This is a genomic window from Asticcacaulis sp. YBE204, from assembly GCF_000495855.1.
GTDB lineage: Bacteria > Pseudomonadota > Alphaproteobacteria > Caulobacterales > Caulobacteraceae > Asticcacaulis.
The window spans coordinates 1-55561 of the sequence record NZ_AWGF01000019.1; the positions used below are offsets into that span (position 1 = coordinate 1).

General features: G+C 60.5%; 55 protein-coding genes and 2 tRNA genes (1 of these 57 cut by a window edge). 20 read left to right on the forward strand and 37 right to left on the reverse strand.

The genetic code is table 11. The features are described 5' to 3' along the window. The first annotated feature begins 199 nt into the window (after positions 1 to 199). Genes AEYBE204_RS0120790 through AEYBE204_RS37310 form a run of 3 tightly spaced genes read left to right on the forward strand, consistent with a single transcriptional unit; the run spans position 200 to position 1661 of the window. Positions 200 to 586 carry a hypothetical protein gene (locus AEYBE204_RS0120790; protein WP_023463767.1) on the forward strand — a complete coding sequence of 129 codons (387 nt, stop codon included), beginning with the start codon at positions 200 to 202 and terminating at the stop codon, positions 584 to 586. After that, positions 586 to 792 carry a helix-turn-helix transcriptional regulator gene (locus AEYBE204_RS37305; protein ID WP_023463768.1) on the forward strand — a complete coding sequence of 69 codons (207 nt, stop codon included), beginning with the start codon at positions 586 to 588 and terminating at the stop codon, positions 790 to 792. Before AEYBE204_RS0120790 ends, AEYBE204_RS37305 begins: the two co-directional genes overlap by 1 nt. Before the next feature lie 2 nt (positions 793 to 794). Further along, positions 795 to 1661 carry an alpha/beta fold hydrolase gene (locus AEYBE204_RS37310; RefSeq protein WP_023463769.1) on the forward strand — a complete coding sequence of 289 codons (867 nt, stop codon included), beginning with the start codon at positions 795 to 797 and terminating at the stop codon, positions 1659 to 1661. A 44-nt stretch (positions 1662 to 1705) separates the two neighbouring features. On the opposite strand, the gene AEYBE204_RS37315 is transcribed toward AEYBE204_RS37310, so the two are convergent. The 3 genes from AEYBE204_RS37315 to AEYBE204_RS37325 all read right to left on the reverse strand — a co-directional run bounded on the left by AEYBE204_RS37315 (position 1706) and on the right by AEYBE204_RS37325 (position 4874). After that, positions 1706 to 2098, reverse strand: coding sequence for a zf-TFIIB domain-containing protein (locus AEYBE204_RS37315; protein ID WP_023463770.1), 393 nt, complete (start codon positions 2096 to 2098; stop codon positions 1706 to 1708). Between the two features lie 102 nt (positions 2099 to 2200). Beyond that, the gene (locus AEYBE204_RS37320) at positions 2201 to 4306 is read right to left on the reverse strand and encodes a TonB-dependent siderophore receptor (protein ID WP_023463771.1); all 2106 of its coding nucleotides are present in this window, start codon (positions 4304 to 4306) and stop codon (positions 2201 to 2203) included. Positions 4307 to 4346: 40 nt separating this feature from the next. Beyond that, a complete protein-coding gene (locus tag AEYBE204_RS37325; protein WP_023463772.1) occupies positions 4347 to 4874 on the reverse strand; it encodes a gamma carbonic anhydrase family protein in 528 nt (175 codons plus the stop codon). 507 nt (positions 4875 to 5381) lie between these two features. Here AEYBE204_RS37325 and AEYBE204_RS37330 point away from each other — a divergent pair. Beyond that, complete coding sequence (locus tag AEYBE204_RS37330; protein WP_023463773.1) at positions 5382 to 6152, forward strand: PhoH family protein; 771 nt, start codon at positions 5382 to 5384, stop codon at positions 6150 to 6152. A 109-nt stretch (positions 6153 to 6261) separates the two neighbouring features. Here AEYBE204_RS37330 and AEYBE204_RS37335 read toward each other — a convergent pair. The 3 genes from AEYBE204_RS37335 to AEYBE204_RS37345 form a co-directional block, all read right to left on the reverse strand. Further along, positions 6262 to 6346 (reverse strand) — tRNA-Leu (locus AEYBE204_RS37335). A 45-nt stretch (positions 6347 to 6391) separates the two neighbouring features. Continuing rightward, the gene (locus tag AEYBE204_RS37340; RefSeq protein ID WP_023463774.1) at positions 6392 to 7840 is read right to left on the reverse strand and encodes a M20/M25/M40 family metallo-hydrolase; all 1449 of its coding nucleotides are present in this window, start codon (positions 7838 to 7840) and stop codon (positions 6392 to 6394) included. Between the two features lie 14 nt (positions 7841 to 7854). After that, a complete protein-coding gene (locus tag AEYBE204_RS37345) occupies positions 7855 to 8652 on the reverse strand; it encodes a molybdopterin-binding protein (protein ID WP_023463775.1) in 798 nt (265 codons plus the stop codon). A 37-nt stretch (positions 8653 to 8689) separates the two neighbouring features. Between AEYBE204_RS37345 and sfsA the strand changes: the two genes are divergently transcribed. Beyond that, on the forward strand, positions 8690 to 9388 hold the full coding sequence (gene sfsA / locus AEYBE204_RS37350) for a DNA/RNA nuclease SfsA (protein WP_023463776.1): 699 nt from the start codon (positions 8690 to 8692) through the stop codon (positions 9386 to 9388). 17 nt (positions 9389 to 9405) lie between these two features. On the opposite strand, the gene AEYBE204_RS37355 is transcribed toward sfsA, so the two are convergent. Together AEYBE204_RS37355 and AEYBE204_RS39720 are read right to left on the reverse strand one after the other, a co-directional pair. Then, positions 9406 to 9864, reverse strand: coding sequence for a hypothetical protein (locus AEYBE204_RS37355; RefSeq protein ID WP_023463777.1), 459 nt, complete (start codon positions 9862 to 9864; stop codon positions 9406 to 9408). Position 9865: 1 nt separating this feature from the next. Next, positions 9866 to 10432, reverse strand: coding sequence for a response regulator transcription factor (locus tag AEYBE204_RS39720; protein ID WP_023463778.1), 567 nt, complete (start codon positions 10430 to 10432; stop codon positions 9866 to 9868). Positions 10433 to 10575: 143 nt separating this feature from the next. Between AEYBE204_RS39720 and AEYBE204_RS37360 the strand changes: the two genes are divergently transcribed. After that, the gene (locus AEYBE204_RS37360) at positions 10576 to 10986 is read left to right on the forward strand and encodes a response regulator transcription factor (protein WP_023463779.1); all 411 of its coding nucleotides are present in this window, start codon (positions 10576 to 10578) and stop codon (positions 10984 to 10986) included. Between the two features lie 91 nt (positions 10987 to 11077). Next, entirely contained in the window at positions 11078 to 11611 is a 534-nt protein-coding gene (locus AEYBE204_RS37365; RefSeq protein ID WP_023463780.1) for a DUF4199 domain-containing protein, read from the forward strand. Here AEYBE204_RS37365 and AEYBE204_RS37370 read toward each other — a convergent pair. Together AEYBE204_RS37370 and AEYBE204_RS37375 are read right to left on the reverse strand one after the other, a co-directional pair. After that, positions 11608 to 13245 (reverse strand): phosphatidylglycerol lysyltransferase domain-containing protein, encoded by a 1638-nt coding sequence (locus AEYBE204_RS37370; protein WP_023463781.1) that lies wholly within the window; start codon positions 13243 to 13245, stop codon positions 11608 to 11610. The genes AEYBE204_RS37365 and AEYBE204_RS37370 overlap by 4 nt on opposite strands. Positions 13246 to 13281: 36 nt before the next feature. Then, positions 13282 to 13701: a helix-turn-helix domain-containing protein gene (locus tag AEYBE204_RS37375; RefSeq protein WP_035442311.1), complete on the reverse strand. Its 420-nt coding sequence runs from the start codon at positions 13699 to 13701 to the stop codon at positions 13282 to 13284. A gap of 101 nt (positions 13702 to 13802) precedes the next feature. Here AEYBE204_RS37375 and AEYBE204_RS37380 point away from each other — a divergent pair, with 101 nt between their 5' ends. Together AEYBE204_RS37380 and AEYBE204_RS37385 are read left to right on the forward strand one after the other, a co-directional pair. Further along, positions 13803 to 14648, forward strand: a complete 846-nt coding sequence (locus AEYBE204_RS37380) for an SDR family oxidoreductase (RefSeq protein ID WP_023463783.1) — start codon at positions 13803 to 13805, stop codon at positions 14646 to 14648. Between the two features lie 52 nt (positions 14649 to 14700). Then, positions 14701 to 15213, forward strand: coding sequence for a GNAT family N-acetyltransferase (locus tag AEYBE204_RS37385; RefSeq protein WP_023463784.1), 513 nt, complete (start codon positions 14701 to 14703; stop codon positions 15211 to 15213). Here the strand turns inward: AEYBE204_RS37385 and AEYBE204_RS37390 are convergent. The 4 genes from AEYBE204_RS37390 to AEYBE204_RS37405 form a co-directional block, all read right to left on the reverse strand. Further along, positions 15202 to 15657 (reverse strand): NUDIX domain-containing protein, encoded by a 456-nt coding sequence (locus tag AEYBE204_RS37390; protein ID WP_023463785.1) that lies wholly within the window; start codon positions 15655 to 15657, stop codon positions 15202 to 15204. The two genes, AEYBE204_RS37385 and AEYBE204_RS37390, sit on opposite strands and share 12 nt — an antisense overlap. A 1-nt stretch (position 15658) precedes the next feature. After that, the gene (locus AEYBE204_RS37395) at positions 15659 to 16678 is read right to left on the reverse strand and encodes a hypothetical protein (protein ID WP_023463786.1); all 1020 of its coding nucleotides are present in this window, start codon (positions 16676 to 16678) and stop codon (positions 15659 to 15661) included. A 34-nt stretch (positions 16679 to 16712) separates the two neighbouring features. Next, positions 16713 to 17039: a 2Fe-2S iron-sulfur cluster-binding protein gene (locus AEYBE204_RS37400; protein ID WP_023463787.1), complete on the reverse strand. Its 327-nt coding sequence runs from the start codon at positions 17037 to 17039 to the stop codon at positions 16713 to 16715. A gap of 67 nt (positions 17040 to 17106) precedes the next feature. Continuing rightward, positions 17107 to 17460, reverse strand: coding sequence for an Hpt domain-containing protein (locus AEYBE204_RS37405; RefSeq protein ID WP_023463788.1), 354 nt, complete (start codon positions 17458 to 17460; stop codon positions 17107 to 17109). A 272-nt stretch (positions 17461 to 17732) separates the two neighbouring features. Between AEYBE204_RS37405 and AEYBE204_RS37410 the strand changes: the two genes are divergently transcribed. Both AEYBE204_RS37410 and AEYBE204_RS40465 read left to right on the forward strand, forming a co-directional pair. Further along, positions 17733 to 17808 (forward strand) — tRNA-Lys (locus tag AEYBE204_RS37410). 196 nt (positions 17809 to 18004) lie between these two features. Then, positions 18005 to 18148, forward strand: coding sequence for a hypothetical protein (locus tag AEYBE204_RS40465; RefSeq protein ID WP_023463789.1), 144 nt, complete (start codon positions 18005 to 18007; stop codon positions 18146 to 18148). Here the strand turns inward: AEYBE204_RS40465 and AEYBE204_RS37415 are convergent. Both AEYBE204_RS37415 and AEYBE204_RS37420 read right to left on the reverse strand, forming a co-directional pair. Beyond that, entirely contained in the window at positions 18138 to 19760 is a 1623-nt protein-coding gene (locus AEYBE204_RS37415; protein WP_023463790.1) for a PAS domain-containing hybrid sensor histidine kinase/response regulator, read from the reverse strand. The two genes, AEYBE204_RS40465 and AEYBE204_RS37415, sit on opposite strands and share 11 nt — an antisense overlap. Positions 19761 to 19958: 198 nt before the next feature. Further along, positions 19959 to 21056, reverse strand: a complete 1098-nt coding sequence (locus AEYBE204_RS37420) for a catalase family protein (protein ID WP_023463791.1) — start codon at positions 21054 to 21056, stop codon at positions 19959 to 19961. A gap of 526 nt (positions 21057 to 21582) precedes the next feature. Here AEYBE204_RS37420 and AEYBE204_RS0120800 point away from each other — a divergent pair. Continuing rightward, the gene (locus AEYBE204_RS0120800; protein WP_023463792.1) at positions 21583 to 22164 is read left to right on the forward strand and encodes a DUF4142 domain-containing protein; all 582 of its coding nucleotides are present in this window, start codon (positions 21583 to 21585) and stop codon (positions 22162 to 22164) included. Between the two features lie 61 nt (positions 22165 to 22225). Here AEYBE204_RS0120800 and AEYBE204_RS37425 read toward each other — a convergent pair whose 3' ends face one another. The 5 genes from AEYBE204_RS37425 to AEYBE204_RS37445 all read right to left on the reverse strand — a co-directional run bounded on the left by AEYBE204_RS37425 (position 22226) and on the right by AEYBE204_RS37445 (position 27718). Next, positions 22226 to 22681, reverse strand: coding sequence for a low affinity iron permease family protein (locus AEYBE204_RS37425; RefSeq protein WP_023463793.1), 456 nt, complete (start codon positions 22679 to 22681; stop codon positions 22226 to 22228). 62 nt (positions 22682 to 22743) lie between these two features. Next, entirely contained in the window at positions 22744 to 24195 is a 1452-nt protein-coding gene (locus tag AEYBE204_RS37430) for a bifunctional 2-methylcitrate dehydratase/aconitate hydratase (protein WP_023463794.1), read from the reverse strand. Between the two features lie 169 nt (positions 24196 to 24364). Next, positions 24365 to 25540 carry a 2-methylcitrate synthase gene (gene prpC / locus AEYBE204_RS37435; RefSeq protein WP_023463795.1) on the reverse strand — a complete coding sequence of 392 codons (1176 nt, stop codon included), beginning with the start codon at positions 25538 to 25540 and terminating at the stop codon, positions 24365 to 24367. 14 nt (positions 25541 to 25554) lie between these two features. After that, positions 25555 to 26430, reverse strand: a complete 876-nt coding sequence (prpB, locus tag AEYBE204_RS37440) for a methylisocitrate lyase (protein ID WP_023463796.1) — start codon at positions 26428 to 26430, stop codon at positions 25555 to 25557. A gap of 124 nt (positions 26431 to 26554) precedes the next feature. Further along, on the reverse strand, positions 26555 to 27718 hold the full coding sequence (locus tag AEYBE204_RS37445) for a thiolase domain-containing protein (RefSeq protein WP_023463797.1): 1164 nt from the start codon (positions 27716 to 27718) through the stop codon (positions 26555 to 26557). 180 nt (positions 27719 to 27898) lie between these two features. Between AEYBE204_RS37445 and AEYBE204_RS37450 the strand changes: the two genes are divergently transcribed. Then, entirely contained in the window at positions 27899 to 29425 is a 1527-nt protein-coding gene (locus AEYBE204_RS37450) for a hypothetical protein (RefSeq protein ID WP_023463798.1), read from the forward strand. Here the strand turns inward: AEYBE204_RS37450 and AEYBE204_RS37455 are convergent. Next, entirely contained in the window at positions 29415 to 30188 is a 774-nt protein-coding gene (locus AEYBE204_RS37455) for an RNA methyltransferase (protein WP_023463799.1), read from the reverse strand. The genes AEYBE204_RS37450 and AEYBE204_RS37455 overlap by 11 nt on opposite strands. Next, positions 30151 to 31284, reverse strand: coding sequence for a mechanosensitive ion channel family protein (locus tag AEYBE204_RS37460; protein ID WP_023463800.1), 1134 nt, complete (start codon positions 31282 to 31284; stop codon positions 30151 to 30153). Before AEYBE204_RS37460 ends, AEYBE204_RS37455 begins: the two co-directional genes overlap by 38 nt. Positions 31285 to 31423: 139 nt before the next feature. Here AEYBE204_RS37460 and AEYBE204_RS37465 point away from each other — a divergent pair, with 139 nt between their 5' ends. The 5 genes from AEYBE204_RS37465 to AEYBE204_RS37485 all read left to right on the forward strand — a co-directional run bounded on the left by AEYBE204_RS37465 (position 31424) and on the right by AEYBE204_RS37485 (position 38066). Continuing rightward, positions 31424 to 32827 (forward strand): glutamine synthetase family protein, encoded by a 1404-nt coding sequence (locus AEYBE204_RS37465; RefSeq protein WP_023463801.1) that lies wholly within the window; start codon positions 31424 to 31426, stop codon positions 32825 to 32827. A gap of 150 nt (positions 32828 to 32977) precedes the next feature. Then, positions 32978 to 34267, forward strand: coding sequence for an FAD-binding oxidoreductase (locus AEYBE204_RS37470; RefSeq protein ID WP_023463802.1), 1290 nt, complete (start codon positions 32978 to 32980; stop codon positions 34265 to 34267). Positions 34268 to 34584: 317 nt separating this feature from the next. Continuing rightward, a complete protein-coding gene (locus AEYBE204_RS37475) occupies positions 34585 to 35637 on the forward strand; it encodes a methyl-accepting chemotaxis protein (RefSeq protein WP_023463803.1) in 1053 nt (350 codons plus the stop codon). 124 nt (positions 35638 to 35761) lie between these two features. After that, on the forward strand, positions 35762 to 36805 hold the full coding sequence (locus tag AEYBE204_RS41050) for a methyl-accepting chemotaxis protein (RefSeq protein WP_023463804.1): 1044 nt from the start codon (positions 35762 to 35764) through the stop codon (positions 36803 to 36805). A gap of 55 nt (positions 36806 to 36860) precedes the next feature. Beyond that, complete coding sequence (locus tag AEYBE204_RS37485) at positions 36861 to 38066, forward strand: FAD-binding oxidoreductase (RefSeq protein ID WP_023463805.1); 1206 nt, start codon at positions 36861 to 36863, stop codon at positions 38064 to 38066. On the opposite strand, the gene AEYBE204_RS37490 is transcribed toward AEYBE204_RS37485, so the two are convergent. Beyond that, on the reverse strand, positions 38063 to 38809 hold the full coding sequence (locus tag AEYBE204_RS37490) for a site-2 protease family protein (RefSeq protein WP_023463806.1): 747 nt from the start codon (positions 38807 to 38809) through the stop codon (positions 38063 to 38065). The genes AEYBE204_RS37485 and AEYBE204_RS37490 overlap by 4 nt on opposite strands. Before the next feature lie 32 nt (positions 38810 to 38841). Then, positions 38842 to 39945 carry a hypothetical protein gene (locus AEYBE204_RS37495; protein ID WP_023463807.1) on the reverse strand — a complete coding sequence of 368 codons (1104 nt, stop codon included), beginning with the start codon at positions 39943 to 39945 and terminating at the stop codon, positions 38842 to 38844. Between the two features lie 154 nt (positions 39946 to 40099). On the opposite strand from AEYBE204_RS37495, the gene AEYBE204_RS37500 reads away from it, so the two are divergent. Next, positions 40100 to 40900, forward strand: a complete 801-nt coding sequence (locus AEYBE204_RS37500; protein WP_023463808.1) for a DUF3313 family protein — start codon at positions 40100 to 40102, stop codon at positions 40898 to 40900. Here the strand turns inward: AEYBE204_RS37500 and AEYBE204_RS37505 are convergent. The 12 genes from AEYBE204_RS37505 to AEYBE204_RS37560 all read right to left on the reverse strand — a co-directional run bounded on the left by AEYBE204_RS37505 (position 40893) and on the right by AEYBE204_RS37560 (position 54629). Continuing rightward, the gene (locus tag AEYBE204_RS37505) at positions 40893 to 41303 is read right to left on the reverse strand and encodes a hypothetical protein (RefSeq protein ID WP_023463809.1); all 411 of its coding nucleotides are present in this window, start codon (positions 41301 to 41303) and stop codon (positions 40893 to 40895) included. The genes AEYBE204_RS37500 and AEYBE204_RS37505 overlap by 8 nt on opposite strands. Before the next feature lies 1 nt (position 41304). Next, a complete protein-coding gene (locus AEYBE204_RS37510; RefSeq protein WP_023463810.1) occupies positions 41305 to 42696 on the reverse strand; it encodes an aspartate aminotransferase family protein in 1392 nt (463 codons plus the stop codon). Positions 42697 to 42809: 113 nt separating this feature from the next. Beyond that, a complete protein-coding gene (locus AEYBE204_RS37515; RefSeq protein ID WP_023463811.1) occupies positions 42810 to 43562 on the reverse strand; it encodes a gamma-glutamyl-gamma-aminobutyrate hydrolase family protein in 753 nt (250 codons plus the stop codon). A 3-nt stretch (positions 43563 to 43565) separates the two neighbouring features. Then, the gene (locus AEYBE204_RS37520; RefSeq protein ID WP_023463812.1) at positions 43566 to 44684 is read right to left on the reverse strand and encodes an ABC transporter ATP-binding protein; all 1119 of its coding nucleotides are present in this window, start codon (positions 44682 to 44684) and stop codon (positions 43566 to 43568) included. Position 44685: 1 nt separating this feature from the next. Then, positions 44686 to 45558, reverse strand: a complete 873-nt coding sequence (locus tag AEYBE204_RS37525) for an ABC transporter permease (protein ID WP_023463813.1) — start codon at positions 45556 to 45558, stop codon at positions 44686 to 44688. Continuing rightward, positions 45555 to 46466, reverse strand: coding sequence for an ABC transporter permease (locus AEYBE204_RS37530; protein ID WP_023463814.1), 912 nt, complete (start codon positions 46464 to 46466; stop codon positions 45555 to 45557). The genes AEYBE204_RS37525 and AEYBE204_RS37530 overlap by 4 nt, the downstream gene beginning before the upstream one ends. A gap of 66 nt (positions 46467 to 46532) precedes the next feature. Beyond that, positions 46533 to 47633, reverse strand: a complete 1101-nt coding sequence (locus tag AEYBE204_RS37535) for a PotD/PotF family extracellular solute-binding protein (RefSeq protein ID WP_023463815.1) — start codon at positions 47631 to 47633, stop codon at positions 46533 to 46535. 240 nt (positions 47634 to 47873) lie between these two features. After that, complete coding sequence (locus AEYBE204_RS37540; protein ID WP_023463816.1) at positions 47874 to 49244, reverse strand: glutamine synthetase family protein; 1371 nt, start codon at positions 49242 to 49244, stop codon at positions 47874 to 47876. Between the two features lie 44 nt (positions 49245 to 49288). Continuing rightward, positions 49289 to 50641 carry a transaminase gene (locus AEYBE204_RS37545; RefSeq protein ID WP_023463817.1) on the reverse strand — a complete coding sequence of 451 codons (1353 nt, stop codon included), beginning with the start codon at positions 50639 to 50641 and terminating at the stop codon, positions 49289 to 49291. Positions 50642 to 50819: 178 nt separating this feature from the next. Next, entirely contained in the window at positions 50820 to 52268 is a 1449-nt protein-coding gene (locus tag AEYBE204_RS37550; RefSeq protein WP_023463818.1) for an NAD-dependent succinate-semialdehyde dehydrogenase, read from the reverse strand. Between the two features lie 4 nt (positions 52269 to 52272). After that, a complete protein-coding gene (locus tag AEYBE204_RS37555) occupies positions 52273 to 53793 on the reverse strand; it encodes an aldehyde dehydrogenase (protein ID WP_023463819.1) in 1521 nt (506 codons plus the stop codon). 188 nt (positions 53794 to 53981) lie between these two features. Then, positions 53982 to 54629, reverse strand: a complete 648-nt coding sequence (locus tag AEYBE204_RS37560) for a GntR family transcriptional regulator (protein WP_235068266.1) — start codon at positions 54627 to 54629, stop codon at positions 53982 to 53984. A gap of 160 nt (positions 54630 to 54789) precedes the next feature. Between AEYBE204_RS37560 and AEYBE204_RS37565 the strand changes: the two genes are divergently transcribed. Further along, positions 54790 to 55561 carry the 5' portion of an aspartate aminotransferase family protein gene (locus AEYBE204_RS37565; protein WP_023463821.1) on the forward strand. It continues 554 nt past the right edge of the window, so 772 of the gene's 1326 nt are visible here — the first part of the coding sequence; the start codon lies at positions 54790 to 54792; the stop codon falls past the right edge of the window.

Genomic DNA, 55561 nt, shown 5'->3' on the forward strand with positions numbered 1-55561 from the left:
CCCCCCACACCCCGATACCGACAGAATGAACAGCCTTTGCGCACGCCTGATGAAGGAGTGCTGGGCCAGCGGCCCCGCGTCTTAAGTCCTTATTTGAGCGCTATTCCAACCAAATGTTGTGAATTCACAACTTTTTTGTTGACGCAAAACATTCTTGAATGTTAGGAATGCACAACATTTAGACAGGAAAGCCCAACTCATGATCCCGTGGCCCAAATCCCCCGCCTATGTCGTCACCTCGATCGCCCTATGGCTGATCTTCCTCGCCGCGATCTTCGGCCTCACCTGGGGCAAGGCCTATGACTGGCCTGCGCCTGCCCTGTGGGTGCTGGCGCTGGTCCCCGCCCTTACCGTCCTGATCCAGACCAGACTGGCCTACGATCTGATCAATAAGCAGGACGAATTCGTGCGCGCCGTCATCGCCCGGCAGATGCTGATCGCCATCGGCCTGACGATCACCGTCGTCGTCGCTTTCAGCCCGTTCCAGCAGTTCCTGGGCGCTCCTGATATCCCGGCGTGGCTGGTCTATCCGCTGTTCTGGGCCGTGTTCGGCATGGTCACGCCGTTCGTCAAGGGTTCGGTTTAATGAAGAGCCGCCTCAAGGTGCTGCGCGCCGAACGCGATTTGACGCAGGAACAACTCGCCGACATCGTCGGGGTATCGCGCTACGCCATCAACGCTCTGGAGACCGAACGGCACGATCCGTCGCTCGACCTCGCCTACCGCATCGCCTCGGCCTTTGGCCAAAATGTAGAAGCGGTCTTTCCCAACCCTTATCCACCAAAGGCATAGTCATGCTGATCAAGACCCTGTTAATGGCCATACCGCTGATCATGGCCGCCCCGGCGTTTGCCAACACCTTCCAAAGCGACCGCATCGTCGTCACGGTCGAAGGCGAAGGCCCCGATGTCGTGCTGATCCCCGGCCTGTCATCCTCGGCGGAAATCTGGGACGGAACAGTCAAGGCCTTGCCCGGCTATCGCTATCACCGCGTTCAGGTCAAAGGGTTCGCGGGTGTCGCCCCGGAGGCTAATAGCTCAGGTCCCGTCGTCGCCCCGGTCGCCGAAGAGATCGCCCGCTATATAGAGACCGAAAAACTGCAAAAACCGGCGCTTGTCGGGCATTCAATGGGTGGGTCGCTGGCCATGATGGTTGCCGCCCGCCATCCCGATTCCACGTCAAAGGTCATGGTCGTCGACATGATGCCGTTCATGGGGGCTATCTTCGTACCCAATGCCACGCCCGAAGCCGTCAAAAGCGTCGCTGCACAGATTCGCGACGGCATCGCCAAATCGCCCGCTGCCGCGCGACAGGCAATGGCGCAGCAAACCATTGCCGGGATGATAAGGACCGAAGCCCTGCGCCCCGCCTCCGTCAAGTACTCGCTCGACAGCGACCCGGCGACGTCGGGTCAGGCCATGTATGACCTGATCACCACCGACCTGCGTCCGGAACTTCCCAAGATCACCGTCCCGTTGCGCGTCCTGTGGGTTTTGCCGCCGGGTGCGCCGCTGACGGCCGAACAGATGGCCGGTTATTACAAGCTGTCCTACGCCAACGCGCCGAACGTCTCGATCCGCCAGATCACCGACAGCTATCACTTCATCATGTTCGACCAGCCCGACGTGTTTCACGCCGAACTGAAGACGTTTTTGAAGTGAGCCCCTTATTCCTCCCCATCTTTGATGGGGAGGAATGATTTGGATCAATCCCCGAAATCGAACATATCGAGCATATCAAAGCCTTTTTTCTTCTTCTTGTTGCCGTACTTGTCATACTCGATCTTGCGACCGTACTTGTCGTATTCGACGGGGCGTCCGTATTTATCGGTCTGATGACCCTGATGATAGGGTTGCTGAGGATAGGGTTGTTGCGGCTGCTGATAATGCGATTGTTGCAACGGCGGTGGCGCATATTGCGCCGGTTGCGGCTCCGGTGCCCTCTGCACGGTCCCGCCGGCGGCCAGCGACAACAGTTTCTCAAGTTCCCCGCGATCGAGCCACACCCCGCGGCACTGGGTGCAGACGTCGATGATAATGCCTTCTTTCAGCACCTCACGGAAGTCGTTTCGGCAGACGGGACACTGAAGGGCAGACATGCGTTTTCTCCTCAAAATTAGCTATTTTAAGGACATAGGACCGGCAATGCGGCTTTCAAGAGGCCGCATGAGACGCAATCGGTTTCACGCTCGCCGAACCGCTCAATTGCCGAACTTGTAGTTCAACGCGATCCGGAAATAGCCATTCGGACGATAGGTCGTTTGCCAAGAGCGGTAGGTCGTCGCTTCGCTTGACGTGGTATAGGTCGACTTTCGGATGATGTAGGGTGCCGAAACCACGACGGATAGCTTCGGCGTCAGGGGCCGCTGCCACGTCAGATCGATGCCCCAGATTGCATCGCCGCGCGACTCGATTTGACGTGCGAAGGCCGACACCCAGACGGTCGCCTGAAACTGATCCCCGCTCAGCGCGCCGCGCTTGGGACCATCATACTGCACAATGGATCGCACTTGCCAGAACAGGGATTCGCGGTTGCCTCCGCCGCGTGCGGCATCGGCGCGTCCATAGCTATAACTGGCCGAACTGGTGTGGCTCCACTTGCCCTTACCCGGCAAGCTCCCGATCGGCCCACGCCAGTTGGCATCGAATCCGGCCAATTGCGTCCGCCCCATATTCACCGGGCGGCTATGGGAAACGCCATTGGCATCGGCTTGCGACAGCCACTCGATCTGGTTGCTGGCGTCGCGGTAAAAGGCCGTCAGCCCCCATCCGGAGGTTTTGCGTTCGACGTCGTAGCTCGCTTCCAGCGAATTGACGAGGACCAGCGCCAGATCGGGATTGCCGCTCTGGGTACTGGTCGGGGAGGTAAAGACGATCTGCGGATCGTACTGGCTCAGTTGCACCGGATCGAGGCGGCGGCTATAGCTCAGGCGCAACTTGACCCCCTCACTCAGGGGCCGGCTGAGGTGCAGCGATGGAAACCATTCCGTATCGCCCCCGGCGGCGGCAAAGGCCTGCCCCGGAAAGCGACGGCGGCGATCTTCGACGCGCAACCCCGGCATAGCCGTCCATTTCCCCAGCGGCCATTGCAGGGTGACATAGGCCGCCGCTGTGGTTTCGCGCCCGATGAACTGGCTCTGACGCGACGTTTCATCCGCAAATGACGTGTCGAACCGGCGGTAGGAGTCGCTGCTCTGCGCCTTCCAGTCGAACCCGGCGTTCAATATCCGGTTGTCGCCCAAGGGCCTTTCATAGTCACCCTTGACCTGCCGGCCATGGTCACGCTGGATTTCATTGGTTTGCCGTAAGCCATTGCCATAGCCCGATTGAGCATCGCGGATCTCACGGCGCACGGGGTCGCTCTGCTGGCTTAGATAGTCGTCGATTTCGAGCGTCAGTCGCTCGCCCTTGTCATCGGCGAACGTATAGATCAGATTGTGATCCCGGTTCGACATTCGCCACAGATCGCGCACCTGCTCACGATAGGCGGCCCGGCCATCGACCGCGAAATCGGTCGTCTCGTTCGAATAGAAGCGCGGCGAACTCTGGCTCAGCTTCAGCTTGAGCGAACTGCGCGGCCCCAGCTTGTAGCCGAAGCGCAGATTACCCGACGTGCCTTCGTTCCGGTAGTCGTTGTACCCCGACTGATCGAGACGCGTGGTGACCACACCGCTGGCGGCCAGCGCCTCACGCATCGAGGCATAGGCAAAGTCGCTGTAACTGCGCGATGCGTTCAGCCCGAAGCCCCAGCTCCACGGCCCCTTGCCGTCGTCAAAGCTGATCCCGCCGCTATAACCACCCAGTTCATCGATCCGCGCCGACAGGTTGCCGCGACGCTTCACCGTCTGACGTTTTTTGGTGATTATATTGATGATGCCCTTGCTGGTCCCCGCCGCATATTGCGCCGACGGGTTGGTGATCACCTCGATGCGCTCGATCTCCGACGCAGGCAAGGTGCGCAGAACCTGGCGCCCTTCCGGCGGGGCCTTGCCGTCGACCCAGATGGTGACGCCCGAATCGCCCCTCAGATAGACCTTGTCGTCAGCGGTGACTGTAACCGAAGGCACCTTGGCCAGCACATCGGTCAGTAATCCGGTCGAGGCCTGCGGATCGGTTTTGACGTCATAGACACGACGATCGATGCGGGTGGACGCCTTGCTGGCAGTGACCGTGACCTCTGCGATTTTCTCGGCAGGTTTGTCGTCGGATTTCGCCTCGGCGGGCTGCGGAGGCTCCGTCTGCGCCCACACCGGCCCCGCCAGACACAGACCCGCAGCCACGATCCCCGTCACACAGACGCGCTTCATCCCGATTCCCCCCGAAAGTAGCTTTATACCACTGTAAAAATCAGGCCGGATCAAGGCCGTTTTTAAACCGCTGTGCATTCCACACATAATGATCCGCCGACCGTTTCAATCCTTCGATCTGCTCCGCCGTCAGTTCGCGCACGACCCGCGCCGGAGATCCGATCAGCAGCACGCCATCGGGAAAGACCTTGCCTTCAGGCACCAGAGCCCCTGCCCCGACGATGCTGTTCTTACCGATCTGCGCCCGGTTGAGAATCACCGAGCCGATACCGATCAGGCTGTTGTCGCCGATCGTGCAGCCATGCAGCACCACCTTGTGGCCCACCGTCACGCCTTCGCCGATAATCAGCGGCGAGCCGGGATCGGAATGCAACACAGACCCGTCCTGTATATTGCTCCGCCCACCGACGATCATCGGCTCATTGTCAGCGCGCAAAACGGCGTTAAACCAGACGCTGGCCTCTGCCCCAAAGCGTACATCGCCAATGACCTGAGCGCCAGGCGCGATATAGACCTCATTATTTTCAACATCTTGTGGAGATACACCATCCAATGCGAATATCGTCATTTTACACTCTCCCTCTCATTGTTTCCTTATGCCAGCAGGCGTTCAATAGATATGAAAACTGCTCGCACGGGCGAATGAAAATTCCCCCATTTCGCGTATGCGAAAAGTTTTCCACAACTGTTTTAAGAACTCGGTAAGCATTATCGCCGAATCTGGTACCGTCCTTACGGGGGAATCAGTTGCCCTCATCAGGACCCGGTTCACCCGGTTCCGCTACCTTTAATGAGGCTTCAAAGTGGCTCTAAGGTTTGCATCCGTACCCTCTGTGGTCCCTCCGCCTCCGGCGGCTCGGCCCCTTGGATGCGGCGCACCCCGGCGCCCTCTCATTACCTCCCCTGACGCATACGCGAAGACGAACCCTTACACGGTTTCGTCTTTTTTTATGCCTCAAGCATCCCGGCTTTCTTGTCGGCATGCCACCAACAAATATTTCCCACTTTTGTTGCCGCGTACTGCCCGGAGGCTTGCACTGCCTTCCGGCTTGCGCCTTTATTTAGGAGGCCAGTCATGACCAAGCAGCGTTCCACCAAGCGTTTCCTGCGCGAAGGTTCTCTCGATTCCGAACAGTATGCGAACGACAGTAAAGTCCGCCGCATCACCGTGAATCACGGCAATTGGTCTCCTATGGGCGCGGCGAACGAAGAACGGGATCAGTCCTACGTCAAGACGATCAAGGCGAAATCCGACGGTCAGGCCGAACTCTTGACCGCCATCGACGACAAGAACCTCGTCCTGGCGCTCGGGCCAGCCGGCACCGGCAAGACCTATCTCGCCATTGCCAAGGCCGTGGAAGCCCTCGAAGCCGGTAAGGTCGGCCGGATCGTCCTGTCGCGTCCGGCGGTCGAGGCCGGCGAGTCGATCGGCTTCCTGCCCGGCGATATGGAAGACAAGCTGGCCCCCTATCTGCGCCCGCTCTACGACGCCCTGACCGACCGCCTGAGCATGAAGCGCGTCAAGGCGCTGATGCAGGAAGGCCTGATCGAGATCGCCCCGGTCGGCTATATGCGCGGTCGCACGCTCAATAACGCCTTCGTGGTGATCGATGAGGCGCAGAACTGCACCTATACGCAGCTCAAGATGCTGCTGACGCGTCTGGGGTGGAACTCAACCATGATCGTGACCGGCGACCCGAACCAGTCGGACCTGCTGCCGGGCCTGTCGGGCTTGGCCACGGTCGCTGACAGGTTCGACGAACTGGAAACCGTGTCGGTCGTCCGTCTCAAGGACAAGGACATCGTCCGTCACCCGCTGGTCGCCCAGATGCTGGGCGTGCTATAAGGGTCGATAATTGCGTAAAACGAAAGGCGGCAGATTACTCTGCCGCCTTTTAATTTGTTGTGGCCTCGTCACTTGTTCCAAGTAACGGGTGCAGGGTCTGCGACCCTGCTGGTACGGGCAGCCGGACTCGAACCGGCATGGATTGCTCCGACGGATTTTAAGTCCGTTGCGTCTACCGATTCCGCCATGCCCGCAAACCAGTGCCGGTGTCTTAAATAAAAACGCCGACACTGCAAAGCCTATTTTCCGTTCGTCGGCTGGAAGACCACCTCGGTATTGGCGATCATCCATACCGTCGCGGCCCAGGCGGCGACGTTTTGCGTCATTTTCTTCGGGTCGATACGGTCCAGCGTGTCGTCCGCCGTATGGTGGACGTCGAAATAGTCCGTGCCGTTCTGTTGCAGGTCGAAAACCGGTACGCCCTTGGCATTCAACGGCGAGGTGTCCGGACCACCGCCCGTCGAGACGACGCGGTCAATGAAGATATTCAGCGGATAAAGCACGATACCCAGCCTCTTGTTGAAGTCGGGATAATTGCTGTTCGGCAATTGCAACGAATAGATCACGTCGGCGCCGAAATCGCTTTCGGCGGCGGCAATGTGGGTGTCGCCGGCATGGGCTGTGGCATAGGCATTGGCGCCCGAAAGCCCCTGATCGCCCGGTTGCGAGACCTCTTCGGAGCCCCAAAAGACGACACGCACGGTGCGTTCCGGACGCACACCCTGATCAAGAATGACCTTGGCGGCGGCCATGGTGATGGCGACGCCCGCGCCGTCGTCGATCGCACCGGTGCCGAGGTCCCAGCTATCGAGGTGGCCGCCGATGACGATCACTTCGTTCGGGCGCTTGGAGCCCTTGATTTCAGCGACGACGTTCTGCGACATGCCCGCGCCTTTGAAGGTCGGTGTCGAGAGCATTTTCAGGCGGATCGGTCCGGCCTTGCCCTCGCGTTGCAGCCTGAGCAGGCGCTCGAATTGTTCGGCGTCGGGTGGTGACATGGCCAGCGCCGCCAGCCCCTGTTCGCCGAGGAATCGCGTCGCGCCGGTGTGGGCGAAGCGGTGGTCTTCGGTGCCTAGCGAGCGCATGATATAGCCCACCGCGCCGCGCGAACGGGCCAGTTCCGGGCCCTGACGGCGGACGGAGCCGGAATTGACGCCGTAGCCCTGTCCGGTCTGGGTGCGCACGGTAGGTTGCAGGATGACGACAATCTTACCGGTCAGGTCGGCCTTGGAGTCGGCAAATTCGGCGTAGGTCTCGAAGATCGCGGCTTCACCCTCGACACCGCCCGCGGGGGTAGCACCGGAACCGCCCAGCGCCGTCACGACCATCTTTTGCGCGAAGGGACCGACGATTTCGAGATTTTCGGCCCCGCGTTGCCAGATTTGCAGCGGGAAACTTTCGATGCGGACATTGTCGAAGCCCATCTTTTTGAGTTCCGCCGCCGACCACTCCGCCGCCTTGCGTTCGGATTCCGAACCCGCCGGGCGCGCGCCGAAACGCGTCGTCAACTCGGCCACGAAATCATAGGCGACGTTCGATTTCAACGCCGCGTCGCGCAGTTTGGTCGCGGTGACTTCGGGCGCTTCGGGGGCCGCTGCCGGGGCGGGTTTCGGCTTCGGTGCGGCGATAGCGGGGGCGGAGACGGCAAGAACGGCAGCCGTAAGGAGCAGGAGGGCTCTGAGCTTCATGGGGAGGTCTCTGATCAAAGAACGTCTAAACGGGCGGCGGGATAGCGCTGGCGGGCCTGCTCCACAACGGCAGGCAGGCCTTCCAGCAGGGCGGCGAAGGCGGCGTCGAGGTCGTCGGCATTGCGCCCCCGGATGACCAGTTGCGTACCGAATTCCTCAGGATAGATGCCGAAGGGATATGACCCCAGCGACAGGTCCGGATATTGCGCGTCGAGCGACTTTAAAATGTCAGCAGCGAGGCTTTCGGGAACGTAGGTCGCCTTGACGGTGCGAGACTGCACCTGCTGCCCGTGGCGCAGGCGGTGCGGCAGATCATTGAGCATCCCGGCCATGATGCGCGGCACGCCGGCCATGACGAAGACGTTTTCCAACTGAAAACCCGGTGCCCCCGACACCGGATTGACAATAAGACTGGCCCCGTCGGGGATGCGCGCCATGCGGCGGCTGTTGGGGTTAAGCAGGTTGGCATCGCCGCCATAGCGGGCCAGCAGGATATCGAGCGCATCCTGACGCTCGTCTATGCCCACACCGAAGGCTTTGGCCACGCAGTCCGCCGTGATGTCGTCATGGGTCGGGCCGATGCCGCCGGTAGTAAAGACGTAATCGACGCTGGTGCGCAACTCGTTCAGCGTACGCACGATCTGGGCTTCGACGTCGTGCACCATGCGCACCTCGACCAGATCGATGCCCAAAGCGCCGAGGAATTTGGCAATGGTGTTGACATTGGTGTCCTGCGTCCGGCCCGACAGTATCTCGTCGCCGATAATCAGCACGGCGGCGGTCGGGTTTTCGTCTTCTGTCTTGACCGTCACAACGGCGGCTCCTTATGGAAAGAGGCGGAGGCTTCCCATGATGTTTGCAAAGCGCCTTACAAAAGGCCGTCTGGTGTCGACATACAAGCGATTCTTTGCCGAAGTCGAACTTGATACCGGTGAAACCGTTTTAAGCCATTGCCCGAACCCCGGCAAGATGCTGGGACTGCTCGAACCGGGCACCGAAGCGCTGGTGACCCACGTCGATGATCCCAAGAAAAAGCTGCAATACCGGCTGGAGGCCTTGCGCGAACACGGTATCTGGGTCGGCGTCAATACGCAGTGGCCGAACCGGCTGGTTTCGGACGCGATCCGCGGCGATATGATACCCGAACTGGGTGGCTATCCGCTAATGCGTCCCGAAGTCAAATACGGGCATAATTCGCGCATAGACTGGCTGTTGCAGGACCATCCGACACGGCCCGACGCTTATGTCGAGATCAAGAACGTCCACTATTCGCGCGCGCCGGGACTGGCCGAGTTTCCCGACTGCGTGACCGAACGCGGGGCCAAGCATCTGCATGAACTGATAGAGATGGTTCCGGCCGGATACCGCGCCGTCGTCGTTTTCTGCGTTCAGCGCGACAACGTGGTTCGCTTTGATATTTCGCGCGATCTGGACCGCAAATTCGGTGCGGCCTACGATGCGGCCAGAGCCGGTGGCGTCGAGTTTTACGCCCATGCCTGGACAGTATCAGAGGCCGGGATTGCTCACAGTCACGCGTTGGAAATCTAAGCGATATGCCGAAAGTGTCAGCGGTTTTCGGCTACAATATCGCGGTAAGAAATGTAACGGCGGCGGACCTCTTCTTCCCAAACGCCACCGCCGATCGCCAGATACAGCGCAATCCCGCCCCAGAAGCCGATGCCGGTGAGATAGCTGTATAGATTCATGTCGGGCGTCATTAAATGGACGATATGCGCGGTCATGGTGTTGACCATGCAAACCGCCGCCGCCAGCGTCCATATTTTCCGTGTTTTCAGGGACAGGACGGCAAAATAGATCGTTATGAACCCATCGAGGATCAAGGCCGCAGTCCCTGGAAAATAGGTAACCTTGTCCTGAAACAGCGGCGTCAGCCACGACGCGATGAAAATGATTATGGCGGCGATACGCTCATCGCGACCACCCTTCCACAGCGCCAGCGCCGTAACGCCCACCAACAGAATCAGCCCGACAGCAATCCAGATAATATGGGCTATGTCGCGCATTCTATTCGAGCCGCGCAACCACGTGTTCGATGGCCTCGATCATACCGACCGCGGCAATCAGAAGACCGCTGACCAGAAAGGTCGATATCAGGGCGAGAACAAGGATCAGGCCGATCCATTGCACGGGATTCAGACGCGTGAGATAGGCTTGCAAACGGGAATATTTGCCGGATGTTTCCGGGATGCCGATATCCGGGACAGCGCGAGAGTGGGACATATCCCTCGCACCGTCACCGGATGGCCCCGCCCCCTCGGCGGCAGGGGGCAACTTAGCGATATCATTATCAGCGGGTATCGGTCTTGCCGCCCCTCGGTCGTCGCGACCGACCCCTGTTTGGGGGGGGGGCTGAGTGCCGGTCTGCGCCTCATAGGCGGCCAGCAAACGCGCGGCATCGCGGCTGGTGGCCACGCCCAGGCGCTCACGAGCGGCTTCGGTATGGGTCTTGACGGTGCGTTCGCCGATGTCGAGCAGGCGCGCGATTTCCTTGGCCTGATGGTTTTGAGCGACCAGACGCAGGATCTCCTTCTGACGGGCAGACAACTTCTCTACCCCCGACGGGTTCTCCACGACGACACTCCTTACGCACGACCTCAGGCCTGCGGTATAAATCAGATAATCGAGAACTTTTCCAGACTAAGTGACATTCGCCCCGCGGCATTTGACAAATAACGACGTTTGCGGCGAACTATCGGCACGGAAAGGCGGCATATATGTGGAAAACCACCCTTATTTGGGGGACGATATTGTCGGCGGGGGCTCTGGCCTTGCAGGGGCTCGATTATCTGCGCGTTGTGCGGTTTCATCCGGGTGAGCTCTATGTCGGTTTGATCGCCGGGGCCTTTCTGGCGCTGGGCGTCGCGGTCGGTGCCCGTGTCTTTGCCACCCGGCCCGCAGTTTTCGACGGCAATCCTCAGGCCTTGTCGGCATTAGGGATCAGCGCCCGCGAACTGACCGTCCTCAAAGGCTTGGCCGCCGGGCAATCGAACAAGGAAATCGCCCGCGCGCTCGACCTGTCGCCCAATACGGTAAAGACCCACGTCGCGCACCTGTTCGAAAAGCTGGGAGCCAAGCGGCGCACCGAAGCCATCCATCGCGCCCGTGAACTGGGCATCGTGCCGTAAGACGGAGGGACTATTTCGGCGAAATCACCCTTTTGGGCGATTGATTCGATTTGGGAAATCCGTGCTGATGCGCGTCCTGAAAGGATATCTCATGTTCAAAAAAATTCTCGCTTACGGCGCCCTTGCGGGCGCTATCGTTTCACTCCACCTGTTCGGCCTGACCCTGATCTTCAAAGGCCACGTCCCCATGCCCTGGGGCATGATCATCGGCTATACGGTCATGCTGATCGCGCTCAGCACGGTATTCGTTGCCATCAAGCGTCATCGCGACATCATGCAAGGCGGCGTCATCCGTTTCTGGCCGGCCTTCGGCCTGGGCCTCGGCATCAGCCTTGTCGCGGCCATACTCTATGTGCTGGGTTGGGAAGCGGCGCTGGCCGTGACGGGTCTCGACTTCGGCCAAACCTACGGCGACGCCTATCTGGCCGAGCAAAAGGCCGCGGGTGTGAGCGGCGAGGCCTTGGCGAAGCTCACCGCCGAAATGGCGAAGTTCGCAGAAGACTACCGCAATCCTCTGTACCGTATGCCCATGACCTTCAGCGAAATCTTCCCGGTCGGGATTCTGGTGTCGCTGGTTTCGGCAGGTCTGCTACGCAACTCGCGCTTTTTGGCCGCGCGGCGCTAATCCTCATCTTTGGCCTTTTCAACCCGACCGCCCAGATTGACCACTGCCCACAAGGCCGGCATCAGGGCGGTCTCATTACCCGACACGGCGAAATAGACTGGCTTCCACACCGGCTTGAACTTTTCCTTGTAGGCACGCAGGCCGTCGAAATTATAGACCTCGCCGCCATAGGCATAGATCAGGGCGGCGATCTTGTACCAGGCCGGACTGAGCGGCTTGGCGTCGAGCCCGCCCAGCGGCGCCATGCCGAGGCTGAAATAGGTAAAGCCTTCGTCGCGGGCGTGGAAGATCAGGCTGAGGAACAGATATTCCATGATATTGGGCGGCGCGTCGGGCGCATAACGCATCAGGTCGAGGCTAAGTGACGATTTCCCTGTGGACGGCCACAGATTGGCAAAGGCCATGATTTCGCCGTCGATGCGGATGACCGCCACCGGCGTCAGGCGCATATAGTCGGCGTCGAAATAGCCGAGCGAATAACCCTTTTCCTTGGCCCCCTTGTCGTCCAGCCATGCGTCGGAAATGGCTTTGAGGCGCGGCAAATGAGTCTCAAGCGCTTCTGGCGCGATGACTTCGAAGCTGGCTCCCGCTTGCTCGAACTTGCGCCACACCTGCCGAAACGCGTAGCCTTTTTTGCCCGCCAGATCGAAGCCCTGTGCCGGGACCAGCGCCTCTTCGCCGATCTTGAACGGCCGCAGCCCCAGATCGAGCATCAGGGGCAAGAATTCCGGTCCGACGCGGTAGAAAGACAGCTTGGCCTTGGCCAGCGACGCCATTTCCTTCAGCCGCCAGCCCAGACGCGCCACCTCGGCTTCCGGCCCCACGGGCGCCGACATGACGACCCAGCTTCGGCCCGATACGCCGTACATGGCAAACGCCGTGCGGTCTTCGTTCCACAGGATATGCTTGTCGCCGGTGAGCGCCAACCAGGCCTGAGGATCGTCGGCCAGTTGCACGACGCCGCGCAGGTCCTCGATATCGTCCTCGTCGGGCAGGTCCGGCGCGGTTTTCGCGATGCCGAACAGGCGATAGAGCGCAAACAACAGCACGGTCGCCGCGATGATGACCAGCCCGCGCAGGAACCGCGATACACTGGCCTCGTAGGAAAAACGCTGCCACAAGGTATGGGCATAGGGGACGCGCTCGTAGAAACAGAACCCGCCAATAGCGATAAGCAGCAGCAGACCTGCCGTGACGATCAGCCAGCCGGGCTTGAGCGTCAGGGTCAGGATGCGCGATTTGCGGTTGAAGGCGCGCTTGCACGGCAAGAGGATCAGGGCGCACAGCATCATCACCTCGGCCACGCCGAAGGCCAGCTCGCGCGTCACCGACAGGAACGCCCCGGCGAGCAGCAGCCCCAGCGCCATGTACCACGCCGTGTCGATACGCTCCCACAGGCCGCGCCCGGCAAAGATCAGCAACACCCCGGTTACGGCACCGGCAATATGCGACAACTCGACGACTTCCAGCGGCAGCCACTTGCGCACGAAGGGCATGGCCGCTGGGTCGATCGGCGACAGGACCGAGGCCAGCAGCAGAGTCCCCGCCAGCATCATCAGGACGGCCATGACCTTGGGCACCAGCACCACGACCGAGTCGAGGACCAGCCCGCGGATATCCTTGGGGTGTTTCATGGTGCCATTTTACACGCGCAGCGGATTCGCAATAGCTCAATTCTCCGCGGCACTTGCCTCGTACACTTTCCGCGCTTCCACGATCTTCGGATGGTTGTCCACCGCCCAGCCGACCAGCGCGCTCAGGGGGGGCATAATCGACTCCCCCAAGGGGGTCAGACGATACTCTACGCTTGGCGGCACGGTCGGGAAGACGTGGCGGCTGATATAGCCATCGCGTTGCAGATCGCGCAGGGTCTGGGTCAGCATCCGCTGCGAAATATCCGGCACGGCGCGTTTCAGTTCGCCGAAACGATGCGGTTTGGTCGACAAAGTCAGCAGCATCAGGCTCGACCACTTTCCGCCGATATGATCCATCACGTCGCGTACCGGACAATTGGCCATATCGAATCCGGCGTTCAGCACGGCTTCGGCGACGCTGGGGGCCTCTCCGTCCGCCAATAGTTCCCTTTTCATCCCTATCTCCCGAAATAGTGCCGTCTTTACAGACTTGCATAGCTTCTTATTTTATACCTGATCTCGAAAAGAGACTATAAATATTTTTAAGGAGATATCCGATGTCCACCCTGCTCGTCACCGGCGCGTCCGGCCAACTCGGCCAGCTTGTCCTCAAGGCCTTCGACAGCACCACCCACACCATCATCGCGGGGTCGCGCGATCCGTCGAAGCTCGGCACCGCCTTTGCCACCCGCACGGTCGATTTCGATGCGCCCGACACCCTGACCGAGGCGTTTCAGGGCGTCGACCGTCTGCTGCTCATCTCGACCGACGCGCTGGCCGTGCCGGGGCAGCGCCTCAAGCAACACACCGCCGCGATCGAGGCCGCCAAGGCCGCAGGCGTCAAACATATCGTCTACACCTCGTTGCCGAACGCCGAGCCGGGCAACAAGATCACCTTCGCTCCCGACCATTACGGCACCGAACAGGCGCTCAAGGCTTCGGGCATAGCCCATACGATCCTGCGCAACGACTGGTACATCGAAAACCTGCTGATGAGCCTGCCGCACGCACTGGAAACCGGTTCTTTCTATACCTCGGCTCCCGAAGGCCGCGTGGCCTATGTGGCACGTGAAGACGCCGCCCGCGCTGCGGCTGCGGCCCTGAGTGACGCCCCGGAAGGCACCTTCACCATCACCGGCCCCGAAGCCCTGACCTATGGCGAAGTCGTCGCACTCGCCTCGCAACTCACCGGCAAGCCCGTCGCGGTCGTCGCCGTCACCGACGAACAATATAATGGCGGTCTGCAACAGGCAGGTCTGCCCGGCTTCGTCGCCGACATGCTGACCTCCGCCGAAGCCGCCATCCGCGCCGGCCAGCTCGACGGCGTCACCGATTCGGTCCAGACCCTGACCGGTCAGGCGCCGAAAACCGTCAAAGCCGTCTTGTCGTCGCTGTTGAAATAACGGCCGCATATGAGCATGGTGAAGCTTTTCGCTTTGGTGTAAGAGCCTCACCATGCTGATTCATTCCGTTCAGGCCTCCGATATCGCCGCCCTCTCTGCGCTCGCCAAATCGACGTTCACGGACACCTTCGGGCACCTCTACCCGGCGGACGACCTGAACGCCTATCTCGACAAGGCCTATGCGCCGGACGCCTTGCTCCGGGAAATCGACGAGGCCGATCAGTTCTGGCGCATCGTCTATGACGAAGCTCACATGGCCGTCGCCTATATCCAGGCCGGTCCCGTCAGCCTGCCGCACATCGAAGCCGACAAGCATACGCAGGGCGAGATCAAGCGCCTCTATGTCGCCAATTCGGCGCAGGGGCGCGGCCTGGGCAAAAAATTGCTGGAACTGGGGCTCGACTATCTCAAGGCCCGTTACGACGACGCGCCTCAATGGGTCGGCGTTTGGAGCGAGAACCACCGGGCGCAGAAACTCTATCTCGGTTATGGCTTCAAGCGCGTCGGCGATTATGGCTTCAAGGTCGGTCGCACGACGGATTTCGAGTTTATCCTACGCCGCTAAACCTCTAAGCCACGTCAGTAAAGCCCAGGCATAGCCGTCCTTCTCCAGCCGCTTGAGCGCTTCCAGCGGTCGCATCCAGACCAGTTCGTGATCGGCCTCGACCTTGGCCTCCGGCTTCTCGCCGACGATCAGCGCCTCGTAGAAATGCGCATGGTTGGCGAAGGCATCACCCTCGGCATTGACGAAATATTGCAGCACTTCGCCCGCCGCCGCGCCGGGTTCGATCTCGACGCCCGCCTCCTCGAGAAACTCGCGTTTCAGGGCTTCGGCATTGGTCTCCCCCGCTTCGATCGCGCCGCCGGGGAAGTCGTATTTGAAATGACTGTAGCCCTGCTGGACCAGCGCGATATAGCCGTCGCGCAATACCATACCATAGACGGCGGCGCGGGGCCTATAATCCAGTCCCGCCCGCCTGTCGCCGAAGGCCCTCAGCGCCCCGGACATCCTACTTGTTGTCTTCGCCGCGCAGCGACTGCCAGAAGTCGCCCTTATTGGCCAGCAGGTCTTCGTAAGTCATGGTCGGATAGCCGAAGCTCATGGTCTTGGAATCGCGCCACGCATCGGTAAGCACGTCGCGCAAATCGGACGCGCCCTGCGCGATGCGGCCCTTCATGAACTCGATGCCGCGCTTGTCGCCCTCGGCAAAACCGCCGTCCTTATAGAGCTGATACATCGGCACGACATAGGTCCAGTTGCGGTCCAGCTTGGCGTCGAAGCAGCGTTCGGTCTTGAGCGTACACGATTCCGGTGCGACCAGCGCCCCACGGATCATTTCATTGGTGATCCCGGCGCTGACGAAGGCGCTTTCCAGCGGACCGTGGATCTTCTCCAGCGTGAAACCTTGCGGGTTGGGATATTCCTCGCCCCAGCCGTTATAGTGGATCGACAGATGCAGCGGTTGCGACGCATCGCCGACATAGTGCGACAGGATGCCAATATCGCGGAGCGTCAAAGCCTCACGACGGCGGATCGCCGTGCGCAGCCATTCCTTCTTAGCCGCATCGGTTTCCTTGGCTTCGACGTGGGTCAAGGCGCGCCAGTAGGCGAAATCCTTGACCACCTGCTGATAGGCGTCGACCAGAGCATAGTTCAGGTAACCCGACTTCCACGGCATGACGTTCTTGGTACGCAGCAGGGCGTCGAAATCGGAACGCGACTGCGGCACTTCCTGCAATTTCACGCCCGCCAAAGTCTTGCCCTCGTCATCGAGGTCGATGAAGTGGGCGGAATCGCGTTCGAAATCGTGGACCTTACCCGCACCCTTCCAGTTGTCGGGCTCGTTGGAATAGGCACCGATATCGCCGATACCTTCGGGCGAGCGCAGAAAGGCCGGCATATAGGCCGGCAGGGCGCGCGCGGCCTCTTCGCCGACGATGCGGTGACCCGTCGGCCCCCAGGCCATAGCTTGCGTGGCACACAGCAGGGCCGCACCGGCCATCAGGAAAGAACGAACGGTATTACGCATGGAAGCACCTTGCACTTGCGGGGAGTATTCGGGTTTAACCTTCGGGAGCCAGCGTGACTTCAAGACCGTTAAGATCGTCACGCATCAGGATCTGGCACGACAGGCGCGAATTACGCTTGACGACAAAGGCTTCGTCAAGCTTTTCCTCTTCCTCGTCGCTCTTTTCGATCAGCTTGTCAGTCCATTTGGTATCGACATAGACGTGGCACGTGGCGCATTCCAGTGCCCCGCCGCACTCGGCCTTGATCGGCAGACCGTTGTCGCGAATGATCTCCATGATCCGCCAGCCTTCGATCGCGGGCAGATTATGCACCACACCCTCACGGTCGGTACACAGGATATGGAGTTCGTCGTCGCTCATCGTGGGCAGGCCTCGGCTTTTATTTTGCCTTGCCTTTAAAGGGCAGACCGCCGATTGCCAAGCATTTTTAGACCCGAAGCGCCTTGAGTTGCAGCCCATGCACATAGGCCGCCACGTCGATCAGGGCCGCGTCGAGTGCGGTTTTGAGCTTTTCCAGCCGACCACCGGCCCCTTCGAGATCGCCCTTCTCCGCCGCATCCGCTGCCACCGACAGGGCATGGGCGCCGATCCCGGCCGCCGCGCCTTTCAGCGTATGGGCGGCATCGCGCCACCCGGCGTGCGAGGTATTGAGCAAGGGCGCCCAGATTTCGGCCTGCTGCTGGAACAGGCGCAGGACCTCTTCCATCACTTCGATATCGTTGCGCGTGTAGGATTCCAGATAGGAAAAATCCACTGCGCCGCTCAAATCCCGAAAAGCCATACCCTTTACTCCTTACGCCCTGTTACAAGGTGCGAAAATACCCGCAAAGGTTTAATAAATTCCAACGTTCTGCGAGTCTTTTTCATCTTTATGAAGATTCGTTAGGATTTTCACTCGCCTTGGCGCGCTTGGCCGCCACAATATCAACCTTCCACAGCTCAAACGCAAAATAATTTAAATAAGGCTTGAAACCGGTGAAAAAATTCGTATGTTCCGCCCCTCACCGCCGGGGATGACCAACCTCCCCTACGAAACGCGGTCTGAAATAGTGTGGGTGTGTAGCTCAGTTGGTAGAGCAGCTGACTCTTAATCAGCGGGTCCACGGTTCGAGTCCGTGCCCACCCACCACTATTCCCTTTAAAATCAAAATGTTACACCCCTTTCACGTGACGTATCGCGCGCGGTCGTGAGGTATAAACTGGTATAAACTTTTCCATGCCATTTAGCCAATCACCCCAAAGACACCGCGCGCCATGGGAGTGATCTAATCGACAGATCAGAACTTTTGGGGTAACTTCGTTCTATCGACTATGCGGGAGGCGTCATGGATAGCGACGACAAGAAAAGCCTGGCGATGTTCGGCTTCAGGCGTTCGGGCATTCGCAACAAGAAGGCCGCGCGCGCCATCCTCCTGATTTCCCTATTGGTTATCGCCCTCGCTGTATGGTTCGTTATTTTCAGGCATTGACGTCGGGCGCGTTCGCCCGCAGGCCGGATACCGATAAATCCGCGTCTGACGACGGGCTGCGGACAAGGTCGGTCAGCAGATTTTGAAAATTGACGGGTTCGAACGGTTTGGGAATGAAACCGGTCATCCCGGCGTCGTGGCACTTCTGGCGATCTGACTCACCGACATGGGCCGTCATAGCGATGATCGGCGTCGCGGGCAGATGGCGCAGGACCTCCAGCTCGCGGATACGACGTGTGCTTTCGTAACCGTCCATGCCCGGCATCTGCACATCCATAAGGATTACGTCGTAGTCGCACTGCTCGCTGCGGCGGACGGCCTCCATGCCGTTGCGCGCTACGTCGTAGCCGAAGCCCAACCGGTCGAGTAAGGTCGTAACGACCAGGATGTTCGGTTCGTAGTCATCGACCACCAGCGCGTTCTGATGACTGCGCACGACCCCGGCTTCCGGTCGGCGCGCCAGTGTCGCCCGCAACGGATCGTGCTGGATCAGGACGTCCAGTGTGAACACCGACCCCAGACCCAGCGTACTTTTGACGCTGATCAGGCCGCCCATCTGGCGCGCAATGGCCTGACTGATCGACAGACCCAACCCCGACCCGCCATAGCGCCGCGTCATCGAGGCGTCGGCCTGCATGAATTTGTCGAAGATCAGCGGCAGCACCTCGTCGCCGATACCAATGCCGGTATCGATGACCTCGAAATGCAGCCGCGACGCCTTGGCACCGACATCAACGGCGCTGACGCGCAGGTCGACCGACCCGCTTTCGGTAAATTTCAGAGCGTTTGAGACCAGATTGGTAAGTATTTGCTGCAAACGCAGGCCGTCGCCGCGATAAAACTCGCGCACGGGGCCGCTGAAAGACACATTCAACGCCACGCCCTTTTGTGTGGCCGACAGACGCTGGGGGCCGATGGTGTGTTCGATCAGTTCCGGCAGGTTGAAGTCATTGACCTCAAGCTCCATCGCCCCGTTTTCAAGCTTCGAGAAGTCGAGCAGGTTGTTGATCAACCCCAGCAGATTATCTCCGCTCTGTTTGAGGACGGCAAGGTATTCGTGCTGCTTGGGCGTCAGGTTCTCGGCCATCGCCAGGATGTGGGTCAGTCCGATCACCGCATTCATCGGCGTGCGCAGTTCGTGGCTCATATTGGCCATGAACTCTTCGCGGCGGCGGGTCACCTCGGCCAGCAGGGCTTCGGTTGCCTTTTGCTGGCTGATGTCGCGGGCGACCTTGGAGGCACCGATAACCCGACCGCTGGAATCGCGGATCGGCGACACGGTCAGGGACAGGTGGACCTCCTGCCCGAACTTGCCGACGCGGATCGTCTCGAAATGGTCGATACGCTCGCCGCGCCGGACCTGACCGATGATGTGGGTTTCTTCGTCGCGTTTGTCGTGCGGTATGATGAGGGTAATATGCTGGCCGATGGCCTCTTCGGGCGTATAGCCGAAAATGCGCTGCGCCGAAGCATTCCAGGCGGTGATAACGCCGTCCAGCGTCTTGCCGATAATCGCGTCGTCCGAGGATTCCACAATGGCCGCCAGATAGCTGCGCATGTGCTCGAAATCGGGTTCTCCCCGCTGGTCTGAGTCCGAAAACGGCCCGCCCATATAAACCACCCCGCAAACACTTTACGTAGCGTCAATTTTTATAAAAAACGCTCCTCCACAATATACGACGCGTAAAAAGCTTCAACAATTTACACTTTAAAATGTTGATTTTTAAAAATTATTTATAGATTTTTTATTTTTCCACTCACCTTCATTATGCAAATTTGTTATGCCACGACACAGGGCGCAACCCAGGCGCTAGCCTGCAAACTCAGGCTGTAGCGCGTCAAGGTTTGAGGGCTCTGCCAAAGCACGACCGTCCGTCTGCCGGCGGAACGTCGACGAAGCCACATAGGCAGCCTGCCGCAAACGCATGATCGACCCCAATGGCCGATGCGCTGCCAGTGCGTGCCACGGATTGAACGCCATGCCGTGATCGATGGCCTGAGATTTAACTTCGCTCCACGCCGATTGGGCGGGAACCGTCAGGCGGGCAACGGTATAAAAAGGACTGATCGCTTCATCCCATACCTTCGCCGCGTCCTCGACCGGCATATCCTCCAGATTTTCGCACAATTGTACCCGCAGCTCCCAGGCTCCGCCTTGGTGCCGAAAGGTTTCGATCATGGTTTCCCGCAAAATCAGATCCTTGCCGCCGACATCGATTTTCACTTCGCGCAGAGCCCTGACATTGTCAGACGCGGGAACGATGGACAACTTGGCGATATAATCACCATATCGTACAGGCACCTGCGTATAGTAGATCTCTCCGGCGGGGTGCCGCGGCACTTCGCCACCCAGCGCGCGGATCGGGGTGGATTTACCGCCGAAAGCTTCAACGATCTTTTCGGTATTGCGCAGGACAGAAGACAGAGCCACCTTGGCCGCCTCTGCACGATCGGTGGTGAGGGCAAGAAGCTTGAGACTGTTGAGGAAGGCCCGGGCATTATTGGTCTGAAACGCCGGACCGTTGACCATGACGAAATCCTGCGTCGTGTCAGTCTCAGAGCCCGTGACCCTCGCACCCTCGACATTCAATATCTTGATGGCCAGTCCATGCGGTGTCGACACCTTGTCGGGCAGAACATCTCCCGGTGTGGTCGAAAAACGCATCACGAGAGGATATTGCCCTCTGTGAGCGAACAAGCCCTGCGCCAGTTCGGGTGGTAAATCCTCCGCTATCGTCAGCTCGCCGACAAGCAGGCCGTGGCTTTTGGCATGTACGCTGCGCAACCCCTGCCCGGTATCCCCGGCGGTCTTGCGACTGATTCCGATCAACGTCTCGGCCAGTTCGGCGGCCAGTTGCGTCTCGTCCTCATCGACGGTTTCAACATCGGGCGTATAGAGCACAGGCATGGGGCTTTTCCTTTTGGACAACGGGTCCGACGCTGCGCGTAGCGGCGTATAATGTCGTCGTCTCATCCCGGCTACCTTTGCAAAAAAGCCGTTCCTGATTTTACCAAGTCACAGCGCCTGTGGATAATATATTGCTATTTATAGGTTTTTCACGAAACCCGAAACGAACGACGGAGCCTTCTTATGCGGTGCTGACTAGGTTGCCGTCAGCTGTTCAGTCTTTCCGTTATTCAAGGAGTTGCACGTGTCCGCCAATCCTCCGGTCATGTCCCCTGTCGTTCCTCAGGCCCCTCAACCGGTGCCCGTTCCTTCGACGCCTCCCGCAACGACAACAGCCCCCGCGCCCGTTCCGCCGACCTTTCGGACACGTGCGCAGGACACCCTCCGCAATCATCCCTTCGCCGCTCTGTCCGCCGTCGGCCTTGTCGCCGCAGGTATAGGGGCCAGGGTAGCGGCGGCATTCAAACGCTAGATTTTACCGCGCCACACTCCGTTTTGGACGGCGCTCCCAAGGAGAGAGACGTACATGATCCTCAAGAAAACCCTGCTCACCGCTTCATTGGCCGGCTTCATCGCCGTAGCCGCCTGTTCCTCGCCGCAAGAAGAGGCGGCCGAGGAAGCGTCTGAGAGCGCCTCGGAAAGCGTGGCTTCGGTCTATGACAGCGCCTCGTCCTCGGCGTCGGAAAATGTCGACTTCGCCGGTCGCGCCACGGTCGCGGGTCTGTTCGAGATCGAGTCGAGCAAACTGGCTATCGAACGTACCAAGAATGCCGACCTCAAGGCCTTTGCCCAGCGCATGGTTACCGACCACACCAAGGCCGCGACCGACCTGAAGGCCGCCGTCACCGCCGCCGGTCTGACGCCGCCGAAGGAAGGCCTCGACGAAGAGCATACCAATATGCTCAACGATCTGAAGAACGCCAAGCCGGAAGAGTTCGACGCCAAATATATCGACGCCCAGCAAAAGGCGCACGACAAGACGGTCGACCTCTTTGAAAAGGAGTCTAAGGACGGTCAGGCCGGTCCGGTGAAGGATTTTGCCACCAAGACCCTGCCGACGCTTCAGGCCCACCACGACGCCATCAAGGCGCTCGACGAAAAATACTAAATTTCACGAAATTAAGAGAGAAGATGCCGCCCCTGAAAAATGGGCGGCATTTTTTTGTCACTTATCCCAACGCCTTTGTTGCCTTCTCGCTGGCTTCGGCATGGGCAGCGGCTTCCTTTTCGTCGCCTTCCTGACGGGCTTTGGCTGCCAGACCTTCATAGTGCTTTTGCAAGTCGGCCAGTTCCTTCTCGCTCATATTCTCCATGTCGATATAGGCCGTGTTGGCGTTCTTCGCCGCGCGGATCAGCTCATCGAGCTTGAGTTGCATGATCTTGGAGTCGCGGTTCTGAGTATTCTGGATCAGGAACACCATCAGGAAGGTGACGATGGTGGTACCGGTGTTGATAACCAGCTGCCAGGTATCGGAAAACTTGAATAGTGGTCCGGTAATGATCCACAGGATCACCACCCCCGCCGCCAGCCCGAACGCCACAGGGCTGCCGGTCGCCACCGCCGCAGCTTGGGCGAAACAAACGAACCAGCCCTTCTTTTCAGTTTTTTCAGTATCTTGCGTCATGTTTTCCTGCCTTGGATGTGCATCCCAAGCTGGTCTTCAAGGCGTAAGAAAGCAATGGCGAGCTAGATTACATAGAGATCTACATACTCATCCACCGGAGTGTTCTCGAGCCGTGTCTGATCAAGGCTGAGCGCGTAGATCGCGTCCTGTTGTTTTTTGGGAAACCGACGCGCCAGATTGGTCCGGAACTTGGCCTCCAGCAGCGGTATACCCTCCTCACGACGACGTTTGTGGCCGATGGGGTACGCCACGACGATCTCTTCCATCATCGTGCCGTCGGTAAATTCCACGGTCAAACCATTGGCGATAGAGCGCTTCTGCGGATCATGATAGTCGGCGGTGAAGGCTGGGTCTTCGTGGCAAACGATCTTGTCGCGTAAGGTGTCGATGCGCGGATCGAAGGCCACAGCGTCCTCGTAATCCGCCGCCGTCAGCCGCCCGAAGATCAGCGGCACGGCGACCATATATTGAATGCAGTGATCGCGGTCGGCAGGGTTATTCAGCGTCCCCTTTTTGTCGATGATGCGGATACAGGCCTCATGCGTCCGGATCGAGACGCGGGCGATGTCGTCCACGGTTTTGCCGCGCGCCTTCAACTCGAAATGCAGACGCATGGCCGCTTCGACCGCGGTCTGGGAATGGAATTCCGCCGGATAGGATATCTTGAACAGCACGTGTTCCATGACATAGCTGCCATAGGGCCGCTGGAAGCTGAACGCCTGCCCCTTGAACGAGACGTCGTAGAAGCCCCAGGTCTTGGCGGTGAGCGCCGACGGGTAGCCCATCTCGCCTTTCTGCACCATCAGGGCCAGCCGCACCGCGCGGCTGGTAGCTTCGCCCGCCGCCCACGATTTGCGCGAGCCGGTATTGGGCGCGTGGCGATAGGTGCGTAAGGCTTGGCCATCGACGAAGGCCAGCGATACCGCGTCGATGATCTCGTCGCGCGTCAGGCCCAGCATCTGCGCCACAACTGCCGTCGAAGCGACCTTGACGAGGATGACGTGGTCGAGGCCGACACGATTGAAGCTGTTGTCGAGCGCCAGCACGCCTTGAATTTCGTGCGCCTTGATCATGGCGCGCAATACGTCCTTCATCAGCAGAGGCTTCCTGCCTTTCGCGACGTTGTTGCGCGAAATCCAGTCGGCCACGGCGAGGATGCCGCCGAGATTGTCCGACGGGTGCCCCCACTCCGCCGCCAGCCAGGTGTCGTTGAAATCGAGCCAGCGGATCATCGCGCCGATATTGAAGGCCGCCTGTATCGGATCGAGCTGAAATTGTGTACCCGGTACCTTGGCGCCGTGCGGCACGACGGTGCCTGGCACGATCGGCCCCAGCAGCTTGGTGCAGGCGGGATAATCAAGCGCCTCCAGCCCGCAGCCGAGCGTATCGATCAGGCAATTGCGCGCGGTCTCGAAGGCCAGGCCCGAGTCGATATTATAGTCGAGCACGTAGTCGGCGATGTCGGCCAACACGCGGTCGGGTTCAGTACGGATATTGGAGATATGTGTGGACATGGACTTTCTTTCTCCTCCCTGTCGCGTAGCGATGGGAGGGGGACCGCGAAGCGGTGGAGGGGGATGTCTCCAAACGCCTCAACGCGCTCAAACACTTGCGCAATCCCCCTCCGTCATCTTCGCTTTGCTCAGATGCCACCTCCCCATGCCTTCGGCACAGGGAGGAGATTTATTGACGTTCTCCAATCGGCACAAACGCCCGATCCTCAGGACCGGTATAGTTGGCGCTGGGACGGATGATCTTGCCGTCGATGCGCTGCTCAATCACATGAGCCGACCAGCCGGCCGTGCGCGCAATGGCAAACAGCGGCGTGAACATGGCCGTCGGCACGCCCATCCGGTGATAGGACACCGCCGAAAACCAGTCGAGATTTGGGAACATTGTCTTGGCGTCCCACATGACGCTTTCCAGCCGCTCGGCAATCGAGAACATCTTCATCGAATTCTGCTCGGCGCTAAGGCCGCGCGCCACGGTCTTGATCACCTCGTTGCGCGGGTCGGACACCGTATAGACCGGATGCCCGAAGCCGATGACGACCTCTTTGTTCGCCACGCGCGCCCGGATATCAGCTTCCGCCGCATCGGCGTTGTCGTAGCGCTTCTGGATCTCGAAAGCGACCTCGTTGGCCCCGCCGTGCTTGGGGCCGCGCAGCGCGCCGATGGCCCCGGCGATGCACGAATACATGTCAGACCCCGTCCCGGCGATGACCCGACCGGCAAAGGTCGAAGCGTTGAATTCGTGCTCGGCATAAAGGATCAGCGAGACATGCATGGCCTTGACCCAGCTTTCGCGCGGCGTTTGCCCGTGCAGCAGGTGAAGGAAATGCCCGCCGATGGAATCGTCATCGGTCTCGACCTCTATGCGCTTGCCGTTGTGACTGTAGTGGTACCAATAGAGCAGCATCGAGCCCAAGCTGGCCATCAGCTTATCGGCGATATCGCGCGCCGAGGGTGCGTTATGATCGTCCTTTTCCGGCGCCAGGCAGCCCAGCAACGACACGCCCGTGCGCATGACGTCCATCGGGTGCGACGAAGGCGGGATGTTCTCCAGCACCGATTTCAGACTCACCGGCAAACCGCGCAGGGCCTTCAGCTTGGTCTTATAGGCGTCGAGTTCCGATTGGGTCGGCAAGGCCCCGTGTACCAGCAGGTAAGCCACTTCCTCGAACTCGCACCCTCGCGCCAGATCGAGGATATCGTAACCGCGATAAGCCAGGTCGTTACCCGTCCGCCCGACGGTACAGAGCGCGGTATTGCCCGCCGCCATGCCGGACAAGGCGACGGATTTCTTGGGCTTGAAGGCTGTCGTCGCCTCTCCTTTCGGCAGTTCGGTCACTGCGTTCATAGGCGTTTCTCCTGTTATTTGTTTTTATTGAACATCGCATCAAGGCGATCTTCGAAATCGTAATAGCCAATGCGCTGATAGAGCTCGTCACGCGTCTGCATAGTATCGAGCATGGCCTTCTGATGGCCGTCGCGGCGAATGGCCTCGTAAACGGCTTCGGCGGCCTTGTTCATGGCGCGGAAGGCCGACAGCGGATAAAGCTGGATCGCCACGCCGACCGAGGCCAGTTCCTCACGCGTGAACAAGGGTGTCTTTCCGAACTCGGTGATGTTGGCCAGCACAGGCACTTTCACGGCGTCGGCGAATTTGCGATAGGTGTCGAGGTCGTAGGCGGCTTCGGCGAAGATACCGTCGGCCCCCGCCTCGACGCATCTGATGGCGCGCTCGATGGCGGCATCGACGCCGTCCACCGCAATCGCGTCGGTACGCGCGATGAGGAAAAAGTCCGGATCGGTCTTCGCATTGGCGGCGGCCTTGACGCGATCGACCATCTCGGCGACGGAGACGATTTCCTTGCCCGGACGATGGCCGCAGCGCTTGGCCCCGACCTGATCCTCGATATGACACGCCGCGGCACCGGCCTTGATCAGCGCCTTGACCGTGCGCTCGATATTGAAGGCGCTCGGCCCGAAGCCGGTGTCGATGTCGACCAGCAGCGGCAGGTCGCAGACATCGGTGATCCGCCGCACGTCGATCAGGACGTCTTCAAGTCCGCTAATGCCAAGGTCGGGCATACCCAGCGACCCCGCCGCGACACCGCCACCGGAAAGGTAGATGGCCTTGTAACCGGCCCTTTTCGCTAACAAGGCATGGTTGGCATTGATCGCGCCGATGACCTGTAACGGCTGTTCGGCTTTCAACGTATCTCTGAATTTCGCACCGGGTGTCATCAAGACCTCTGCTAATCCCCTCGCCCCTGCGGGGAGAGGGTGGCGCGTAGCGCCGGGTAAGGGGGAAAGGGTCAGAGTGCGAAAGCCCCCTCACCCTAGCCCTCTCCCCAATGGGGAGAGGGGATTAAGAAATACGCTCCAGAATACTCACATAGTTCGCCACCGCGCCGCCGCCCATATTGAATACTGCGCCCAGCTTCGGATCAGGCAATTGCATGTCCCCGGCCTCACCAGTCAGTTGCCGCGCGGCTATGACATGCATCGACACACCCGTCGCGCCGACCGGATGGCCCTTGGCCTTCAAGCCACCGGACATATTGGTCGGCAGAACACCCTGCCGACCCGTGCCGCCAGCAATAATAAAGTCCGTGCCCTGCCCTTTGGCCGCCAGACCCATTGCTTCCGCCACCAGCACCTCGGCGATGGTGAAGCAGTCGTGCACCTCGGCGAAACTCAACTCGGAGACGGTTATTCCGGCCTGTTCATAGGCCTTGGCGAAGGCCATGCGCGGGCCGGTGAAGGCGAGCAAATCCTTTTGCGACAAGGGCAGCAGATCGTTGACCTGCACCGCCGCCCGAAAACCGACCGCGCGTTTGAAGTCCTTGGCCCGATCCGCTCGGACCAGCACCAGCGCCGCCGCGCCATCCGAGACCAGCGAACAATCGGTCATTTTCAGCGGATCGGAGATCAACGGATTCTTATCCGACACCGTGTGGCAGAACTCGACCGACAGCGGCTTGCGCAACTGCGCCAGAGGGTTGTGCATAGCCGCCGCATGGTTCTTGGCCGCTACATGCGCCATAGCCAATGTTGGATCGCCGTACCTGTCCGCATAGACCCTGGCATAGCGCGCGAAGATGTCGGGAAACGACAGCCCCGCCTCTTCTTTCTGATAGCTGGCCATGCCGAGCGAACGCGTGACGCCGGCCCCATCGACATCGGTCATCTTTTCGGCCCCGACCACCAAAGCCACGTCGATGCGCCCGGCAGCTATGGCATCCAGCGCTGCATGGATTGCCGCCGATCCCGACGCACACGCATTTTCCAGTCGCGTCGCAGGCTTGTAACGCAGACCCTCATCCGCCTCCAAAACCATCGAGGCGCAAAAACCGTCCGTCGTCAGCCCGGCATTGTAAAGTCCCAGAAATACGGCATCGACGTCCGCGCCGGCGATCCCGGCATCGGCCAGGGCTTCGCGCGCCGCCGCCTGAATCAGGTCTTCCAGCGACTGGCCACTGAGCCGTCCAAACGGCGTGTGGCCCCAGCCGACCATAGCGGCCTTAAGCATACCCACTCCTGTGTTTTCGCCGGATCAATCCGGCATCCCTGTCGTGCCACGCAACTTATTTTGTTGCATTTGACACTATATTAGACGCCCTGCCCTTGCGTCAGTCAAGCCCAGACGGTGGCACAACTGCGTGACCGCCCGCACTGCATTTTTATTTCGCATCTGCGAAGCTCGGCTACCATGCGCAAACCCTTTTCCCTCCCCCTGAACCAGACCGCCTTCGCGGCCGGCCTGATATTACTGGTCTTCGGGCTGGTGGCGTGGATCGTGTTGTCGCCTGCCGCCGTACACGGCCTCTATAATTCCGACATTCTGTTACCCGCCGCCTTGCACGACAACGCTTTTATGCGCCCCAACGGTTATCTGGGATTTCAGCAGGCGCGCATCCTCAGCTTCTTCCCCGATCAGGCCGTCTATCATCCTCTGGCCCTTCTGACCGGCGATCCGCGCGTGGCTTTTTTCGGCTATGCGGTGATCTCGTTCCTCGCCCTGACCTGGGTCAGCGCCACCGCCATTCACCAACTCGATCCCGACATCAGGGTGCCCACAGCGGCACTTGCCTTCGCATTGGTGTTCACGCTGCTGACCTTTGGCCTGAAACAGGTGCCCGGCCTCAGCCCGCCCTACGACGCCCTGCTGTTTCCGGTCAATCATTCCGGTCCGCTGATCGTGTCGATCTGGCTGTTCACGCGCTTGAACGCCCCCCTGAAACCGCAAAAGCTTCTGTTGTCGGTGATAATCTTTCTGACCAGCCTGTCCGACGCCCTGTTCCTGCTGTTCGCCGTCGCGCCGTTAGGGTTGGCCTCTCTGACACGGCTGGATTTCGTCAGCCCGCGCGCGCTCCGGCGCTCGCTATGGCGCGAGAAGACCTATGCCGGTCTGATGGCGTTCGGCCTGTGCGGCGTCGGCGCGTCCAGCCTCTTCTTTTCACAGGGCGCGCCGCCTCTGACGGTTCAGGCCGTCGCCGACGCATTGCGCCTCCTCCGCCATGACCTTCTGTCGCTCAATCCGTTCAATCTATATTATCTGATCGGACTTGTTGTGCTTGTCGGCGTGGTGACGGCGGCTGTCAAACGGTCCGGCGATGCCCGCCGCCAGATGATCTATGTCGCTGCCGCCATGAGCCTGCCGATCGGGTTTTTCATCGTCTATTACGGCGGTCAGGGTGCCTCGCGCTACCTGATGGCCCTGTTTGTCTGGCCGCTGATCCTGCTCAGCGGAGCCGTGGCCCGACACCTGCGAAACGGCCGCCGCGTCATTCTGGCCGGCAGCCTGGCTGGTCTGGCCGCCGGAACCGCCGCCCACGGCAGCGCCATTCCGGCGCTGACCTGGCGCGATCCGGTCGAAGCCTGCCTCAGCCGGTATCCATCCCTCACACGCGGGTTAGCGGCCTTCTGGGTGGCGCGACCGATCTCGGTATCCAGCGACTTCCGCCTGCGCGCCGAGCAGATCAGTCCCGACGGCCAGCCCTATGTCTGGGGTAACGACCCGTGGTGGTACTGGCATGGCGCCGACGGTACGCCTGCGCGCTTCGACTTCATCGTCATGAAGAACCTCGACGAGACTGCTATCCGTGCGAAGTACGGCAATCCGGCCCGCGTCATTCAGTGCCCGACGACGGCGGTATGGATGTACGACGATCCCGCCCGCGTGGCGGAAACCCTGGTGCGCGACGCGGCGCACCTGAAACATCAGATCAGGCTGTGAATTTATACAGTACGATCCCGCTGGTCGTCGCGACATTGAGGCTGTCGAAGCCGCCGTGCATGTCGATGCGCACGGTTTCGCAGGCCGCCATGATGTCGGCGCTCAGGCCCGGCCCTTCGGCGCCGAACAGCACCGCCGAACGCGCGGCGGGCGGCACCACATCGAGCGTCACCTTTCCCGATGGCGTAAGGGCATAGGGCGTCAGGTCGAGCGCTTTCAATGTGCCGATAATATCGTTCATGCGGTAGTGAGGTACTTCCAGCACGCCCCCGACGCTGACTCGGATCGCCTTGCGATACAGAGGATCGCAGCAGGTGGCATCAAGCACCACCGCGTCGACGCCGAAGGCCGCGGCGTTGCGCATCAGCCCGCCCATATTGTCGGTGTTGCTGATCCCGCAAAGGACCAGAACGCGCGCGCGGTTCGCGGAGACGCGCTGGGCCAAAGTCTGTTTCGGCGCGTATCGCCCCAACGCCAGATAACCGCGATGGATTGGAAATCCGGCCACCGCGTCCATAACCGTCTGAGGTACTACATAGACCGGCGCGTTGGGCAAATGGGCTAATCCCGATAACCGCTCGGGCGTCGTCAGAACGCTGACCGTTTCCGCCACAGGCGAGGTAAACAGCCTCTCCAGCACGACCTTGCCCTCGGCCATAAACAGACCCTCGCGACCGGTAAGATCGCGGTCCTTCACATCGCGATAAAGCGCAAGGCGATCATCGTCAGGGTCGTCGATCTCGACTATCGTGGGCTGAATCATGCCCGCCGTTTAGCGCATTAAAACCCGAACCTGAACCGTCAAATGTAATCGACCGTCGTCGCGGCAGGCTTTCGGGGTAATTTTTCTGAATAAAATCGACCATATTCTCCCGCACATAGCAGCGCAGATCGAAGGCCGTCGGCGAATCGAGCGCGCTGACCAGAATGCGGATCTTGATCGTATCGTCATAGACTTCGGTCACCTGCACGACCTCGGTCCGCCCGTCCCACAGTGCCGTCTCCGCCAGCAGGCGTTTCAGTTCGACCCGCAGCGGCTCGATCGGCAGTGTATAGTCGGCATAGAGTTCGACCGTGCCGATCAGGCTGGCCGAAGTTCGCGTCCAGTTCTGAAACGGCTTTTCGATGAAATAGCCGATGGGCAGGACCAGCCGCCGCAAATCCCACAGCCGTACCACGACATAAGTCAGGGTAATCTCCTCGACCCAGCCCCATTCACCTTCGACCACGACGGCGTCTTCCAGACGGATCGGTTGGGTGATGGCGATCTGTATCCCCGCCAGCAGGTTGCCGAGCGTCTTTTGCGCCGCGAAGCCGATGACGATACCCGCCACCCCCGCCGAGGCCAGCAGACTGACCCCCAGACCGCGCAGTTCGTCGAACAGCAGGAAGATCGCCGCCAGCGTCAACACGACCAGCAAAAACGTCGCCAACCGCCGTGCCAGCATGAGCTGGGTGTGGACGCGGCGGGCCTTGAGATTGTCTCTGACCGTGATGTCATGACGGCGTGAGATCGACACGCTGACGATATCAATGGCGCACAGGGCCAGCCAATACACAAGAACGATAGTCAGGAACTTGGTCACCATGATGACGGTTTCACCGTCCATGAGGTCGGGCCAGACAACCCGCACCGCCATGAACACCGCCAGCACCGGCATGACCGTATAGAGCGGTCTTTTCAGGCGCTCCACATCGAACCGATAAAGCGCCGTAACATGGCGCTTTGCCCGCCAGCGTGCAAAGGCCATGACCAGCCACGCCACCAAAAACGCCGCCGCATAGGTCACAACGACCATGGCCGACACGGCAACCCACCGCGGCAGGCCTTCAAAATAATGGGTCAGCAGCAAACGCATCGGCACACACCCTCGACAACGGCCGCAAACTGTGATCACAATGACAGATCAGGTGCGGGGTTGGAATTTGGGGCGCGACGCGCCATCATCCGACCTTAGAATCCCGCCGCATCAAAATTCCATTATTCAAGTGTGACTTATGAAATCGAAGTCCAAACGCCCGCAGACCGGCTTCTCCAAGCGCGGCACGGCGAACGTCTCCGAAGCCGCTGCCTGGTTGGCCGAGCAAAATATCGAAGAAATCGAGTGCATGGTGCCGGACCTCGCCGGTGTGGCGCGCGGCAAGATCATGCCGGTGCGCAAGTTCCTGACCACGGCGGCGATGAACCTGCCGCTGTCGATCTTCTATCAGGACATTACCGGCGACTTCCCCGACCTCGAAGGCATCGTCGGCACCGTGCAATCCGATACCGACATCTTCCTGCAACCGGATTTCAACACGCTGGCGACCGTGCCCTGGGCGACCGACCCCACCGCGCAGATCATCCACGACGCCTATCACCCCGATGGCCGACCGGTCGAAGAGAGCCCGCGTCAGGTCCTGCGCAAGGTGCTGGCGCTCTATCACGCCCGCGGCTGGAAGCCGGTCATCGCGCCCGAACTGGAATTCTATCTCGTCGAAAAGAATATCGACCCCGACTATGCGTTGAAGCCGCCCATCGGACGGTCGGGCCGCCCGGAAACCGGACGTCAGGGCTATTCGATCTCGGCGGTCAACGAGTTCGACGGCCTGTTCGAGGACATGTACGAATATTCGGAATCGCAGGGCCTTGAGATCGACACCCTGATCCACGAATCCGGGGTGGCGCAGATGGAAATCAACCTGCGCCACGGCGATCCGCTCGAACTGGCCGATCAGGTCTTCATGTTCAAACGCACGATCAAGGAAACCGCGCTGGAGCACGACATATACGCGACCTTCATGGCCAAGCCGATGGCGCTGGAGCCCGGCTCGGCCATGCACATCCACCAGTCGATCGTCGACATGAAAACCGGTCAGAACCTGTTTTCCGACCCGAAAACCGGTGAACCCACCGAACTGTTCTTCAATTTCATCGCCGGTCAGCAGACCCACCTGCCTGCCGCGACCTCTTTGCTCGCGCCCTATGTCAATTCCTACCGCCGCCTGTCGAAGGGTTCGGGCGCGCCGGTCAATACGCACTGGGGCTTTGACAACCGCACGGCAGGTCTGCGTGTGCCGCCATCGGATGCTGACAACCGCCGTCTGGAGTGTCGCATTCCGTCGTCGGACGCCAATCCGTATCTGGCCATCGCCGCGACTTTGGCCTGCGGCTATCTGGGGATGGTCAAGGCCATGACGCCCGATGCGCCGGTCGATACCGATGTCTCGAACGACCCGTCCGCCGACCTGCCCTATTCACTGATTCAGGCAGTTATCAAACTGGAACGCAGCGAAGAACTCAGGGAAATTCTGGGCTCGCAGTTCGTCACGGCCTATGCGCGGGTCAAACACCACGAATACGAGACCTTCATGCGCACGATCAGCCCGTGGGAACGCGAGTTTTTGTTGTTGAATGTGTAATTTTTCCCTTCTCCCCGTTTACGGGGAGAAGGTGGCCCGATAGGGCCGGATGAGAGGCATACCCCTTTCATTGCACGTCCTTTGTTGCCTCTCAGCCTCGCAGGCCCGCGCCCACCCCTCCCCCGCAAGCGGGGAGACGGGATAAGTCAGATGACCCAGACTGCCAAAAACACCGGACATCCTGATAATTCGTGGTACGCCGACACCGTGCCCATCACCGCGTTTCCGACGTTCGCAGGCGATAAGACCACCGACATCGCTATTATCGGCGGCGGCTATACCGGCCTAGGTGCGGCACTCGAACTGGCGCGGCACGGTGTCTCCGTCACCCTTATCGAAGGGGCGCAAATAGGCTCCGGCGCATCAGGGCGCAACGGCGGGCAGATCCACACCGGTCAGCGCGTCGATCCGCAAACCCTTGCAGCGCAACTGGGGTCAGATGCGGCGCGCGCATTGTGGGACATGGCGGAGGCCGCCAAGGCGCACCTGTTCGAATTGATCAATACATACAATATCGACTGCGATTTTCGCCACGGCCTGATCCATAGCTGGCACAAGCCGCGCTTTGCCGAGGACGACCGCGCCTATGCCGACTTCGTCAGCCAGAATTACGGCTACGACAAGCTATCCCTGATGGACAAACACGAGGTCGCCGCCGAACTGGGCACCGATGTCTATCACGGCGGCCTGTTCGACGCCGGAGCGGGTCATTTGCATCCGCTCAAATTCGCGCTGGGCATGGCGCGTGCCGCGCATGCCGCAGGGGCCGCGCTTTACGAACATAGCCGCGTGCAAAGCTATCATCCTACAGGGGACGGTTACGTGCTGCGCATCGGCGACGGTCACCGCCTGAAGTGCCGCAAGCTGCTGATCTGCGGCAACGGCTATATGCAGGGGCTGGATCGCGACATCGATCGCCACGTCGTGCCTATCAACAATTTCATCCTGACGACCGAGCCGTTACCCGATCGAACGATCCTGCCGAACGACTATGCGGCCGCCGACTCGCGTTTTGTCGTCAACTACTGGCGGCGGACGGCGGATAATCGACTGCTGTTCGGCGGCGGCGAGAACTATACGCCGTGGTTCCCCAAGGACATCAAGGCCTTCGTCCGCCGCAATATGCTGAAAATCTATCCTCAGCTAGCAAATATCAAAATCACCCACGCCTGGGGTGGAACGCTGGCGATTACGCTAAGCCGCCAACCCTTCGTCCGCGCCCTGTCGCCCGACCGGCTGGTAAGTGCCGGCTACAGCGGTCAGGGCGTGGTGTTGGCCCCCTATTTCGGCAAATTGCTCGCACACGCAGCATTGGGCGATGCGCGGGATATCGACCTGTTGTCGCAACTCCGCCCGCCGCCGTTTCCCGGCGGGCCGTGGCTACAAACACCCGCCCTGATAGCAGGCCTGAGCTGGTACGCGCTGCGCGACCGCCTGTAATCCCTATTTTGTATAGGGTTGTTAAGTTTCATACGCAACGCTTTACGTTGCGTAAGATATCATTCTGTGACTTCTTTGCGACAATTTAAAAACGATTTTGCATTTTACGTGTAAAAACGAAACTCACCCCCTGAAACGCTTAACCTGTTGTTAACCGTCTCGCGCGCCATGCTCATATTGCGCCGCAACAGGTCAACGAGGATCTCAGGCGTACTGTCTGAGTGGCTTAAGCTTAATACCCCGCACCGTTAACCTCTCTGTGTGTCCGGCCCCGTCGCCGCACCGCATGACCTTGCTTGCAACGAAGGAAGCTGTTCATGTCCGCCCAATCCCTGTCCGGTGGCAGTCCCGCCAAAGGCGTCACCCTCTCCGACATCCTGGCCCAGACCTCCAAGGCCAAGACCATCACCAGCAACAAGGTCAAGGACATCCGCGCCGTGACCGGCAAGCTGCGCATCCTGGCGCTCAACGCTCTGATCGAAGCCAAGCACGCGGGGGAAAAAGGTGCCGGGTTTTCCGTGGTCGCCGACGAAGTCCGCGCCATCTCGACCGAGGTCGAGGGACTGGCCAAGGATCTGGGCAACGAGATTGTGACGCTGGAAACCCTCACTCAGGACATGGCCCACGCCAGTCAGGGCGCACGCCTGATGGATCTGGCGCTCAACGCCATCGAACTGATCGACCGCAATCTTTATGAGCGGACCTGCGACGTGCGCTGGTGGGCCACCGATTCGGCGCTCTGTCAGGCCGCTGCCGAACCGGTCGCGACGCGCACGAACTATGCCAGCCAGCGTCTGGGCGTTATCCTCGATTCCTACACCGTCTATATCGATCTGTGGCTATGCGACCTCGACGGCAATATCATCGCTAATGGCCGCCCCGACACCCACCGCGTCATCGGTCAGAACGTGCGCAGCCGTCCCTGGTTCGCCCGCGCCGCCGCTTTGCGCAGCGGTCAGGACTTCGCCGTCGCCGACATCACCACCGAGCCCCTGCTCAACGGCGCGCAGGTCGCCACCTACGCCACCGGGGTCCGCCGCGACGGCGACGTCAATGGCGAGCTTCTGGGCGTTCTCGGCATTCAGTTCGACTGGCAACCGCAGGCCGCCTCGATCACCCAGGGCGTGCGTCTGTCCGAAGAGGAGCGCCGCAATACCCGCGTCCTGCTGATCGACGCCGAAGGCGTGGTCATCGCGGCTTCCGACGGTCGCGGCATTCTCACCGAGCGCGTTCGCCTCAGAACCGAGGGCAAAGCCTTCGGCCACTATGTCGATCCGGTCAACCGCGCCATGGTCGCCTTCCACAAGACGCCCGGTTACGAAACCTATGCAGGGTTGGGATGGTACGGTGTTATCGTACAGGGCGAATAACCGTCCACAAAAAGGATGCACAGGTGCAACACTCTTGTGCAACGCGGCAAAATAAGACTGGTTTGACTTGCAACCATCCGTGCCATGCTGACAATGCCCCCATCTTTTATGGGGGTTATGAGTCGTGGATACGATCAGCGAAACCGAAGTCAGCGTCAACGACATCATCGACTGTACCGTGCGTGCCCGCGACCTGACCCAGCACAAGGTGCGCGACATCCGTCAGGTCACCGCAACCCTGCGCATTCTGGCGCTCAATGCCCTGATCGAGGCCCGCCGCGCCGGGGATATGGGGGCCGGTTTCGGCGTGGTCGCCGACGAGGTCAAGGCCATCTCGACACAGGTCGAGGGCCTGTCCCTGTCGCTGGCCTCCGAACTGGGTGGCGAGATCGAGGCGCTGGAAAAACTGGCCAAGGACATGGCCTTGCAGGCGCAGGGGTCGCGCCTGATGGACCTGTCGCTCAACGCCATCGAACTGATCGACCGCAATCTCTATGAGCGGACCTGCGACGTGCGCTGGTGGGCGACCGATTCCGCTGTCTGGGAAGCCGCCGCGAATCCGTCCGCCGATGCCTGCGCCTATGCGTCGTCGCGGCTGGGCGTCATTCTCGACGCCTATACGGTCTATCTCGATCTGTGGCTGTGCGACCTGAACGGCAAGATCATCGCCAGCGGTCGCCCATCGGTCTTCCGCGCTGCGGGTGAGAGTGTGCGCGCACGCGACTGGTTCCAGAAGGCGTTCGACCTGCCCGACGGCAATGCCTTTGCGGTCGCCGACATCACCACCGAACCCCTGTTGAACGGCGCGCAGATCGCCACCTACGCCACCGGCGTGCGCGAAGGCGGGCGCGCTGACGGCAAACTGATCGGTGTGCTGGGGGTGCATTTCGACTGGCAGCCGCAGGCGCGCGCCATCGTTAACGGGGTGCGTCTCACTGACAGCGAAAAGAGCCGTTCCCGGGCCCTGCTCGTCGATGCCAACGGCCTGATCATCGCCGCTTCGGATGGCCGTGGTGTTCTGACCGAACGCGTGCCGCTGGACACACGCGACCGCAAAGGCGGACACTATATCGACCGCGCCGAGCGCCTGATAGCGTTTCATAAGACACCCGGCTACGAGACCTATGCCGGGCTCGGCTGGTACGGCGTGATCATTCAGGAATCCTAGATTTCTGAATGCGAATCCAATCGATCTCTGATGCGGGCAGCGGCACCTTCGCCGCATGAACACCGCTAAAAACCTGCGCACCGGAGAACCGGTGTGGCTTTCGCATCCTGTCCCGCGTCTCGGCACCGGCGCGCTGAAACGTGATCGCAAGACCGACATCGTCATCATCGGCGCCGGCGTAACCGGGGCGATGGCCGCCGAAGCCCTGACGGCGGAAGGGTTCAGCGTCATCATGCTGGACCGCCGCCCGCCGCTGAAAGGCTCGACCGCAGCGACTACAGCCTTACTGCAATACGAGATCGACAATCCCCTGACCGAATTGATTCAGCAGATCGGGCACGACAAGGCGTGCCGCGCATGGCGACGCTCGAAACTGGCGCTCGACAGTCTGGCTGCACGCGTCGAACTGCTGGGCATCCCCTGTGCCATGAAACGCACCGCCTCGCTCTATCTCAGCGGCAACGTCCTCGATCCGGGAGCGCTGAAGCGTGAAGGTGAAATGCGCCGGACAATAGGCCTGCCGAACCACTATGTGACCCGCAAAGGCCTCCGCGACCACTTCGGCATCAACCGCGACGCGGCGATCCTGACAGCTCAAAACCTGACCGTGCAGCCCCTGCGCATGGCCGCAGGCTTTCATCGCGCGGCCATGCAACGGGGTGCAGAAATCCTCTGTCCGGTCGAGGTCGAGACCGTCGAGACGCATCGCGACGGCGTGACTCTACGCACCAAAGGCGGCCCTGTAATCGAAGCGCGCTATCTGATCTATGCCACGGGCTATGAGACCCCGGCGGCCATCCGTCAAAGCCGCCATTCGATCCACTCCACCTACGCCATCGCCACCAAACCGCAGCCGGACAAGCTATGGCCGGAACGGGTGATGATCTGGGAGGCGTCAGATCCTTATCTGTATATGCGCACGACCTCGGATGGACGCGTCATCTGCGGTGGTGAGGACGAAGCGTTTTCGGACGAGGACCACCGCGACAGTCTGCTGCCGGAGAAGACAAAACGGCTGGAAGAGAAGCTGAAGACCCTGTTTCCGCAATTGGATAGCCGCGCCGACTTCGCGTGGTGCGGCTCGTTCGGTACCAGCGTTACCGGCCTGCCGACCATCGGCGCGGTACCGGGCATGAATAACGTGTTCGCCATCCTCGCCTATGGCGGTAACGGAATTACGTTCTCACGGCTGGCGGCGGAAATCCTCAGCGCTGAACTCAGCGGACGCGAAGACCCGGATGCGGAGCTGTTCAGGTTTTAACGCCAGAAACGGAACCGGTCGAAGGCCTCGAACGCCGTCGTGAAATCGAGATTGAAGAAATTGGCCACGACCGCCATCAAACCATAGACCAGGCCGAAACCGAAGAAGAAGATCAGCACCATCGCCCCGAGGCTGATCAGCGGCATACGCTCAAGCTGCTCGGCCCAACCCCGCAGCGGCTGCGGCAGCAGCGGCGCGACGACGCCGAAACCGTCGAAGCCCGGCACCGGTAGCAGGTTCAGCACGAAGGCCATCAGGTTGAAAAAAGCCAGCAACATGATGGCGTCGCCCAGCACCGCTTCGCCGCCGAGCGCATAGGTGATCAGGCCTGCGGTATAGGCGAGAAGCGCTGCCAACAGGCTCATCAATGGCCCGGCCAGCGACACGACCGATTGTTGCCAGCGCCTCCGGATCAGGTCGGGACGGATCATCACCGCCGCCCCCGGCAGGGCGATACCGCCGATGATCAGGATAATGATCGGCAAGATGATAGTCGTCGGCCCGTTGATATAGGCGACCGGATCGAGCGACAAATAGCCCCGCCCTTCAACCGTATGATCGCCGAACGCCGACGCCGTCGCCGCGTGTCCCCACTCGTGCAGACACAGGCCAATGACCCAGCCCAGCACGACGAAGACGAAGGTACCGATACCGCTTAGGCCGGGCACATAGGCGAGCACCGCACCGGCGGCAACGACAAGGGCGAGCAGAAGAAGGAAGTTGGGGCTAAGGTTGGTTTTCATAAACCTGTCTTAGCCGGTTACGCCTTAGACAATCAACGCTTTCCGCCTGCGGGTTCCGACGGAAGCCCCTGCAAACGTTTGAGCATCGCCGCCGTAACGCCGCTAAGGCTACCCTCCATCGCCTTCGGGAAGCCTTCCTTGTCGAGCGTGATCTGGTAGGTCTTGGTCGAATAGCTGCCGCCGGTACCGGTCGCCATGCCGATCATCATCCCCGCCGCATCGCCGATCTTGGCTTTCTTGGACGTCACGTCCTTGAATTCAAGGATGGGATTGGTGCCGGGCAGGACGACTTTCGACAACACCAGTTCCTGACGGCCGCTGTCGGCACCAGGATATGACATGAACCACAGGCGCGACCGTTCGGGTATGACCTGCATCACCGCATCGCCTTTGATATTGACGGCCCCGTCGCCGAAGATGTTGGAGTATTTGCCGCCGCCTTCGCCCTTGATATTGACGAACCCGACCGCCAGTTCGATCCCCAGCACACCGGCCTGCAACTGGGTCGGCAGGTGGAATTCCTGCGTCGCCTGCGCCATGGCGTTACCGACTCCGGCAAAGGCCGCGAACGCACCCTGACCGGAAAAACGGATATCGCCCGCCGCGATATAGATGCCGCGACCAGATGGCCCGTAGAAGGTCGATTTGCCGCGCTTGCCGGTATCGGCGACCAGCGGTGACGGCTTCAGCCCGCCTTTCAGCTTGCCCCAGGCTTCGCTCTTATCGGCTTCGGCGTCGGTGACGATCACATAGCCCGCCGCTTTGAGGCCATCGATATATTGCGCATAGAGCCGATCGACCGCCGCCTGCACCAGCGCATCATCGATTCCCTCGACCTTGAAGGTCGAATCGGCAGTGGCATTGGCGTGGTACTTGCGGTCCTCGACGCGCGTACCATCCTGCTCGACCAGTTCGACCTGAAAGAACGGCAGAACGCGTCCGCCTGCCGGTAAGGCCAACTTACCATAGCGCGTCAGAAGCGTTGCGGCATTGGCTTCACCTTCCGCCGCCGACGACACCGTCAGGGCCGAGGGTTTCTTGTCCTTGGCGGCCCAGACCGGCGAAGCACCTGCCAGTGCAAAAGTGCCCGCAAGGCCCGTGAGCGCGGCACGGCGTGAGATAGATGTGTGGTTCAACGTCAATTCCCCTGATCGCATTTCGATAAATATCAGCGTTCGCCGAAAGGCATCCCCAGTTCAAATGACAAACCCTGTAATCCGAACACTTAGCGGAACGTATTGATCCCTTAGCTGCCTGACAGCAGAGTTCAGTACATATTGAGGATCGGTCATGTTGAAAACCGCCACCGCCCTGATCACTGCATCGCTGTTCTTGTCGGCCTGCGTCGGCGCCCCGCTGACCGATGCCTCCAGTTTGTCGGCGACGAACAATCTGAAGCCGGGCAAAACAGGACGCACCACGACGGAGGAATATCGCGACACGACAGCCCTGAACGGCGTGAAACGCGTCTATCTGCATCCGACACGGCTGATGACAGGGTCGAGCACGCGCTACACGCTGAAAGATAACGAACGCCTTCTGGTTCTGACCGAAGTCGAAGCGCAGCTCTGCTTTGAACTGGCCGAACGCTATGAGATCGTCGCCGATGCCGCGTCGAGCGATGCTCAGGTCCATTCGGCGGTAACGTGGTTCGAGCCGACCGGCACGGCGGGCTCAGGCGCGGCGGCCGCGGTCAATTTCTTTATCCCCGGCCCGCTCGGTCTGCGCGTGCCCGGTTCGCTTGGCGGACTGGCAGCGGAGGCCGAACTGAAACAGGGCAAGACGCAGGTCGCGGCTATCGTCTGGGCGCGTCAGGCGCAGGCGCTGGGGACCGACTCGCCGTCCCTGTCGCGGCTGGGCGACGCCCTGCAATTCGCCGAGCCGTTCGGCGACGATGCGGCGCGGGTCATGTCGCCGGAGCCCCTGCCTGCCAAGCGCACCTATACGCAGGCAACCGACCCGTGCCTGAAATACGGCGGACGGATCAATGAAACCGGCTTTGTGCTCGATCGCGTGACGGGTGTTTATGTCCCAACCGACCGCACCAAGGCGATGGACAAGGCGAAGGATAAAAAAGACTCCGCTAAATAGCTTTATCCGGCACGTCCAGCCGGCGGCACCCCCATGCGGCCATCACACCCTGAGCCATAAGCGTCAGATTGTGAGCTTCGATGAGGCTGTACATCTGCCGGTTGGCGTCCGTATCGTTGCCGATAGCTTCAATGCGCCACGCCGTTTCGACGGCACTTACGTCCTCGCAATGCACCGGCGGCACATCCCAGAAACACCCTCCACTGTGGCACATCGGATAGGCGATCAGACGCTTTTCATTGAGCGCACGTTCCAGCAACGGACGCAGGGCCTCGACCGTCTGAACGGATACCTCTGGATCAGGGAAGCGTGCCTTGAACGGTAACCGATCCGGATTGACGTATTCGCTGGCCCCGACAGACGTGAACAGGCACAGACCCATCATCGTCAAGGTAAACTTCATCTTACAGCGCCCGTAATTGCGGTTCGGCTTCGTTCAGCGAGGTCTCGATGGTCGAAACCAGTTGATCGATCTCGGCTTCACTAATGATCAGTGGCGGACACATGACGATCGAGTCGCGGATACCGCGCACCATCAGGCCGTTCTTGATGCAGATATCGCGGACCAGCGGCCCGGCCGTGCCTTCAGCGCCTTTGAAGCGTGTACTCGTGCCTTTTTCCGCAACGATTTCTACCGCGCCGATCAGGCCTAATGAGCGCACTTCACCGACCAGCGGATGCACGGCGAGGCGCTGCAAGGCCTTGGCCAGATAAGGTCCGGTCACGTCGCGCGTGCGGGTGATCAGGTCTTCGCGCTCCATGATCTCGATATTGCGCAGCGCCACGGCGGCGGCGGTCGGGTGACCGGAATAGGTGTAGCCGTGGACGAAATCGCCGCCGGTTTTCAGCACCTCGACGATAGCGCCCGACACGCCGACCGCCGAAATCGGCAGGTAGCCCGACGACAGGCCCTTGGCCATGGCGATAATGTCCGGTTTGACACCGTAGTGCTGGTGGCCGAACCACTGCCCCAGCCGCCCGAAGCCGCAGATAACCTCGTCGCAGATCAGCAGGATACCGTATTTGCGGCACAGGGCGTCGACCTTCGGCCAGTAGGTTTCCGGCGGGATAATCACCCCGCCCGCGCCCTGCACCGGCTCGCCGATAAAGGCGGCGATCTTGTTCGGCCCGACGCTGAGAATCCGGTCCTCGATGTCCTTCACACAGGCGTCGGCGAAGGCGATCGGGTCTTCGCCAAAGCCTTCATTGAACATGTAGGGTTGACGGACGTGCTCGATCCCCGGCACCAGCGGCCCGCCCTGAGCGTGCATGAAACTCATCCCGCCCAGCGACATGCCGGCGACCGTCGAGCCATGATAGGCGTTGCGGCGGCTGATGATGACATTACGTTCCGGCTGCCCCTTAAGCGTCCAGTAGTGGCGCACCAGACGCAGCACCGTGTCATTGGCTTCCGAGCCCGACGAGTTGAAAAAGACGTGTTTGAGGTCGGGATTGCCCTCGGACATCTTGTCGGCGATCTTCGCCGCCAGACGGATGGCCGGTTCGGTCGCCGTCTTGAAGAAGGTATTGTAATAGGGCAGTTCCAGCATCTGCTGATAGGCGACCTCGGCCAGTTCCGTGCGCCCGTAACCGACATTGACGCACCACAGCCCGGCCATGCCGTCGAGCAGCGATTTACCGTCGATATCCGTGATCACACAGCCTTCGGCATGGGTGATTATGCGGCTGCCGCCGAGGTCTTCGAGCAGTTGGTAGTCGGCCTGCGCGGGCAGATGATGGGCCAGATCAAGCGCCTTGAGTTCAGCGGATTCGTTGTGGCTTGCAGGAGCGGGCATGGCAGACCTTGCGGTGAAAGTGGGAATATCCGCACTATAGCTGTACGGCGGCGTATGGAAACAGCCTAAATGCAATCGACGGCAAAATTGTGATCACAATTTAGACTACGCGCTCAAATTGGATGGCCCCGCAAGGCCGCCCCCATCAGTTCAAAAAAGGTCTGCCGGTCACGATGGCGGTCCGGTTGCCATTCGGGATGCCACTGCACCCCCAGCACCTGAGCGCCGCCGATATTGGCACTGAAGCCTTCGACGATGCCATCGGGTGCGACGGCCTCGACGGTCAGGCCGTCGCCCAACACATCGACTCCCTGAAAATGCACGGAGTTGACGCTTAGGCTATCGTGCAGAACGGCTCGCGCCAGCACGCCGTCCGGCGTCAGGGCGACCTCGTGCGTGTGGTCGAACATGGCGTCAAAGGCAACATCGGCAGGCGCGTGGTGGTCGATGCGGTTGGAGCCCGGCGCCGCCTGCCCCAGATCGCGCCTGAGCGTCCCGCCCAACGCCACATTGATCTCCTGAAAACCACGGCAGATGCCGAAGACCGGACGCCCCGCGATGATCAGACTTTCAATCAGACTCAGGGCTACCTCGTCGCGCGCCGGATCGAACGGCCCCTCGCCGTCCGCCTGCCCATAGCGGTGCGACTCGACGTTCGACGGCGAACCGGTCAGCAGTAAACCGTCGAGCCGTGACGCCACGGCCTGCGCGTCGAAATAACCGGTAATGGCCGGGATCAGTAGCGCCGAACACTGGCCGTAGGTCATGGCGGCGCGCACATACCGGTCCATGACCGCCTGCGCCATTTCGACACCGAAATCGCGGTGACAGCACATGATGCCGACGACCGGAAGCGGCTCACGCATGGCTTAACTCAGCAAAGCCGCAGGGGCGCAGGCATTGAACGACAGCCACACCTTTTCATCCCACGTAAATTCTTCCTGATCCCAGCGTGTCAGGTTCGAACGCAAAACCTTGACCATCCGACCGCTCTCCAGCTCGATCTCATAGACCGTTTCCGACCCCAGGTAGGTCATCAGGCGGATCGTCCCGGCGACGATATTGTAGCCGTCGGGCGCGTCTTCCATTTTCGCCGGCTTGTGGTCGAACTTGTCCATTTCGATCTTTTCCGGCCGCAGCGCCGCCCAGACCGTCGCACCGGTCGCGCCGGTCACGCCGTGGTCGAGATAGATGTCGCCGACGTCCTTCGTCTTGATGATCGCATGGTCCGGCTTGTCGATATCGAGGGTGCCTTCAAACAGATTCACGCTGCCGATAAAGTCGGCGACGAAGCGCGAATTGGGGAACTCATACAGATCGAACGGCGTCGCCACCTGTTGCAACAGCCCGCGATTCATCACGGCGCAGCGCGTCGCCATAGCCAGGGCTTCGTCCTGATCGTGGGTGACCATGATGAAGGTGATGCCGACCTTTTCCTGAAGCAGCGATAGCTCCGTGCGCATGGCGTCGCGCAATTTCGCATCGAGCGCCGACAGCGGCTCGTCAAGCAGCAGGACGCGCGGCTTCTTGACCAGCGCGCGGGCCAGCGCCACGCGCTGGCGCTGGCCGCCCGACATCTGATCCGGCTTACGCGGCCCGAACCCGGCCAGCTTGACCAGCTCCAGCGCCTCTTCGGCACGGGCGCGCGCCTCGGAACCGCCGATGCCGTCCATCTTGAGGCCATAGGCGACGTTATCGAGCACCGTCATGTGCGGAAAGACGGCGTAGGACTGAAACACCATATTGACCGGGCGCTTGTTCGGCGGCGTGGTCGAGACGTCCTGACCGTCGATCAGGATGCGGCCTTCGGTCGGCATTTCGAACCCGGCCAGCATCCGCAGCAGCGTGGTCTTGCCGCAACCCGACGGCCCAAGCAGCGAGAAGAATTCGCCTTCCTTGATGTCGAGCGAGACATTGTCCACAGCGGTGTTCTTGCCGAAGCGTTTGGAGACGTTCTCGAAACTGATGATGGTTTTCGCTTCGGACATGTTATTTCTTCTCCGTGCCGTGACCGGCGGTCAGGGCGTCGGAGCCCTGGAATTTGAGCGCAAGGAAGGTCAGCAGCACCGTGACGACGATCAGGATGGTCGAGGCCGCATTAATCTCCGGCGTCACCGCAAAACGCACCATCGAATAGATCTGCACCGGGAAGGTCACCGTATCCGGCCCTGACGTGAAGAAGGTAATGACGAAATCATCGAGCGACAAAGTGAAGGCCAGAAGCCCGCCCGCGATCAGCGACGGCTGGATATGCGGGATCAGCACGTCGATCAGGGTGCGCCATTCGCTGGCGCCCAGATCCTTGGCGGCTTCTTCGAGTTCGCGGTTGAAAGACGCCAGCCGAGCCCGGACGACCACGGCGACAAACGGAAAGCTGAACGAGATGTGGGCGATGATGATGGCGCCCAGATTGAGTGGCCACGGCAGGCCCTGCGGCCACGGAAATATCTTGGCAAAGAAGACCAGCATCCCGACGCCCATGCAGATTTCCGGCACGACGATCGGAATGGCCAGCCCGGCGTCGAACGCCGTCCGACCGCTGAAACGGAACCGCCACAGAACGATGGCCGCCATAGCGCCAACGATGACCGACAGGATGGTCGAAAACAGCGCGATAACCATCGAATTGGTAAAGGCCATGATCAGGCTGTCGTTCGTCAGCGCCTTGACGTAGTATTTCAGGGTGAAGCCTTGCCAGACGACGTTGCGCTTGGAATCGTTGAAGGAGAACACCATCAGCGAGATCAGCGGTGCGTAGAGGAACACCGTGACCGCGACCAGCCACGCCTGAATAGGCCAGCGGCGCAGATATTCCAGCGGACCCGGCGGTGTCTTTTTCACTTTGATAATGGTCTCGCTCATCCCATGCCCCGCTTCTTCGCCGAGTTGTTGAGAAAGCCCTGAATGGCGATGCCGATAAAGGTCAGATAGACGAGCAAAAACGCCAGTGCCGCTCCGAACGGCCAGTTATTGGCGCGCTTGAACTGCGATTCGATGACATTGGCGATCATCTGGGAATCCGTACCTCCCAGCAGGTCCGGCGTCAGATAGGCCCCAAGCGCCGGAATGAAGGTGATCAGTACGCCCGACGCGATCCCTGCCCCGGCCAGCGGCACGACGATCGAAAACAGGGTACGGATGTGGCCAGCCCCCAGATCGAGGGACGCTTCGAGCAGCGAACGATCCAGACGGTCCAGCGTCGAATACAGCGGCAGGATCATGAACGGCAGGTGGACATAGACCAGCCCCAGAATGACCGCGAAATTATTGTATAACAGCTCCATCGGCTGGAATTCGCCCAATGGCGCCAGACCGATCACGGTCATGAACCCCGACGCGTTATTCCACAGAAAATGGTAGGTCTGATTGACGTAGCCTTCCGTGCGCAGAACGGCGATCAGTGCGTAGGTACGGATCAGCAGATTGGTCCAGAACGGCAGCATGATCAGCAGCAGGAACCATGGCTTCCATTTTTCCGGCGCGAAGGTGATGGCCAATGCGACGGGAAAACCGATCACCACGCACAAAAACGTGGTCAAGGCCGCGATCCACAGCGATTTGGCAAAGATGCCGAGATAGAGCGGCTCCAGCGCCTTGGCATAGTTGGCCCAGGTGCCGGTAAAGGCGATATCGACCAGCCCCTCGTTCTGGCCGAAACTGTACAGCCAGACTATGCCCAGCGGTACGAAGAAAAAGAAAACCAGCCAGACGAGCGGCGCGCTCAGCATGGCGGCGAACATACCCTTGGCCTGACGCCAGCTCTGTTCCATACCCGTCCCCCGTCCAAGTCGACGAAACGAAAAAAACACGCCGGGTTGCCCCGGCGCGATCGTGGATCAGGACGCCTTGATCTTGGTCATGGCGTCTTCGTAGACCTGAGCCTTGGTTTCGTCGAAGGCCGCGTATTCGCAACGCGCCAGCACGTCGGCCGGCGGGAAGATGATCGGATTGCTCTTGTAGCTGTCCGGCATCAGGGCCTTGGCCGCGGCATTGGTCGTCGGGTAAAGAATGGTTTCGAAGATTTCCTTCGAGGCCGTCGCATCCATCATATAGTTGAGGAACTTGTGCGCATTGTCGGGGCGTGGAGCGTCCTTCGGTATGCACCAGTTGTCCGAATTGAGCTGCGAGCCTTCTTTCGGGATGATGAAATCGATGTCGTCATCCTCGGCCTTGGCCTGAGCGATGTCGCCATTATATTCCAGCACCAGATCGACGTCCTTCGACATCAGCATGTCCTGACCGTCATCTTCGTGGAAGGCCTTGATGAAGGGCTTCTGCTTGATCAGCATCGCCGTAACCTTGTCGATGGTCGCCTGATCGATGCCGTTAACCGAGTGCCCCAGATACTTGGCCCCCAGACGGATCATGTCGCCCGCTTCAGACAGGACGGCGATCTTGCCCTTGAACATGTCGGAATCGAACAGATATTTCCACGAATCCGGCACAAAGCCCGCTGGCATTTTCGATTTGCGGTAACCGATGCCGAGCACCAGCCAGGTATAGGGTGCCGACCATTTGCGGCCCGGATCATAGGCCACGTCGATAAAGGCCGGGTCGATGTTTTTGAGGTTGGGCAGCTTGGCGTGGTCAAGCGGCAGCAGCAGATCGGCCTGGCTCAGGCGCTCCACGAAGTCGTTCGACGGCACGATGACATCGAAGCCGGAATTGCCGGTCTTCATCTTGGCGAACAGTTCGTCATTGGTCGCAAAAATCGACATATTGACGTCGATGCCCGATGCGGCTTTGAAATCCGCTAATGTTGTCTCACCGATATAGGTAGCCCAGTTGTAGAAGTTGAGCTTGGCTTCTTCGCCCCCAGCCGCCGGTTTTGCCGCCTGAGAGCAGGCACCTAGTCCGCCGAAGCTGATGCCGATGGCGGCAGCCCCAAGGCCTTGCAACAGCGAACGGCGCGAGGCGCGATGACGTGAAGAGTTCATATCCCATCTCCTTCAAGGCTTCAAACGCCGGCCTTTGCGGGACAAGGCAGCGCGGTGGTGCATTTTAAGCCGCGCATCTGATCCGAAAACCGTTGCACACTTTTCGGGATGCGCTTTGAGCCAGAGCGGGACCCATTCGGCCCCCTCCTGAATGTGACGATAAGTTAACAGAATACGGGAATGACATTCTGTCAACCGGCTTCTGTGATCACGTTCGCAAATGCGGTAATTATTTACAGATCAGGCGTTTCTCAGATACCAGTCGTAGTCGAGTTCGGTCACTTCCTCGAAGAAGCGCGCCTGTTCGGTTTTCTTGACCTTGACGTACATGTCGACGAAGCGATCCCCCAGATAGTCGCGCAGGACCGTCGACTTATCGAGATAATCGACCGCCGCATACCAGTTAGTCGGTAAGGTCGCGCCCGTTTCCGCCGCCACGGCATAGCCGTTGCCGACCACTGCCAGGCCGGGATCGGTCTTTTGCGTGATGCCGTGGTGGGCACAGGCCAGAATCGCGGCCAGCACCAGATAGGGGTTGCCATCGGCTCCTGCGACGCGGTGTTCGACGTGGCGCGTATGGGCGGGACCGGCGGTGACGCGAAGGGAGACCGTGCGGTTATTCACCCCCCAGGTCAGGCCGACCGGGGCGTAGGAATTGGCCTTGAAGCGCTTGTAGGAGTTGGCCCCCGGCGCGAGGATACCCATGCAGTCGGCCAGATGATCCTTCATGCCGCCGATCATGGTTTTGAGCAGGTCCGAGCCTTCCGGGTGTTCGGCGGCGCACAGGTTCTTACCATCTTTGTCGGCGACCGACACATGGACGTGAAAACCGGAACCGGCGCGATCGGCCCACGGCTTGGCCATGAAGGTTGCCTCGATACCGAGGCTGAGGGCTACGCCCTTGGCCATGCGCTTGTACAGCACCGCGTCGTCCGCAGCGCGCAGGGCATCGGGCTTGTGCTTGAGCGTCAGTTCGACCTGACCCGGCGCGAACTCCGAAATCGCCCCTTCGAGCGGGATGTTCATCACATCCGCCGTCTCCCACAGGGTGCGGAAGAACTCGCCGTGCGCCTCGACCTCGGGCAGGCCATAGACCTGAATACCCTTCGGCGTCTCATTGGTGTTGAAACCGCGCGCGGGGACAAGCTGTCCGTCCTTGCGCTCGATATCGACGAGGTAATATTCCAGCTCGCACGCCACCACCGGCGTCAGCCCATCGGCCGTGTAACGGTCCAGCACCCCTTGCAGGACATGGCGCGGATCGAGGTCGTTGGGCTTGCCGTCAAGCTCATAGAGCGACAGCATGACCTGACCGACGTCGTCGCCCAGCCACGGCGCGGGCGTCAGCGTCCCCGGCACCGGCCTTGCGACACGGTCCGCGTCGCCGTCTTCCCAGACGAGACCCGTGTCCTCGCAATCGGCCCCCAACGTATCGACCACCAGAATCGACCCCGGCAGGAAACGCCCGTATTCATAGATCGGCAGCAGTTCATGCCGTCGTAACCGCTTACCGCGCGGCACCCCGGTCATCGAAGTGAACAGTATCTCGAAATAGTTTATTTCAGGGTGCGCATCGAGAAAGGCTTTGGCTTCGTCAACGGTGGCGACCATGGGGTGCGGGGGTAGTGACATTGGGCTCTCTTTCGTCCTCCCGCCTACGCAGCGGAGGATGTGAAACGCTTATATTCGATGCTAAAAGCTTCGATGGTATCCACCAGCCGCTTTACCGCTTCCGGTGTCGTTTTCGGCGAGATCAGCATCATATTGTGAAACGGCGCGATCAGAACGCCGCGATTGATCAGGTACAGATGAAACGCTTTTAACAGGGTCGGATCAAGGGCCTTGCGCATGGTTTCCGCGTCACGCGGCGCAGGCGAGGCAAAGACCAGTTCGGCCCGTGCGCCGACATGCACCACGCTCCAATCGAGCCCTTGCCGCCAGATGACGCTACGCAGTTGCGCGACGAGGCTCTCAGTACCCTTTTGCATATAGTCGTAGGCCGGACGGGTCATGATTTCCATCAGCATGGTTTTGATCCCCGTCATGGCCAAAGCGTTGCCGGACAGGGTCGTGCCGATGCCGGAAGACCCGCCGCCGATTTCTGTTTGCGTGGAGTCCATGCGAGCGGCGACCTCTGCCGTGACGCCCCACACCGCCGCCGGGATACCACCCGCGATAGCCTTACCGATGACCAGCATATCGGCGCGCAAACCGTGGTCGCGCACATAGCCGCCATAGCCCGACGACAGGGTGTGCGTCTCGTCATAGATCAGCAGCGTACCGGTGCGGTCGCACAGGTCGCGCAAGGCCTGATGATAGCCCTCGTCCGGCAATATCATGCCGCAATTGGTCATCACGGGTTCAAGCAACACGCAGGCGATATCGTTGCCCGCCAAGACACTATCCATCGCGCTCAGATCATTGAACGGCACGGCGACCGTGTATTGCGTCAGGTCGGTGACCTGCCCGATCAGGCCGGGCTTTTGGACGGTTTGGCCGTCTTTCAACACGACGAAGGCGTCATCGACCATCCCGTGATAGGCCCCGTCAATGATCAGGATTTTATCGCGCTTCGTTACCGCCCGTGCCCAGCGGATCGCCGCGCGGTTGGCGTCCGACGCCGTGGTCGCGCATTGCCACAGCGGCAAACCGAAGCGCTCGGAGAGCAGCCGCCCGACCTCAACGCTGTCGGCGGTCGGCAGCATGAAGCCAACGCCCTGACCCGCCTGTTGGGCTATCGCGGTTTGCAATTCATCGCGCCCGTGACCGAACATCGACGGCGTGTCGCCGAGACAGAAATCGTCGTAGACGTGACCGTCAACGTCCCACAGGGTCGCGCCCTTCGCATAGGTCGCGAACAGCGGCACCGGCGAGGCCCAGTCGTCCATCCAGTGCAGCGGCACCCCACCGCGCCAGACTGTCCGCGCCTCGGCAGCGAGCGCGAGAGTCTTGGGGTGGGTGGCGTTGAAGATCGCGATCTGTTCGGCGATGAAGTCAGTGAGAGACATCCTTATTCCCCCTCTCCCCTGCGGGTAGAGGGCTGGGCGCGGGCCTGCGAGGCTGAGGTGGCAATCCACGCAAAGGCCCCCTCATCCGGCGCTTCGCGCCACCCATCGCTGGCGAAAGCTATACTTTCGCTGGCGCTATACCCCGTAGGGGCGAAGGGAATAAGCACACCCCCTCTAATCACCCCAGCCCCGCGATGCTGATGAACTTGGTCTCCAGAAACTCCTCAAGCCCCTCGCTTGCGCCTTCACGGCCGATGCCGGATTCCTTGACGCCTCCGAAAGGTGCGACCTCGGTCGACATGACGCCGTCATTCAGACCCACCATCCCCGCCTCGATCGCCTTGACCACGCGCAAGCCGCGCGTGATGTCCTGCGTAAAGGCATAGGCTGCCAATCCGAACGGCGTGTCGTTAGCCAGAGCGATCCCCTCCGCTTCCGTGTCGAACGGATAGAGCGCCGCCACGGGTCCGAAGATTTCCTCCTCGAACATCTGCATATCGCGCGTCACACCGATCAGGACGGTGGCGGGATAATAGAGCGGTCCCTGCGCATCGACCTTCCCGCCGAGCGCCAGTTTCGCCCCCTTGGATACCGCGTCATCGACCAGCCGCACGACCTTGTCGATGGCCTTCTGATTGATCAGCGGCCCCAGCCCCGTGCTTTCCTCATAGCCCGGTCCGGATTTCAGTTTGCGCGCCTCGGCGACGAATTTCTCGACAAAGGCGTCGTAAATTCCGCGCTGAACGAAGATGCGATTGGCGCAGACGCAGGTCTGGCCTGAATTACGGAACTTCGACGCCGCAGCGCCCGCGACCGCCAGATCGAGGTCGGCGTCGTCGAACACCACCACCGGGGCATTGCCGCCCAGCTCCAGCGAAATCTTCTTCACCGTCGTGGCGCACTGGGCGTAGAGCTTCTTGCCGACCGGCGTCGAACCGGTGAAGGAGAACTTTTTCACCCGCGCATCCGAGGTCAGCACCGCGCCGATATCCGCCGAATGGGTCGTGGTGATGATGGCGATCAGCCCGTCCGGCACGCCCGCGTCTTTCGCGAGACGCTTCAAGGCAATGGCGCAGATCGGCGTGTCTTCCGACGGCTTGACCACCGCCGCACAGCCCACCGCCAGCGCTGGCCCCAGCTTCCGGGTGATCATCGACAGCGGGAAGTTCCACGGCGTGATCGCGCCGACGACGCCGACCGGCTGGCTGATAGTCAGCAACTGCTTGCCGTCCGCCGTGGCCGGGATGGTACGGCCATAGGCGCGCTTGCCCTCTTCGGCGAACCATTCGATGAAGCCCGCCGCATAAGCGACTTCGCCGCGCGCTTCCTTGATGGCGCGGCCCTGTTCCAGCGACACGAGAAGCCCCAAGGCCTCCTGATGCTTCATGATGACGGCGTACCACGCTTCCATGATTTTCGCGCGCGCCTTGGCGGTCAGGGCGGCCCAGGCCGGCATGGCTTTTTCCGCCGCCGCGATGGCCGCTTCGGTGTCGGCGGCGGTCATTTCGCGCACATAGGCCAGCACGTCGCCGGTCGAAGGGTTATAAACGGCAAAGTGCGGATAAGACGGCGGGCTTAGGCTGATATCTTCGCCGAGCAGATCGATAAGGGCGGGAGTCAATTTCATAATTCTATGCCTTGAACGTTATGGAAACGGCCTTGAGGTCGGCATATTTATATAGGGCGTGCAGGCTGCGATCGCGACCGAAGCCCGACTGTTTAAATCCGCCGAACGGCATGGTGATGTCGCAGGCGTCCCAGCCATTGACCCACACAAGCCCGGCCTTCAGCGCCTTGGTCGCCCGCATGGCGCGGTCGAGGCTGGCGGTCCACACCCCCGACGCCAGCCCATAGACCGTGTCGTTGGCCAAACGGTAGGCTTCGGCTTCGTCGGTGAAAGTCAGGACCGACAGAACCGGCCCGAACACCTCTTCCATCGCCAGCACATTAGCGGCGGATATATCGAGCAGCGACGGTTCGACATAGAAGCCTCCCGTCTCGGTTTGCACGCGGTTGCCGCCCAGCAGCAAGCGCCCGCCATCGGCCTGTCCCTTGTCGATATAGCCGAGCGCCGTGTGCATCTGCTTTTCAGAGATCATCGCCCCGAACTGCGTGGCCGGATCGAACGGATCGCCGACTTTGATCGATTTGGTCACCTCGATGACCTTTTCGACGAAAGCGTCCTTGATCGAGGCTTCGACAAACAGACGCGAGGCCGCCGTACACACCTGCCCCTGATTGTAGAACACGCCCCACGCCGCGTTTTGCGCGGCGGCGTCAAGATCGGCGCAGTCGGCGAAGACGATCTGCGGCGACTTGCCGCCCAGCTCCAGCGACACGCGCTTGAGGTTCGACTCGGCCGAGGCCTTCATCAGTTGCCGACCGACCTGACCGGAGCCGGTAAAGGCGATCATATCGACATCCATATGGCGGGCCAGTGCGTCTCCGGCCTCGTGACCCAGCCCCGTGACGACGTTGAACACACCTGCGGGCACCCCGGCTTCGATCGCCAAAGCCGCCACATAGAGCGCGGTCATCGACGACAGTTCGGCGGGTTTCAGCACCACCGAATTGCCCATAGCCAGGGCGGGCGCGACCTTCCACATGGCCATGTGCAGCGGGAAGTTCCACGGCACGATGGCGCCGATGACTCCCAACGGCTCATGCACGGCATAGGACAGGCGGTTGTCCGGTGTCGGCCCGACCTCGCCATAGATCTTGTCGAGCGCCTCGGCGTAATAGCGCGTCGTATTGATCGCCAGAGGGATATCGACGGCGCGGCTGTCGCGGATCGGCTTGCCGGTGTCAAGCGTCTCCAAAAGCGCCAGATTTTCGGCGTGGGCGCTCATCAGATCGGCCAGTTTGTGCAGGACCTGCTTGCGCGCTTTGGGGGCCAGACGACTCCAGCGCCCGTCCTCGAACGCCGTGCGCGCGGCGGTCACCGCCGTGTCGATATCGGCAGCCTCACAGGCGGCGATGCGGTTGATCAGCGTGTCATCGCGGGGGGTGCGGTTGTCGAACGTCTTGCCGGACCGGGCATCGACCCAGCTACCGCCGATAAAGGCCTGAGCGGGCTTGGCGACGGCGCTCAGGGCGTTGATGACACCGTCGAGGTCCGTAGCGGGCGACAAGGGAGTCGAAAACGCGCTCATGACAACAACCTCCGAAACTGTGATCACAGTTCAGCACGCGAGCAGGCAGTCCGTCAATCCCTTCTCCCCGTTTACGGGGAGAAGGTGGCGCGCAGCGACGGATGAGGGGCGAGTCACAGAAAAGGAAGAAGCCCCTCACCCTAGCCGCCACCGGACACCCGGCTCTCCCCGCTTGCGGGGAGAGGGGACTATCCCTTCAACGCCTCAAGCATCAGTTCCATGCCCTCGTGCACGTCCTCAGCCATATGCTGACGCACCGCGGCGTGGTCGCCGGACTCCAGAGCGCGGATCAGTTCCTGATGGTGATCCTGCGGCAATTGCACGGTCCCCAGACGCCCGAACACCACGCGCATGAACGGTCCCGATTGCAGCCACAGGGTCCGCGCCATATCGAGGAACAGATCGGCTTCGGCGAGGTTATAGAGACGAAAATGGAAGGCGTAATTGGCCTTCATATAGCCGTCGACATCGCCCTTGCTTAAGGCCGCCATCAGGCGCTCATCGTCGTTTTTCAGCTCGACGATAACGTCGCGGGTGATCTTCTGCGCGCCTAAAAAGGCCAGTTCCGGCTCGACCCACTGCCGCGCCGTCATCAATTGCAGCAGGCGATTTTCGCTCAAAGACGGCACGCGCAGGCGCTTGTTTGACGGCTGCAACTCCAGCGCCTTTTGCGCGATCAGACGGCGCACGGCCTCGCGCACCGGCATGGGGCTGACGTTCAGTTCGTTGGCCAGCGTGCGCAACGACACCGACTTTCCCGGCGGAATCTGACCCTGAATGAGCGACTCGGCCAAGGCCTCATAGACCTGATCGTGGATCGAGGTTTCATCATCCATCGCAAGGGGAAACTGATTCAAGCCCGGATAACCCATACCGTATTCATGACCTCAAAAATGTGATCACGATTTCACGCCGCGCGTCACAATAGACTGGAAGCGAAATCTATAGCCTGTATGCTCGGTTCCGACAAATCCCATCTTTCTCATGAGCGCCCCGATGGACGACCGCCTCCCTTCCCCTGATGCGATGCAATCCTTCTGGATGCCGTTCACGCCCAACCGCGCCTTCAAATCCGGCCGGCACAAGCTGCTGGTCGAGGCCGACGGCATGTTCTACAAAAGCCACGACGGGCGCGAAATTTTAGACGCGACCTCTGGCTTATGGTGCTCCAACGCCGGGCACAATCGCCCGAAAATCACCGCCGCGATCCAGAAACAGGCCGCGACGATGGACTTCGCCCCGACCTTCAATATCGCCCACCCGCTGGCGTTCGAATTCACGCACAAATTGTCCGGCATCCTGCCCTACGACCTCAAAAAAGTCTTCCTGACCAATTCGGGCTCCGAAGCCGCCGATACCGCTTTGAAGATCGCGCTAGCCTATCATCGGATGCGCGGCCAAGGCGCCAAGACGCGCCTGATCGGCCGCGAACGCGCCTATCATGGCACGGGCTTCGGCGGCATCAGCGTCGGTGGTCTCGTCAAGAACCGCATGCACTTCGGCACCCTTCTCGCCGGGGTCGATCACCTGCCGCATACGCATCTGTCGGAAAACGTCTTCACCAAAGGCGAGCCCGAACACGGCGCGGACCTTGCCGACGCGCTGGAACGGATCGTCTCTCTGCATGACGCCTCGACGATCGCCGCCGTCATCGTCGAGCCCGTTGCCGGATCGACCGGGGTGCTGATCCCGCCCAAAGGCTATCTGAAACGCCTGCGCGAGTTGTGCGACAAGCACGATATCCTGCTCATTTTCGACGAAGTCATTA

Bases quoted from the DNA above. Each gene is read 5' to 3' on its own strand.
- AEYBE204_RS0120790 (WP_023463767.1), top strand. From the start codon at position 200: ATGATCCCGTGGCCCAAATCCCCCGCCTATGTCGTCACCTCGATCGCC.
- AEYBE204_RS37305 (WP_023463768.1), top strand. From the start codon at position 586: ATGAAGAGCCGCCTCAAGGTGCTGCGCGCCGAACGCGATTTGACGCAG.
- AEYBE204_RS37310 (WP_023463769.1), top strand. From the start codon at position 795: ATGCTGATCAAGACCCTGTTAATGGCCATACCGCTGATCATGGCCGCC.
- AEYBE204_RS37315 (WP_023463770.1), bottom strand. From the start codon at position 2,098: ATGTCTGCCCTTCAGTGTCCCGTCTGCCGAAACGACTTCCGTGAGGTG.
- AEYBE204_RS37320 (WP_023463771.1), bottom strand. From the start codon at position 4,306: ATGAAGCGCGTCTGTGTGACGGGGATCGTGGCTGCGGGTCTGTGTCTG.
- AEYBE204_RS37325 (WP_023463772.1), bottom strand. From the start codon at position 4,874: ATGACGATATTCGCATTGGATGGTGTATCTCCACAAGATGTTGAAAAT.
- AEYBE204_RS37330 (WP_023463773.1), top strand. From the start codon at position 5,382: ATGACCAAGCAGCGTTCCACCAAGCGTTTCCTGCGCGAAGGTTCTCTC.
- AEYBE204_RS37340 (WP_023463774.1), bottom strand. From the start codon at position 7,840: ATGAAGCTCAGAGCCCTCCTGCTCCTTACGGCTGCCGTTCTTGCCGTC.
- sfsA (WP_023463776.1), top strand. From the start codon at position 8,690: ATGATGTTTGCAAAGCGCCTTACAAAAGGCCGTCTGGTGTCGACATAC.
- AEYBE204_RS37355 (WP_023463777.1), bottom strand. From the start codon at position 9,864: ATGCGCGACATAGCCCATATTATCTGGATTGCTGTCGGGCTGATTCTG.
- AEYBE204_RS37360 (WP_023463779.1), top strand. From the start codon at position 10,576: ATGTGGAAAACCACCCTTATTTGGGGGACGATATTGTCGGCGGGGGCT.
- AEYBE204_RS37365 (WP_023463780.1), top strand. From the start codon at position 11,078: ATGTTCAAAAAAATTCTCGCTTACGGCGCCCTTGCGGGCGCTATCGTT.
- AEYBE204_RS37370 (WP_023463781.1), bottom strand. From the start codon at position 13,245: ATGAAACACCCCAAGGATATCCGCGGGCTGGTCCTCGACTCGGTCGTG.
- AEYBE204_RS37375 (WP_035442311.1), bottom strand. From the start codon at position 13,701: ATGAAAAGGGAACTATTGGCGGACGGAGAGGCCCCCAGCGTCGCCGAA.
- AEYBE204_RS37380 (WP_023463783.1), top strand. From the start codon at position 13,803: ATGTCCACCCTGCTCGTCACCGGCGCGTCCGGCCAACTCGGCCAGCTT.
- AEYBE204_RS37385 (WP_023463784.1), top strand. From the start codon at position 14,701: ATGCTGATTCATTCCGTTCAGGCCTCCGATATCGCCGCCCTCTCTGCG.
- AEYBE204_RS37390 (WP_023463785.1), bottom strand. From the start codon at position 15,657: ATGTCCGGGGCGCTGAGGGCCTTCGGCGACAGGCGGGCGGGACTGGAT.
- AEYBE204_RS37395 (WP_023463786.1), bottom strand. From the start codon at position 16,678: ATGCGTAATACCGTTCGTTCTTTCCTGATGGCCGGTGCGGCCCTGCTG.
- AEYBE204_RS37400 (WP_023463787.1), bottom strand. From the start codon at position 17,039: ATGAGCGACGACGAACTCCATATCCTGTGTACCGACCGTGAGGGTGTG.
- AEYBE204_RS37405 (WP_023463788.1), bottom strand. From the start codon at position 17,460: ATGGCTTTTCGGGATTTGAGCGGCGCAGTGGATTTTTCCTATCTGGAA.
- AEYBE204_RS40465 (WP_023463789.1), top strand. From the start codon at position 18,005: ATGGATAGCGACGACAAGAAAAGCCTGGCGATGTTCGGCTTCAGGCGT.
- AEYBE204_RS37415 (WP_023463790.1), bottom strand. From the start codon at position 19,760: ATGGGCGGGCCGTTTTCGGACTCAGACCAGCGGGGAGAACCCGATTTC.
- AEYBE204_RS37420 (WP_023463791.1), bottom strand. From the start codon at position 21,056: ATGCCTGTGCTCTATACGCCCGATGTTGAAACCGTCGATGAGGACGAG.
- AEYBE204_RS0120800 (WP_023463792.1), top strand. From the start codon at position 21,583: ATGATCCTCAAGAAAACCCTGCTCACCGCTTCATTGGCCGGCTTCATC.
- AEYBE204_RS37425 (WP_023463793.1), bottom strand. From the start codon at position 22,681: ATGACGCAAGATACTGAAAAAACTGAAAAGAAGGGCTGGTTCGTTTGT.
- AEYBE204_RS37430 (WP_023463794.1), bottom strand. From the start codon at position 24,195: ATGTCCACACATATCTCCAATATCCGTACTGAACCCGACCGCGTGTTG.
- prpC (WP_023463795.1), bottom strand. From the start codon at position 25,540: ATGAACGCAGTGACCGAACTGCCGAAAGGAGAGGCGACGACAGCCTTC.
- prpB (WP_023463796.1), bottom strand. From the start codon at position 26,430: ATGACACCCGGTGCGAAATTCAGAGATACGTTGAAAGCCGAACAGCCG.
- AEYBE204_RS37445 (WP_023463797.1), bottom strand. From the start codon at position 27,718: ATGCTTAAGGCCGCTATGGTCGGCTGGGGCCACACGCCGTTTGGACGG.
- AEYBE204_RS37450 (WP_023463798.1), top strand. From the start codon at position 27,899: ATGCGCAAACCCTTTTCCCTCCCCCTGAACCAGACCGCCTTCGCGGCC.
- AEYBE204_RS37455 (WP_023463799.1), bottom strand. From the start codon at position 30,188: ATGATTCAGCCCACGATAGTCGAGATCGACGACCCTGACGATGATCGC.
- AEYBE204_RS37460 (WP_023463800.1), bottom strand. From the start codon at position 31,284: ATGCGTTTGCTGCTGACCCATTATTTTGAAGGCCTGCCGCGGTGGGTT.
- AEYBE204_RS37465 (WP_023463801.1), top strand. From the start codon at position 31,424: ATGAAATCGAAGTCCAAACGCCCGCAGACCGGCTTCTCCAAGCGCGGC.
- AEYBE204_RS37470 (WP_023463802.1), top strand. From the start codon at position 32,978: ATGACCCAGACTGCCAAAAACACCGGACATCCTGATAATTCGTGGTAC.
- AEYBE204_RS37475 (WP_023463803.1), top strand. From the start codon at position 34,585: ATGTCCGCCCAATCCCTGTCCGGTGGCAGTCCCGCCAAAGGCGTCACC.
- AEYBE204_RS37485 (WP_023463805.1), top strand. From the start codon at position 36,861: ATGAACACCGCTAAAAACCTGCGCACCGGAGAACCGGTGTGGCTTTCG.
- AEYBE204_RS37490 (WP_023463806.1), bottom strand. From the start codon at position 38,809: ATGAAAACCAACCTTAGCCCCAACTTCCTTCTTCTGCTCGCCCTTGTC.
- AEYBE204_RS37500 (WP_023463808.1), top strand. From the start codon at position 40,100: ATGTTGAAAACCGCCACCGCCCTGATCACTGCATCGCTGTTCTTGTCG.
- AEYBE204_RS37505 (WP_023463809.1), bottom strand. From the start codon at position 41,303: ATGAAGTTTACCTTGACGATGATGGGTCTGTGCCTGTTCACGTCTGTC.
- AEYBE204_RS37510 (WP_023463810.1), bottom strand. From the start codon at position 42,696: ATGCCCGCTCCTGCAAGCCACAACGAATCCGCTGAACTCAAGGCGCTT.
- AEYBE204_RS37515 (WP_023463811.1), bottom strand. From the start codon at position 43,562: ATGCGTGAGCCGCTTCCGGTCGTCGGCATCATGTGCTGTCACCGCGAT.
- AEYBE204_RS37520 (WP_023463812.1), bottom strand. From the start codon at position 44,684: ATGTCCGAAGCGAAAACCATCATCAGTTTCGAGAACGTCTCCAAACGC.
- AEYBE204_RS37525 (WP_023463813.1), bottom strand. From the start codon at position 45,558: ATGAGCGAGACCATTATCAAAGTGAAAAAGACACCGCCGGGTCCGCTG.
- AEYBE204_RS37530 (WP_023463814.1), bottom strand. From the start codon at position 46,466: ATGGAACAGAGCTGGCGTCAGGCCAAGGGTATGTTCGCCGCCATGCTG.
- AEYBE204_RS37535 (WP_023463815.1), bottom strand. From the start codon at position 47,633: ATGAACTCTTCACGTCATCGCGCCTCGCGCCGTTCGCTGTTGCAAGGC.
- AEYBE204_RS37540 (WP_023463816.1), bottom strand. From the start codon at position 49,244: ATGGTCGCCACCGTTGACGAAGCCAAAGCCTTTCTCGATGCGCACCCT.
- AEYBE204_RS37545 (WP_023463817.1), bottom strand. From the start codon at position 50,641: ATGTCTCTCACTGACTTCATCGCCGAACAGATCGCGATCTTCAACGCC.
- AEYBE204_RS37550 (WP_023463818.1), bottom strand. From the start codon at position 52,268: ATGAAATTGACTCCCGCCCTTATCGATCTGCTCGGCGAAGATATCAGC.
- AEYBE204_RS37555 (WP_023463819.1), bottom strand. From the start codon at position 53,793: ATGAGCGCGTTTTCGACTCCCTTGTCGCCCGCTACGGACCTCGACGGT.
- AEYBE204_RS37560 (WP_235068266.1), bottom strand. From the start codon at position 54,629: ATGGATGATGAAACCTCGATCCACGATCAGGTCTATGAGGCCTTGGCC.